48 protein-coding genes and 1 riboswitch (1 of these 49 cut by a window edge) are annotated in these 56,960 nt (G+C 59.9%); of the genes, 21 read left to right on the top strand and 27 right to left on the bottom strand.

Going from position 1 to position 56,960, the window contains the following annotated elements; genetic code table 11:
• The first annotated feature begins 145 nt into the window (after positions 1-145).
• Positions 146-931 (top strand): TatD family hydrolase, encoded by a 786-nt coding sequence (locus ACTG2W_RS12895; protein WP_071914751.1) that lies wholly within the window; start codon positions 146-148, stop codon positions 929-931.
• Positions 932-934: 3 nt separating this feature from the next.
• Entirely contained in the window at positions 935-1,951 is a 1,017-nt protein-coding gene (gene hemB, locus ACTG2W_RS12890) for a porphobilinogen synthase (RefSeq protein ID WP_106844562.1), read from the top strand.
• Positions 1,952-2,024: 73 nt separating this feature from the next.
• Here the strand turns inward: hemB and ACTG2W_RS12885 are convergent, their stop codons facing one another.
• Complete coding sequence (locus ACTG2W_RS12885; protein WP_106844561.1) at positions 2,025-5,531, bottom strand: hypothetical protein; 3,507 nt, start codon at positions 5,529-5,531, stop codon at positions 2,025-2,027.
• A gap of 168 nt (positions 5,532-5,699) precedes the next feature.
• A complete protein-coding gene (locus ACTG2W_RS12880; protein ID WP_106844560.1) occupies positions 5,700-7,892 on the bottom strand; it encodes an immunoglobulin-like domain-containing protein in 2,193 nt (730 codons plus the stop codon).
• A gap of 50 nt (positions 7,893-7,942) precedes the next feature.
• Positions 7,943-8,028, bottom strand: a riboswitch (cyclic di-GMP riboswitch).
• Between the two features lie 437 nt (positions 8,029-8,465).
• Here ACTG2W_RS12880 and prlC point away from each other — a divergent pair.
• From prlC to ACTG2W_RS12865, 3 genes are all read left to right on the top strand, one after another.
• Entirely contained in the window at positions 8,466-10,508 is a 2,043-nt protein-coding gene (gene prlC / locus ACTG2W_RS12875; protein WP_106844559.1) for an oligopeptidase A, read from the top strand.
• Positions 10,509-10,715: 207 nt separating this feature from the next.
• Complete coding sequence (locus ACTG2W_RS12870) at positions 10,716-13,265, top strand: putative bifunctional diguanylate cyclase/phosphodiesterase (RefSeq protein WP_064341313.1); 2,550 nt, start codon at positions 10,716-10,718, stop codon at positions 13,263-13,265.
• A gap of 54 nt (positions 13,266-13,319) precedes the next feature.
• Positions 13,320-14,081, top strand: coding sequence for a class I SAM-dependent methyltransferase (locus ACTG2W_RS12865; RefSeq protein WP_234922133.1), 762 nt, complete (start codon positions 13,320-13,322; stop codon positions 14,079-14,081).
• A gap of 70 nt (positions 14,082-14,151) precedes the next feature.
• Here ACTG2W_RS12865 and ACTG2W_RS12860 read toward each other — a convergent pair whose 3' ends face one another.
• The 3 genes from ACTG2W_RS12860 to rhlB are packed head-to-tail and all read right to left on the bottom strand — an operon-like array spanning position 14,152 to position 17,228.
• Positions 14,152-14,406 (bottom strand): Rho-binding antiterminator, encoded by a 255-nt coding sequence (locus ACTG2W_RS12860; RefSeq protein ID WP_042054704.1) that lies wholly within the window; start codon positions 14,404-14,406, stop codon positions 14,152-14,154.
• Between the two features lie 30 nt (positions 14,407-14,436).
• The gene (gppA, locus tag ACTG2W_RS12855) at positions 14,437-15,927 is read right to left on the bottom strand and encodes a guanosine-5'-triphosphate,3'-diphosphate diphosphatase (RefSeq protein WP_005342413.1); all 1,491 of its coding nucleotides are present in this window, start codon (positions 15,925-15,927) and stop codon (positions 14,437-14,439) included.
• Between the two features lie 11 nt (positions 15,928-15,938).
• Positions 15,939-17,228, bottom strand: a complete 1,290-nt coding sequence (gene rhlB, locus ACTG2W_RS12850; protein ID WP_005339414.1) for an ATP-dependent RNA helicase RhlB — start codon at positions 17,226-17,228, stop codon at positions 15,939-15,941.
• 113 nt (positions 17,229-17,341) lie between these two features.
• Between rhlB and trxA the strand changes: the two genes are divergently transcribed.
• The 6 genes from trxA to ACTG2W_RS12820 all read left to right on the top strand — a co-directional run bounded on the left by trxA (position 17,342) and on the right by ACTG2W_RS12820 (position 23,818).
• Complete coding sequence (trxA, locus tag ACTG2W_RS12845) at positions 17,342-17,668, top strand: thioredoxin TrxA (RefSeq protein ID WP_005339416.1); 327 nt, start codon at positions 17,342-17,344, stop codon at positions 17,666-17,668.
• A gap of 204 nt (positions 17,669-17,872) precedes the next feature.
• Positions 17,873-19,138 carry a transcription termination factor Rho gene (gene rho / locus ACTG2W_RS12840; RefSeq protein ID WP_005339417.1) on the top strand — a complete coding sequence of 422 codons (1,266 nt, stop codon included), beginning with the start codon at positions 17,873-17,875 and terminating at the stop codon, positions 19,136-19,138.
• 108 nt (positions 19,139-19,246) lie between these two features.
• Positions 19,247-20,239: a hypothetical protein gene (locus ACTG2W_RS12835; protein WP_106844558.1), complete on the top strand. Its 993-nt coding sequence runs from the start codon at positions 19,247-19,249 to the stop codon at positions 20,237-20,239.
• 33 nt (positions 20,240-20,272) lie between these two features.
• Positions 20,273-21,742: a 4-hydroxy-3-polyprenylbenzoate decarboxylase gene (ubiD, locus tag ACTG2W_RS12830; RefSeq protein WP_005339421.1), complete on the top strand. Its 1,470-nt coding sequence runs from the start codon at positions 20,273-20,275 to the stop codon at positions 21,740-21,742.
• A gap of 146 nt (positions 21,743-21,888) precedes the next feature.
• Positions 21,889-22,587 (top strand): NAD(P)H-flavin reductase, encoded by a 699-nt coding sequence (fre, locus tag ACTG2W_RS12825; protein WP_069556155.1) that lies wholly within the window; start codon positions 21,889-21,891, stop codon positions 22,585-22,587.
• A gap of 217 nt (positions 22,588-22,804) precedes the next feature.
• A complete protein-coding gene (locus tag ACTG2W_RS12820) occupies positions 22,805-23,818 on the top strand; it encodes a GGDEF domain-containing protein (protein WP_106844557.1) in 1,014 nt (337 codons plus the stop codon).
• A gap of 54 nt (positions 23,819-23,872) precedes the next feature.
• Here the strand turns inward: ACTG2W_RS12820 and ubiK are convergent, their stop codons facing one another.
• The 8 genes from ubiK to ACTG2W_RS12780 form a co-directional block, all read right to left on the bottom strand.
• Entirely contained in the window at positions 23,873-24,130 is a 258-nt protein-coding gene (gene ubiK, locus ACTG2W_RS12815; RefSeq protein ID WP_106844556.1) for a ubiquinone biosynthesis accessory factor UbiK, read from the bottom strand.
• Between the two features lie 141 nt (positions 24,131-24,271).
• Positions 24,272-25,105 (bottom strand): rhomboid family intramembrane serine protease GlpG, encoded by an 834-nt coding sequence (gene glpG / locus ACTG2W_RS12810; protein WP_106844555.1) that lies wholly within the window; start codon positions 25,103-25,105, stop codon positions 24,272-24,274.
• Positions 25,102-25,425 (bottom strand): thiosulfate sulfurtransferase GlpE, encoded by a 324-nt coding sequence (gene glpE, locus ACTG2W_RS12805; RefSeq protein ID WP_005355913.1) that lies wholly within the window; start codon positions 25,423-25,425, stop codon positions 25,102-25,104. The genes glpG and glpE overlap by 4 nt, the downstream gene beginning before the upstream one ends.
• Positions 25,426-25,547: 122 nt before the next feature.
• The gene (locus tag ACTG2W_RS12800) at positions 25,548-26,249 is read right to left on the bottom strand and encodes an ABC transporter ATP-binding protein (RefSeq protein ID WP_005339433.1); all 702 of its coding nucleotides are present in this window, start codon (positions 26,247-26,249) and stop codon (positions 25,548-25,550) included.
• Positions 26,250-26,259: 10 nt separating this feature from the next.
• Positions 26,260-27,033 carry a high-affinity branched-chain amino acid ABC transporter ATP-binding protein LivG gene (gene livG, locus ACTG2W_RS12795; protein WP_106844554.1) on the bottom strand — a complete coding sequence of 258 codons (774 nt, stop codon included), beginning with the start codon at positions 27,031-27,033 and terminating at the stop codon, positions 26,260-26,262.
• Positions 27,030-28,298, bottom strand: coding sequence for a high-affinity branched-chain amino acid ABC transporter permease LivM (locus tag ACTG2W_RS12790; RefSeq protein ID WP_181281706.1), 1,269 nt, complete (start codon positions 28,296-28,298; stop codon positions 27,030-27,032). The genes livG and ACTG2W_RS12790 overlap by 4 nt, the downstream gene beginning before the upstream one ends.
• Positions 28,298-29,224: a high-affinity branched-chain amino acid ABC transporter permease LivH gene (livH, locus tag ACTG2W_RS12785; RefSeq protein WP_005339439.1), complete on the bottom strand. Its 927-nt coding sequence runs from the start codon at positions 29,222-29,224 to the stop codon at positions 28,298-28,300. The genes ACTG2W_RS12790 and livH overlap by 1 nt, the downstream gene beginning before the upstream one ends.
• 66 nt (positions 29,225-29,290) lie before the next feature.
• Positions 29,291-30,412: a branched-chain amino acid ABC transporter substrate-binding protein gene (locus ACTG2W_RS12780; RefSeq protein ID WP_181281705.1), complete on the bottom strand. Its 1,122-nt coding sequence runs from the start codon at positions 30,410-30,412 to the stop codon at positions 29,291-29,293.
• Between the two features lie 434 nt (positions 30,413-30,846).
• Here ACTG2W_RS12780 and ACTG2W_RS12775 point away from each other — a divergent pair, with 434 nt between their 5' ends.
• Both ACTG2W_RS12775 and ACTG2W_RS12770 read left to right on the top strand, forming a co-directional pair.
• A complete protein-coding gene (locus ACTG2W_RS12775) occupies positions 30,847-31,851 on the top strand; it encodes a substrate-binding domain-containing protein (RefSeq protein WP_005355925.1) in 1,005 nt (334 codons plus the stop codon).
• 250 nt (positions 31,852-32,101) lie between these two features.
• Positions 32,102-34,366, top strand: coding sequence for a methyl-accepting chemotaxis protein (locus tag ACTG2W_RS12770; RefSeq protein ID WP_106844552.1), 2,265 nt, complete (start codon positions 32,102-32,104; stop codon positions 34,364-34,366).
• Between the two features lie 74 nt (positions 34,367-34,440).
• Here the strand turns inward: ACTG2W_RS12770 and ACTG2W_RS12765 are convergent, their stop codons facing one another.
• Both ACTG2W_RS12765 and ACTG2W_RS12760 read right to left on the bottom strand, forming a co-directional pair.
• Complete coding sequence (locus ACTG2W_RS12765) at positions 34,441-34,935, bottom strand: DM13 domain-containing protein (protein ID WP_040069868.1); 495 nt, start codon at positions 34,933-34,935, stop codon at positions 34,441-34,443.
• Between the two features lie 126 nt (positions 34,936-35,061).
• Positions 35,062-35,439 carry a CesT family type III secretion system chaperone gene (locus ACTG2W_RS12760; RefSeq protein ID WP_019446305.1) on the bottom strand — a complete coding sequence of 126 codons (378 nt, stop codon included), beginning with the start codon at positions 35,437-35,439 and terminating at the stop codon, positions 35,062-35,064.
• A 198-nt stretch (positions 35,440-35,637) separates the two neighbouring features.
• Here ACTG2W_RS12760 and ACTG2W_RS12755 point away from each other — a divergent pair, with 198 nt between their 5' ends.
• On the top strand, positions 35,638-37,173 hold the full coding sequence (locus ACTG2W_RS12755; protein ID WP_106844551.1) for an ADP-ribosyltransferase: 1,536 nt from the start codon (positions 35,638-35,640) through the stop codon (positions 37,171-37,173).
• A gap of 118 nt (positions 37,174-37,291) precedes the next feature.
• On the opposite strand, the gene ACTG2W_RS12750 is transcribed toward ACTG2W_RS12755, so the two are convergent.
• Positions 37,292-38,056, bottom strand: coding sequence for an EAL domain-containing protein (locus ACTG2W_RS12750; protein WP_106844550.1), 765 nt, complete (start codon positions 38,054-38,056; stop codon positions 37,292-37,294).
• 375 nt (positions 38,057-38,431) lie between these two features.
• Between ACTG2W_RS12750 and ACTG2W_RS12745 the strand changes: the two genes are divergently transcribed.
• Complete coding sequence (locus ACTG2W_RS12745) at positions 38,432-39,043, top strand: biosynthetic peptidoglycan transglycosylase (protein WP_106844549.1); 612 nt, start codon at positions 38,432-38,434, stop codon at positions 39,041-39,043.
• On the opposite strand, the gene ACTG2W_RS12740 is transcribed toward ACTG2W_RS12745, so the two are convergent.
• The 3 genes from ACTG2W_RS12740 to glyQ all read right to left on the bottom strand — a co-directional run bounded on the left by ACTG2W_RS12740 (position 38,987) and on the right by glyQ (position 42,783).
• Positions 38,987-39,640: a hypothetical protein gene (locus tag ACTG2W_RS12740; protein WP_146142135.1), complete on the bottom strand. Its 654-nt coding sequence runs from the start codon at positions 39,638-39,640 to the stop codon at positions 38,987-38,989. The genes ACTG2W_RS12745 and ACTG2W_RS12740 overlap by 57 nt on opposite strands.
• Before the next feature lie 128 nt (positions 39,641-39,768).
• Entirely contained in the window at positions 39,769-41,850 is a 2,082-nt protein-coding gene (gene glyS / locus ACTG2W_RS12735) for a glycine--tRNA ligase subunit beta (RefSeq protein WP_106844548.1), read from the bottom strand.
• 9 nt (positions 41,851-41,859) lie between these two features.
• Positions 41,860-42,783, bottom strand: coding sequence for a glycine--tRNA ligase subunit alpha (gene glyQ / locus ACTG2W_RS12730; protein ID WP_005339464.1), 924 nt, complete (start codon positions 42,781-42,783; stop codon positions 41,860-41,862).
• Positions 42,784-43,005: 222 nt separating this feature from the next.
• Between glyQ and ACTG2W_RS12725 the strand changes: the two genes are divergently transcribed.
• Positions 43,006-43,578: a DNA-3-methyladenine glycosylase I gene (locus ACTG2W_RS12725; protein WP_106844547.1), complete on the top strand. Its 573-nt coding sequence runs from the start codon at positions 43,006-43,008 to the stop codon at positions 43,576-43,578.
• Between the two features lie 129 nt (positions 43,579-43,707).
• On the top strand, positions 43,708-44,364 hold the full coding sequence (locus ACTG2W_RS12720) for an OmpA family lipoprotein (protein ID WP_005339468.1): 657 nt from the start codon (positions 43,708-43,710) through the stop codon (positions 44,362-44,364).
• Between the two features lie 136 nt (positions 44,365-44,500).
• Here ACTG2W_RS12720 and ACTG2W_RS12715 read toward each other — a convergent pair whose 3' ends face one another.
• A complete protein-coding gene (locus tag ACTG2W_RS12715; RefSeq protein WP_106844546.1) occupies positions 44,501-44,848 on the bottom strand; it encodes a RidA family protein in 348 nt (115 codons plus the stop codon).
• A gap of 21 nt (positions 44,849-44,869) precedes the next feature.
• Positions 44,870-45,115, bottom strand: coding sequence for a sulfurtransferase TusA (gene tusA / locus ACTG2W_RS12710; protein ID WP_005339470.1), 246 nt, complete (start codon positions 45,113-45,115; stop codon positions 44,870-44,872).
• Positions 45,116-45,284: 169 nt separating this feature from the next.
• Between tusA and ACTG2W_RS12705 the strand changes: the two genes are divergently transcribed.
• Positions 45,285-45,476, top strand: coding sequence for a hypothetical protein (locus ACTG2W_RS12705; RefSeq protein ID WP_005339471.1), 192 nt, complete (start codon positions 45,285-45,287; stop codon positions 45,474-45,476).
• Positions 45,477-45,551: 75 nt separating this feature from the next.
• Here ACTG2W_RS12705 and ACTG2W_RS12700 read toward each other — a convergent pair whose 3' ends face one another.
• The 6 genes from ACTG2W_RS12700 to ACTG2W_RS12675 form a co-directional block, all read right to left on the bottom strand.
• Entirely contained in the window at positions 45,552-46,790 is a 1,239-nt protein-coding gene (locus ACTG2W_RS12700) for an ABC transporter substrate-binding protein (RefSeq protein WP_106844545.1), read from the bottom strand.
• Between the two features lie 4 nt (positions 46,791-46,794).
• A complete protein-coding gene (locus tag ACTG2W_RS12695; protein WP_005357365.1) occupies positions 46,795-48,240 on the bottom strand; it encodes an ATP-binding protein in 1,446 nt (481 codons plus the stop codon).
• A complete protein-coding gene (locus tag ACTG2W_RS12690) occupies positions 48,237-48,959 on the bottom strand; it encodes a response regulator (protein WP_005339475.1) in 723 nt (240 codons plus the stop codon). The genes ACTG2W_RS12695 and ACTG2W_RS12690 overlap by 4 nt, the downstream gene beginning before the upstream one ends.
• A 278-nt stretch (positions 48,960-49,237) precedes the next feature.
• Positions 49,238-50,401 (bottom strand): acetyl-CoA C-acyltransferase FadA, encoded by a 1,164-nt coding sequence (gene fadA / locus ACTG2W_RS12685; protein WP_005355952.1) that lies wholly within the window; start codon positions 50,399-50,401, stop codon positions 49,238-49,240.
• 21 nt (positions 50,402-50,422) lie between these two features.
• On the bottom strand, positions 50,423-52,570 hold the full coding sequence (gene fadB, locus ACTG2W_RS12680) for a fatty acid oxidation complex subunit alpha FadB (protein ID WP_106844544.1): 2,148 nt from the start codon (positions 52,568-52,570) through the stop codon (positions 50,423-50,425).
• A gap of 204 nt (positions 52,571-52,774) precedes the next feature.
• On the bottom strand, positions 52,775-54,712 hold the full coding sequence (locus ACTG2W_RS12675; RefSeq protein ID WP_106844543.1) for an acetoacetate--CoA ligase: 1,938 nt from the start codon (positions 54,710-54,712) through the stop codon (positions 52,775-52,777).
• Between the two features lie 191 nt (positions 54,713-54,903).
• On the opposite strand from ACTG2W_RS12675, the gene pepQ reads away from it, so the two are divergent.
• The 3 genes in view from pepQ to ACTG2W_RS12660 are tightly spaced (at most 36 nt apart) and all read left to right on the top strand, a layout consistent with a single transcriptional unit that may run on beyond the window.
• Positions 54,904-56,226, top strand: a complete 1,323-nt coding sequence (gene pepQ, locus ACTG2W_RS12670) for a Xaa-Pro dipeptidase (protein WP_106844542.1) — start codon at positions 54,904-54,906, stop codon at positions 56,224-56,226.
• Positions 56,226-56,843: a YigZ family protein gene (locus ACTG2W_RS12665; protein WP_106844541.1), complete on the top strand. Its 618-nt coding sequence runs from the start codon at positions 56,226-56,228 to the stop codon at positions 56,841-56,843. The genes pepQ and ACTG2W_RS12665 overlap by 1 nt, the downstream gene beginning before the upstream one ends.
• A 36-nt stretch (positions 56,844-56,879) precedes the next feature.
• Positions 56,880-56,960, top strand: the 5' end (the start) of a protein-coding gene (locus tag ACTG2W_RS12660; RefSeq protein ID WP_005339482.1) for a TrkH family potassium uptake protein. The gene runs 1,377 nt beyond the window's last position; only the first 81 of its 1,458 coding nucleotides appear in the window; the start codon lies at positions 56,880-56,882; the stop codon falls past the right edge of the window.

Here is a 56,960-nt window from a genome sequence, read left to right as displayed (position 1 = left end):
AAGTCCGCAGGAATAGCAGAACGAGGGGAGCTTAGGCTCCCTTCCTCTTTTCATGCTCCCGTTCGAGGCGTATGGTAAGACCCCATTCGGTAGATGGTTTTCAAATACCTGATATGTATTCCTTTTGTTCGGAACGTCTCATTCCATGATCGATATCGGTTTAAACCTGACCAGCAGCCAGTTCGCCGGCGAGCAGGCTGAGCTGGTGGCCCGTGCCCGCGCCGCCGGAGTGGAAGCGCTGATCCTCACCGGTACCGATCTGGCTGGCAGCCGCGAGAGCGCCGGGTTGGCCGCCCGTTGGCCGGGCTACTGCTTCTCCACTGCCGGGGTACACCCTCACGATGCCAAGAGTGTCGATGAGGCGACCCTGCCCGCCTTGCGCGAGCTGGCAGCCTTGCCGCAGGTGGTGGCTATCGGCGAGTGCGGTCTCGACTACAACCGCGACTTCTCCCCCCGTCCGGTGCAGGATGCGGTATTCGACGCCCAGCTGGCACTGGCCGCCGAGCTTGGGATGCCGGTGTTCCTTCACTGTCGCGATGCCCACGCCCGTTTTATCGAGATCCTCCGTCCCTGGTTGCCGAAACTACCGGGAGCCGTGCTGCACTGCTTCACCGGCTCCGATGAGGAGCTGGACGAGTGTCTGGCGCTGGGGCTGCATATAGGGGTGACTGGCTGGCTCTGCGACGAACGCCGTGGTCAGCTGCTGCGCGAACAGGTAGCTCGCATTCCGGCCGGTCGGCTGATGATCGAGACCGATGCCCCCTATCTGGTGCCGCGAGATCTGAAACCGCGCCCGAAACGCAACGAACCCGCTTTTTTGCCGCACATCGCCCAAGTGGTGGCGGCCTGTCGTGGTGAAGCGCCCGAGGCCTTGCTGGCCCATACCCGGGCCACCTCCGCCGCGTTCTTCCAACTTCCTCTCCAGGAGTGATTCATGGCTACAACTCTTCCGGGCGCCTTTCCGGGTCGCCGCCTGCGCCGTCTGCGCAAACATGATTTCAGCCGTCGTCTGGTGCGCGAGAACGTACTGACCGTCAACGATCTCATCTATCCGGTGTTTGTGCTGGAGGGGGAGAATCGCCGTGAAGCCGTTCCCTCCATGCCGGGGGTGGAGCGTCTCTCCATCGATCTGTTGCTGGAGGAAGCAGCCGAGCTGGTGGAGCTGGGCGTACCAGCTATTGCCCTGTTCCCGGTGACTCCGCTGGAGAGTAAGAGCCTGATGGCGGAAGAGGCCTACAACCCGAACGGGCTGGCCCAGCGCACCGTGCGTGCCCTCAAGGCCCGCTTCCCGGAGCTCGGGGTCATCACCGACGTGGCGCTCGACCCGTTCACCACCCACGGGCAGGACGGCATCATCGATGACGAAGGCTATGTGCTGAACGACATCACCACCGAGATCCTGATCAAGCAGGCGCTCTCCCACGCCGAAGCCGGGGTCGATATAGTCGCGCCGTCCGACATGATGGATGGCCGCATCGGTGCCATCCGCGCCGCGCTGGAAGAGAACGGCTTCATCAACACCCACATCATGGCCTACTCCGCCAAGTACGCTTCCTGCTACTACGGCCCATTCCGTGATGCGGTTGGCTCTGCCGGCAACCTCGGCAAGAGCAACAAGGCCACCTATCAGATGGATCCGGCCAACAGTAACGAAGCCCTGCACGAAGTGGCGCTGGATATTCAGGAAGGGGCTGACAGCGTGATGGTCAAGCCGGGCATGCCCTATCTGGACGTGGTTCGTCAGGTGAAGGATCAGTTCGGCGTGCCGACTTTCGCCTATCAGGTCAGCGGCGAGTACGCCATGCACATGGCGGCGATCCAGAACGGCTGGCTGAAAGAGAAGGAGACCATCATGGAGTCTCTACTCTGCTTCAAGCGGGCCGGGGCTGATGGCATCCTCACCTACTTCGCCAAGCGCGTAGCGCAGTGGCTGAAGGAAGATGCCCGTTAAGCCGGGTTGAAAGAGGGGGAGCCGATGGCTCCCCCTCTGTTGTTATGGCTCTCTTTTGGTCACGAGCGGATGATTACAGCTTGGTCCAGGCATCGCTCCAGTGGCTGCCGGTACCCGGTTCATAGTGGCTTGTCGAGCCGCCACACCAGCCACTATAGGGCCAGGGTTTGCACTCGTAGTCGCCACCGGCATTGCTGACCCGTTCGCCACTCTGATAAGCGGTGCCCGCAACATAGGCCGGGTAGCTGCCGTTACCATCGTTACTGTCACCACCCGGAGCCTGTTCCACCAATGCCAGGGTGAAGCGGCGCTCGAAGCCCTGCTTGCTCCCCTCAGCCATGCCCGCCAGCAGCAGCTCGTAACTGCCGGCCGCTAGGCCCGACTGCGTCAGCTGCAGGGAACCCTGACCATCGATCAGAGCGCTGCCGGTGGCGACCGGATTGCCATCCTGCAACAGGGTCGCGGTGACGGTCACCGGGTTGGCGGTGGTCAGCGTCAGGCTGAAGTCGAGCGCGCCGTTAACGATGGAATATTCAGACGCCAGGTCGGTGACGGTGAAGTCACTGTTGCTACCGGTCGTGGGCAGGATGAAGTCCCCGCTCAGGTAGGTCAGACCGGTCCAGCCAGAGCTGGTCAGCCAGTGTTTGCCATTGGTCTGATAGACGTTGGGCAGCTGGGTGCACTGGTTGTTGTCATTGACGAAGCCGATACCGTAAAAGCCCGCCACATTCTTGTAGCAGAGCTGGCGACCATTCTGGTGCAGCACCGGCTGAGCCAGCTTGCCCTTGTGGTGGAGTGACAGCCAGTCAAACTGGTTGATGGCCGAGACCAGCGGCACAAACTGGCCATCAGGCTGACGATAACGGATCAGGGAGCCGGCATCACAGAGCAGACCCTCAGCCTGTTGTTCGACGTAGCCGTAGTACTGCTCGCCATCCTGGAAGGTGAACCGGCAGAGATTGCCTTTCTCCGACTCCTTGGGGATCCAGCCCATCAGCAGTCGCTCCTGATTGGTCAGGGCCGCCAGCTGCCCGGCACTGAAGTCGCTGCCGTTGGCTACCCAGCCTTGCGGCATGGTGGAGAATTGCATGAAGTAGTGGTCGGTATAGTACATGTGGCTGTCAGCGCGGTGCTTGCGAGCCCCCTGGCTGACCGAGTTGTAGCGATAGATGTCGTTTTCCGGCTTGTGGAAGCCGTTGAGATCATCGTCCAGATAGGGCAGGTCGCCCTTGCGGATATGGTAGTTGGCCATGCCCGTCATCAGGGGATGCCAGCCGTGGCTGCCACGGGCAAACGCGCTCTCATGGCTGTAGGACTTCCCATCGAAGCCGTGGCCAAATTCGTGGGCAATGATGCCCCAGCTGCCGTAGTAGTGACTGACAAAGTTAAAGGTATCGACCCCGGTGATGCCACCACTCCCGAGCCCGCCCCCCATGGCGGTGATCCCCAGGTTGAGGTAGGGGCGCTTCATCAGGCTGTGGTAGTAGTAGTCATAATCGGCGGCCGTAAAGATCCCGTTCGGCACATAGCTGTTGCCGCCATTGCCGAACATCTCGTAGCCGTTCACCGCCTTGAAGTTGTACCAGACGTGTTTGAACTCCTCGGTCGAGACCATGTAGGCCAGGTTGGTGGCGATGATCAGCCACTCGCGGGCGTAGAGGGCATTGATGGGGCGCCAGGAACCGCTGGTATTGGTGGCGAAACGCACGTTCCAGCTTGGCTTGAGGCGTGCCAGCTTCTGGGCAAACGGATCCGAGTTGGAGCTGAACCTGTGCTCGAACTGGGCGGGCAGATTGATGCTGTTGTCGAGCAGGTTGTTGAGATCAAACACTCCGTCGCGGCTGGCGCTGTTGAAGCGTCCCTGCTCGCCAAAGGCGCTCAATGGCAGGGTGATTTGGGCATAGGCGGGCAGGCGATCGAGCTGGCCCAGGATCAGCCACTTGTTGATACCGTTCAGGCGTGACTCGATATTGATGTCATGCAGCTCTCTGGCGGCATAGTTGGTGATGCGCACCGTGTCGTTATCAAGCAGCTCGGTCTTGACTAGCGAATTGATGTTGACCGAACGCTGGGCGCGATCGATCAGTACCTCGTAGGGTTCGTCATTGCGCAGTATGTAGCTGACTGCGGCCGGCATCAGCTGATCGAAGATCAGCGGGCGAGCCGGCAACTGCTCGTCGGCCGTGAAGCTGATCTCCTTGCTCAGCAGCTGGTTGAAACCCAGGCCGCGCTCGTTGGCGGTGACAAGCGCCGAGCCCGCCAGCTGAAGATCTTTCAGCGCCGCCACGGGCTGCTGGTTGATCTCCCGGACAGTAAAGGTCGGGTTCTTGAACTGAAAGTCGTTGGCGATCAGGGTATCGGCATCATGCCACTCGATGCGGTCCTTGAAGTTCACCACCAGCCGATCGCCATCCATGTCGATTTTTTGCAGATTGCTGTCGGCGATCACCTGCTCAGGCGCCAGCGGGATGTTGCTGGCGATGGCATCAGCCAGTTTGCGCAGGTCATAGATGTAGTAGTTTTTGCCGGCGGTGTGGGCCAGGAGATAGTCACCCACCTGATGGAGTTGCACCAGACGGTGGCTGTATTTTCCTTCAAAGGCGAGCCGACCGGCGATGGGGGTCTTGAGGCTGTTCTCCGGCGTCACATCCTGCTGGCGGTAGACCTTGATCTCGCTCAGCGCATCGGCCACCAGCACGTAATCCTGATTGGCAAAGACGGCCTGGGCGCGGTGCAGGCTGTTGCTGCCGGAATCCCGACCGGTTCCCAGGGTGGTGACATGGCGATGCTCGTCGGCCAGATCGAAGATATCGACCCGGTGCGAGTAGCGCGAGACCACGTAGAGCAGGTTGTTGCGGACAAACAGTTCGCTGACCTGATTGTAGGCCGTGGCACTGCCGGTTTCGGTGCCGCGGATCTCGCCAATCTGCTGGCGGCTCGGGATATCGATAATGGCCACATGGCCCGGATTGCCGTTCTGGCTGACATAGAGCCGATCCTGATAGCGCTCGACCGCCGTGATCAGGCTGGCGTCCAGCCCCAGCTGGTCGGCCGTCAGCTCCTCGCCTTTGTCCAGATATTGCAGCGAGGTGGCAAACGAGTTGACGCTGCAGGAGCTGGTCTCCATCACCACCCGGGTGCGTTCGCCATTCTGGATCTGGCCGTGGGGGAAGTACTCCAGCAGACAGCCGTTGCCGTAGTCATAGTTGCCAAAGCGTTTGTTGACCGCTACGACCCCACCGTCGTACCAGGTCAGCTCCCACTCCTCATCGAAGAAATCAAAGACGTTACGAATGGCTGTTTCGTCGAAAAAGTGGGGTTTGGGCAGATCGAACAGGATGTGGTTATCCGCTGTCAGCGGGTAGAGCAGGCCGTTGATGGCAAGGTGGCGCTTGCCATCCTTGATGGTCACGTTCTGCTCGTCAGCCGCACTCTGATGCAGCGCGGCGAGACGCGCCGTCATCTGCTCGTAGTGCTCCTGATAGGTTTGTTTGAAATAGGCTTGTTCGCGCTCATCGGCCACGACATGGGCCGACAGCAGCAGTCCGAGCAGGGTGGCAAGCTTGGTGGTTCTTGGCATGGTGATTTCCTTATCTTGGTTGTTGTTGGACGTTTTTGGGTGCTTGGCAAGCATGTAAAAGAGAGGGGCTAACCCGTCCGGGTCAGTGCATCCTGCCCATCGGCAGCGTGGCCGACGGGCAGGATATGGGCGGGGGCCTGTCGGCCTCCGTTAGTGGTTGGGGCAAGGTCAGAGTTTGATCCAGGCATCGCTCCAGGCGCTGCCGGTACCCGGCGCATAGTGGCTGGTCGCGCCGCCACACCAGCCACTGTAGGGCCAGGGTTTGCACTCGTAGTTACCACCGGCGTTGCTGACACGATCACCAGCCTGATAGCCGGTGTTGGGGGCATAGGCCGGGTAGTCGCCATCGCTGCCGCCGTTGTCGCTCTCTTCGGTCAGGGTGACCGGGAAGCGTTGCACCACCGGCTGCTGGCCGTCAGCCAGACCGGTGATGACCACGTCGTAGCTGCCATCGGTGACATTGCTGCCCTGCAAAACCAGCGAGCTGGTGCCGTTAACCAGACTGGTGGTGTTGCCATAGCTGCGGCCGTTCTGTTCCAGCGTGGCAGAGATCTGCACCGGGTTGGCGGTGGTCACGTTGAAACGGATGCTGACCTGACCGTTGACTATGGTGTACTCGCTCGCCATGGCGCTGACGGTGAAGTCGCTGCTGCCTTCGGCGGGTGGCGTTGTGCCGCCGCAGTCGCTGTCGCCCTGTACGCGCCAGACGCCCCAGTCACCCGTGGTGCCCGGCTCTTCGTTCTGGGTCCACCAGCCTGCCAGCCAGTTCTTGCCGTTGTGGCTGACGATGTCGCCGCCCACATAGACCTTCTTGGCATCCCAGCTGTTTTCACAGACGGCGCCCTGCTCCCTGACGGTCACGTTGCGCTGCTGGGTTACCTGCTGACCGGCGCTGTCGCTCACCTGATAGGTGAGGGTGTAGCGGCCGACCTTGCTGCTGTCGACGTTGCCGCTGACCTTGATTTGGGCGGTCAGGTCGCCATCTTCTTCATCATGGGCGCTGACGCCGGTCATCGGATCGAAAGCGGTACCCAGCTCCAGCGTGGTGTCGGTGACACCGCTGAACACCGGCTTCATGCTGTAGACCTCGATGGTACGTACCTGCTCGGTGACGTTGTTGTCGCGATCGCTCACCTTGTAGGTGAGGGGGTAGAGGCCGATGCGCTGGCTGTCTACCGAGCCTTCTACCTGGATCTGGCCAGTCAGGTCGCCATCTTCCTTGTCGTTGGCGCTGACACCGGCCAGCGGATCAAAGGCGGTACCCTGCTTGATGCGGGTATCGCTCAGGCCGCTGAACACCGGCTTGCCGTTGTCGACCGGCGGCGTGATCTCCTGATCGTGGATGAAGGGGCCGTAGCTCTTGATGAAGGATTCGTTGTAGGACTGACCGGCGGCGTTGCGGCCCATGTCCCAGTTGATGGACCAGGTCATCACGCCACGCAGCGGTTGCCCCTCGCTCTTCAGGCGGTTGAAGGCGTTGTAGAGCTTCTGCGGATCCTGCACATAGCCGGTGGCGGCGGCGTCGATGTTGGTCGGAATGCCGAACACCAGCTTGTCATGGGGGATCTTGTAGAAGCCGCGGGTTCCGTTGCTCAGCGAATCCGCCATGTAGTAGATGAACTCTTCTTTCAGGGCATCGTTGTTCTGGGCAATCCAGCCGATCCCATCGATGTAGATACCGTCACCACCCTGGTTGTAGAACTGGGGATTGATCCAGTCGTAGTAGCCTTCCAGATTGCGGATATAGGGGATGTAGGCGCCAGTCTGGGTCAGATAGGGGAACTCTGGCGCCATGGTGATGAGGAAGTTTTTCCCCTGGGCGCGGTAGTGATCCTTGACCAGACGCAGGGCCGCCGGGATCACGGTCTGGTTGTCGGCGGCGGTGATGGCGGCCTGTTCCAGATCGATATCCAGCCCGTCGAAGCCATAGGTCTCCACCAGACGGATGATCTCGTCGGCAAAGGCCTGCTCCTGACCTTTGCGCAGCTCGATGTGCGCATCGGCACCGCCCAGCGCCAGCAGCACGGCACGGCCCTGACGGTTCAGCTCGGCGATCTGCTCGATAAACTGGCTTTCGCTCATGCCGATGGCCGGGTCGAGTTTGAAGGTGGGGATGGGATCGCTGCCATACACCTTCATGAAGGAGACATCGACCACGTTGTATTGCGGGTTGACCTGATCGAGCTTGACGCAGGGGGCGATACCGCCCTTGTAGCCCGAGCCGTCACACCAGTTGTGCCAATAGCCGACCACTACGCCGGACTGGGGGTTAACCATCGCCTGACCGGCACTGGCGGCATATGCCATGGGGGCGCCCATGCCGAGCAGGCAGCCAAGCAGGGATAATTTGAGTTTGTTCATTGTCTCTCCGTACGGTGCAAATAGGGCGTCGGTTGTGACCGGACGTCCCCGGGGGCAGCCCCGCTGTCATAGGTGTTTTCCCTTAGACCGGTGGCTTTGCGTCGCGCCCTTTCGGGTCACTTTGCCTTTTTCACCCGATTTCTGTGCAGCACAGAGAATCAAGTGACCTGCATGGCAGGTTGCCTATGATAGATGCTTGAAAATAAATTAATCAATACTTGGTTTTGATTCTAATTGACTGAAAAATATTGATAATTTGTTACAGCTACCACATTTTGTCCGTTTCCATGATTGAGCATGATGGTACTTGGCTGGCAGCTGTGGCGCCGGTAAATGGCGGCTTTTTGCCCCTTGAAAGTAGCGGTAAGAGCCAAAAAAGGCCCACAGATTCATTCTGTTACTGGCTGTTGATAGCAAAACTGCAGCAACGGCAGAGATCCGGGTCGCAATGGCTGGAAAAGTACAGGGTTGCGGCGGATTCCCGCTTGATTATTGCGTGGCTTGGCCACATGTTAGAAAGCCATACAGAGCTGCTAAAGCGGTCTGTTCAAGACCAAACAAGAGGTAACCGGGATGAATAACCCTTTGCTGACAATGGATTCGCTGCCCCCTTTCAGCCAGATCAAGCCGGAGCAGGTTCAGCCTGCCGTGATTCAGGCGATTGCTGACTGCAAGCAGAAGATCAGCGATGTGCTGGCCCAGCGTGATCCCCATACCTGGGATAGCCTGATTGCCCCGCTGGAAGAGGTAAATGACCGCCTGTCACGGATCTGGTCACCGGTCAGCCACCTCAACTCCGTACTCAACAGCGAAGCGCTGCGCGAGGCCCATGATGCCTGCCTGCCGCTGCTCTCCGAATTCCAGACCTATGTCGGTCAGCATGAAGGGCTCTATCAGGCCTATCTGGCCCTCTCCCAGAGCGATGATTTCCCGCTGCTGAGTGGTGCACAGCGCAAGGAGATCCAGAATACCCTGCGTGACTTCCGCCTCTCCGGCATCGGTTTGCCTGCCGAGGCGCAGCAGCGCTACGGCGAAATTCAGGCCCGCCTCTCCGAGCTGGCCTCCCGTTTCAGCAACAACGTGCTGGACGCAACCCAGGGCTGGCAAAAGCTGGTGGCCGATGAAGCCGAGCTGGCCGGTCTACCCGACAGTGTGCGTGCCGCTGCCCGCCAGATGGCTGAACTTAAAGGCAAAGAGGGGTGGCTGTTCACTCTGGATATCCCTTCCTACCTGCCGGTGATGATGTACGCGGACAACCGCGAGCTGCGCGCTGAGATGTACGAAGCCTTCACCACCCGCGCCTCCGATCAGGGCCCCAATGCGGGCAAGTGGGACAACTCCGCTATCATGAGCGAGCTGCTCACCCTGCGCCGTGAACTGGCTCAGTTGCTGGGGTTCGGCAACTATGCCGAGCTCTCCCTGGCCACCAAGATGGCGGACAAGACCGAACAGGTGGTGAGCTTCCTCACCGATCTGGCGGCCAAATCCCTGCCACAAGGCAAGGCCGAGCTGGAGGAGATCCGCGCCTTCGCCGCCGAGCAGCATGGTCAGAGCGAGCTGGCAGCCTGGGATCTCGCCTACTACGCCGAGAAGCTCAAACAGCACAAGTTCTCCATCTCCGATGAGCAGCTGCGCCCCTACTTCCCTGCCAGCAAGGTGGTGAAGGGGTTGTTCGAAGTGGTGAAGCGGGTGTTCGGCATGAAGGTGCGCGAGCGCCTCGGCATCGACACCTGGCACCCGGACGTGCGCTTCTACGATATCTTTGATGCCGACGACGAGCTGCGCGGCAGCTTCTACCTCGACCTCTACGCCCGCGAGCACAAACAGGGCGGGGCCTGGATGGATGTCTGTCTGGGTCGTCGCTACCGTCAGGATGGCTCGCTGCAAAAGCCGGTGGCCTACCTGACCTGCAACTTTAACGGCCCGGTGGATGGCAAACCGGCGCTGTTCACCCACAACGAAGTGGTCACCCTGTTCCATGAGTTTGGCCACGGCATCCACCACATGCTGACCCGCATCGATGTGGCCGGCGTGGCCGGTATCAACGGCGTGGCCTGGGATGCGGTGGAGCTGCCGAGCCAGTTCCTGGAGAACTGGTGCTGGGAGTCCGAGGCGCTGGCCTTTATCTCCGGCCACTACGAGACCGGCGAGCCGCTGCCTGCCGATCTGCTGGAGAAGATGCTGACCGCCCGCAACTTCCAGGCCGCCATGCAGATGCTGCGCCAGCTGGAGTTCGCCCTGTTCGACTTCCGTCTCCATCAGGAGTTTGATCCGGCCAATCCGGCGCAGCTCCCGGCGCTGCTGGATGAGGTGCGTAGTCAGGTAGCAGTGATGACGCCACCGGCGTTCAATCGCTTCCAGCACAGCTTCTCCCACATCTTCGCGGGCGGCTATGCGGCGGGCTACTACAGCTACAAGTGGGCCGAGGTACTCTCTGCCGATGCCTTCTCCCGCTTCGAGGAGGAGGGGATCTTCAACCCGGCGACCGGCCAATCCTTCCTGAAGAATATTCTGGAGAAGGGAGGTTCGAAAGAGCCGATGGAGCTGTTCCGAGCCTTCCGTGGCCGTGAACCCAAGGTGGATGCACTGCTGCGACATAGCGGGATCGCCGCCTGAGATTCCTGACCCGCAGCCTGTGTGAGCTTCAAGCAGGTACACTGTTTTGCGGCATAGTGGGATCGAGTCGTGATTTCTGCGACAAAAAGGGACCTTTTGGTCCCTTTTTTCAAGGCTTTTTAATATCTTGCTGATTGCATATTTGCACTGCCCACGGCTCTTCAGTAGAGTCGTGTTCTAACCTTCAAGGAGAGAAAGCCACTTGCCATGAGGCGAGCACTCGATTCCGTCTATCAAATCATCTCCAGTCTGGCTCATTCGAGCGGCCAGGGATATTTCGATACCTTTGTGAGTGAAATCGCCGCTGCTGTGATGGCTGATGTCGTCCTGATCGCCAGCAGGGAATCAAATGCTTCCCATCTTACGGTTCAGGCTGCCCATCCCTCCTCTCTTGACCCCGATACCCTGACGCTGCCACTGACTGACTCTCCCGATGCCATTACCTGGCAGGAGGGGGAAGCCTGGTTCAGCGATCGTCTGTTGCAGCTGTTCCCCGCGATGCCGCTTGCCGATGCGTGGCAGGCCCAGGCCTACGCCGGGATCGCCCTCAAGGATGCGGATGGCGAGACCATAGGCATCTGCTGCCTGCTCTATCGTCAGCCGCAGGCCAATATGACCAAGGTGATGGGGCTGCTCCGGCTGCTGGGGCCGCTGGCCGGTCGCGAACTGGCGCTGATGCTGCAACGCCAGCTGCCACAGCTCTTGCCTGATACCCCTCATGTGCTGCAGAGCATGCTGTTTCAGGCCCCGGTGGGGATCGGCAAGCTCGATCTCGCCGGCCACATTCTCTGGGCCAATCCGGCCATCGAGAAGATGTTGGGATATCCCCTCGACGAGCTGCTTCATCGCTCCATCTCCGACATCAATCACCCGGAGGATTGGCAGCGCAGCCTTGAGTGCTACGAAGAGATCCGGCGCGGCGAGCGCAGCAGTTTCACCCAGGAGAAGCGCTACTTCTGCAAGGGGGGCGAGATCCTGTGGGGGCGGGTAACGGTCACCCTGATCCGCGATGAGCAGCAGCAGCCGGACTACCTGATGGTGCTGCTGGAGAATATCGATCCCCTCAAGCGCCATGCGGAGCAGCTCAAACTCTCTCACCGGGTCTACGACAACCTCTCCGAGGCCATTTTGGTGTGCGATGCCGACAGCCGCATCATCTCGGTCAACCCGGCCTTCGAGCAGATCACCGGCTACAGCAGCGACGAGGTGCGGGGCCAGCGTCCCAGCATGCTCAAGTCCGGGCTGCACGATCAGACCTTCTATGCCGACATGTACCACGCGCTGGAGCGGGTGGGGGTGTGGCGTGGCGAAGTGTGGAACAAGCGCAAGAATGGCAAGCTCTATCCGCAGCAGCTGATGATCAGCACCCTGCGCGAAGCCGGCAAAATCCAGCAATATATCGCCATTTTCAGCGATCTTTCCCAGACCAAAGTGGCCGAGCAGAAGATCGCGACCCAGGCCAACTACGACAACCTTACCAGCCTGCCCAACCGCTGGCTGTTTGGCCGCTGCCTCACCCGCTTCTGCGAGCGGGGCGAGCGCTTCGCGCTCATGGTGCTCGACCTCAACAACTTCAAGGCGGTCAATAACAGCATGGATCACCATGCTGGCGATGCCCTGCTGCGGGAGGTGTCGGATCGACTGGTTAGCCGGGTGCGCACCGAAGATTTGGTGGCCCGCATCGGTGGCGACGAGTTCGCGTTCCTGGTGCCCGGCATCGTCACCCGCCGTCAGGCCGAGGTGTTTGCCAAGCAGGTGATCGGCAGCTTCGCCCGCCCCTTTATGCTGGCCAACCAGCACCTCTATGTGACCGCGACCATCGGCATGACCCTCTGCCCGGTCGATGGCAGCGAGAGCGATGAGCTGCTGCGCAATGCCGAACAGGCGCTGTTTGCGGCCAAGCGGCAGGGAAGGTTGCTCGGTGCCTACTGCTCATCCATGCGGGAAGAGGTGCGCCAGCGCCACCAGATGCAGCAGGATTTGGCCGAAGCGATCAAGCTGGAGCAGCTGACCATGGCCTACCAGCCGATCTGGGACAACCGCAGCGGACGGGTCGCCAAGCTGGAGGCGCTGGTGCGCTGGTATCACCCCCACTGGGGGCAGGTATCCCCTGCCGAGTTTATTCCGCTGGCGGAAGAGGCAGGTCTGATTCAGGGGCTGGGTGCGCTGGTATTGTGGCAGTCGTGCCGGGATCTGGCGCGGTTGCAGCAGTCCGGTTTTCCGGATCTGCAGATGTCGATCAACCGCTCCACCATGGAGTTCCAGACCATCGACCCAGAGGCGAGCGAGTGGCTCAAGGTGATCCAGCACTTCGGGCTCGATCCTGCCGACATCGTCATCGAAATCACCGAATCTTTGCTGATGGAGAGCAGTGATCAGCACAGGGTGCGGATCGATGCCCTGCGCGAGGCGGGCTGCAAGCTGGCCATCGACGATTTCGGTACCGGCTACTCGGCCCTCAACTATCTGCGCACCTTCCCGGTCGATCTGGTCAAGATCGACCGCTCCTTCGTGCGCCATATCCCCTTCAACGAGCAGGATCGGATGCTGCTCGACGGCATCATCAACATAGTGCACAACCTCGGCATGCAGGTGGTGATCGAGGGGGTTGAGACCCGCGAGCAGCTCAACTTCCTCTGCCAGAAGGGGTGTGCCTTCACCCAGGGTTATCTGCTCAGCCGCCCGCTGGCCTATGACGATCTCATTGATTACCTCGCTCTCAACCGTCAGGGGATGAACCTCACTGTCGTGAGCTGATCCACCGCTTCTGTTATCATGGCCGCTTCTGTACGTGCCATGAGTCTGTCTCCTATGCCCCATATTCAGGTTTTCAGTGAAGCCCCCGCCCGTGATGGCGAGCTCGACGCCCTGCGTTTACGCCTTGCCGACGTGGAGTTTCCGGCTCCGTTTGCGCTGGTACTGACTGAAGAGAGACTGGAACTGCGCAAGCTGGATGAGCCCAAGCTGGGTGCCGTCTATGTGGACTTCGTGGAAGGGGCGGTGGCACATCGTCGCAAGTTTGGTGGTGGTCGCGGCCAGTCCATCGCCAAGGCAGTGGGGCTCAAGGCCGGCGCCACACCCACCGTGGTGGATGCCACTGCCGGTCTGGGGCGCGATGCCTTCGTGCTCGCTTCCCTCGGTTGCAAGGTGACCCTGATCGAACGCAGCCCTGTGGTGGCCGCTCTGTTGCAGGATGGGCTGGCGCGGGCGGCACAGGATCCCGAGATTGGCCCCTGGGTCAGTGAGCGGATGCACCTGCTGCAAGGCCCGGCGGTGGACAATCTGCTGGCGCTGCCGGAGCGGCCCGAGGTGATCTACCTCGACCCCATGTTCCCCCACAAGCAGAAGTCGGCGCTGGTGAAAAAAGAGATGCGGGTGTTCCAGTCGCTGGTGGGGCCGGATCTCGATGCGGATGCCTTGTTGCCTGCTGCGCTCAAGATGGCTGATAAGCGGGTGGTGGTGAAGCGGCCGGACTACGCCGGCTGGCTCAACGAGCATAAACCCAGCATGGCCATCGAAACCAAGAGCAACCGCTTTGATGTCTATGTGATGGCGGCGCTGGCAGCGGGTTAACAGCCGGTGTGAGCCGCAGATGCAAAAAGGAGGGCCAGCGTCATGTTGGCCCTCCTTTTTCGTATTGGATTCAGTTGGTTGGCGCGAAGCGGATCAGCTTTTCTTCCCCTTGCCAGTTCAGGCGCAGGGTCGCCAGTTCTGCCAGACTGAGCCGCTCGCCACTGTGCAGCAGCAGATACTCGACCCCTTCGCTGGCTTCGATAGTGCGGATCTTGTCATCCCATTGGCGATCATCGCGGCTGGTGAGGGTTACCGGCAGTTGCCAGCTGGCAGCAATTTCGAGCCAGTCGTAGAGATCGCAGCTGATGGGTTGATAATCCGGCATGTTCGGATCCAAAACAGGCAGGTTGCTGAGTCAGGCTTCCTGTACGCGGGTCGGCCAGCCCATCTTCTGCTGGCGTTCCACTTCAAAGCGCAGCTCGCTGGCGCGCAGGTAGTGTTCATCCATCCAGCCCTTGGGCAGGGTCAGGGTCAGTGACTCCTCTTCTGCCTGCAGGGTGAAGCTGGGCACTGTGCCCTGGGTACGGCGCATGCAGAGGATAAGCGCGATGCGCAGGATACGGGCCAGCCGGATCGCCTGACGACCGGTGACGGCACCCTGTTTCTCCAGTGGTTCCAGCTTGAATTCGTCCCGCTGGTTGAACAGCAGGGCCGACAACAGCTTCTTTTGCGCAGGGGTAAAGCCCGGCATGTCGATGTTGTCGATGATGTAGGCGGCGTGTTGCGGCGCCTTCTTGTATTCGATACAGAGGCCGATCTCGTGCAGCAGGGCGGCATAACGCAAGATCGGGCGACCGTAGCGTTTGGAGAGTCGCCAGGCCGGTTGCAGCTGGTTGAACGCCTCGACGGCGGTATCGCGAACCCGTTCGGCGTGCTCTTTATCCAGCTGATAGCGGCTGATCAGGCTGTCGGCGGTGCGATCCCGGGCATCACAGTCGTGATTGTTGCCCAGCAGACCGTAGATCAGTCCTTCGCGCAGGGCGCCACCCGCCAGCGTCATGCTCTCGATATCGAGGGTTTCGAAGATGGCGATCAGGATGGCGAGGCCGGAGGGGAACACGGTCAGCCGCTCGGCCGCCAGCCCTTCCAGTTGCAGCCGGTCGAGCTTGCCGCAGGCGATGGCCTGACCCATCAGCTCCTGCAGTTTCGGCAGGGTGACCCGCTCGCTCTTCCCTTGCGCCAGCATGATCTCTTGCAGCGCCTGTACCGTGCCGGAGGCGCCGACACAGGTACGCCAGCCGAGGGCGCGGTAATCGTCCGCCACCTTCTCCAGCACCGCCTTGGCGGCAGCAATCGCCTGCTCGAAACGGGCTTCGGAGAGCTCGCCATCACCAAAGTGATTGTTGAGCCAGGTGACGCAGCCCATGTGCAGGCTGTTGAGCAGTTTTGCTTCGCTGTGCTCGCCAATCACCAGTTCGGTACTGGCACCGCCGATGTCGATCACCAGCCGGTTGCCTTCCCCGGCAGAGGTCCAGGAGACCCCTTCATAGATGGTCTTGGCCTCTTCCTCGCCCGAGATGATCTCGATGCTGTGGTTGAGTACCCGTTCCGCTTCGCTGAGGAACTCATCGACGTTGGTGGCAAGTCGTAAGGTTGCGGTGCCCACCACCCGGATATTGTCGGCCGGAATGTCCTGCAATTGTTCGGAGAAGAGACGCAAACAGTCCCAGCCCCGCTCCATGGCGGCACGGCTGAGACGAAATTCCGGATCAAGCCCTGCTGCGAGGCGAACCTTGCGCTTGACCTTGGCGACGGTGCGCAGGGCACCGGCGACCTCGCGCACCACCAGCATATGAAAGCTGTTGGAGCCGAGGTCGATGGCGGCATAGAGAGGCGAGTTGTGCAACGGGCCTGTCCTTAGCTCTTGCGCGGCGGACGACGACGGTTGTTGCTGTTGCCACCGCCCTGACGATCCCGCATGTTGCGGTTCACCGGCTGACGGTTGCGGAACACCCGTTTCGGCGGGGTCACGTCATCCAGCAGCGCTTCGCGATCATATTTGCTGACCGGAATGGCGTGGTGGATGTACTCCTCGATGGCCGGCAGGTTGAAGGCATAGTCTTCACAGGCCAGGCTGATGGAGTGACCGCTCTTGCCGGCACGACCGGTACGACCGATACGGTGTACATAGTCTTCGGCGTCGTCGGGCAGGTCATAGTTGAAGACGTGGGTCACGTCAGGGATGTGCAGACCACGGGCGGCCACGTCGGTGGCGACCAGAATATCGAGCGCACCCTTGGTGAAATCCTCGAGGATCTTCATCCGCTTCTTCTGTGGCACATCACCGGTCAGCAGACCGACGCGATGGCCGTCGTTTTCCAGCCAGGCATGGACGTCTTCACAGACGTGCTTGGTGTTGGCGAAGACGATCGCTTTTTCCGGCCACTCCTCTTCCATCAGGGAGAGCAGCAGCAACATCTTGTCTTCATTGGAGGGGTAGAACAGCTCCTCCTTGATCCGCACGCCGGTCATCTGCTCCGGCTCTACCTGCACATGTTCCGGGTGGTTCATGTGTTCGTAGGCCAGCTCCTGCACACGCAGGGAGAGGGTGGCGGAGAAAAGCATGCTCAGACGCTCGGTCGCGGGCGGCATGCGGCGGAACAGGAAGCGGATGTCCTTGATGAAGCCCAGATCGAACATGCGATCAGCTTCGTCCAGTACCACGACCTGAATGTTGCTCAGATCGATCACCTTGGACTTGAAGTAGTCGATGATGCGGCCAGTGGTGCCGATCAGGATGTCGACGCCCTGCTCCAGCACGGCCAGCTGCTTGTCGTAACCTTCGCCACCGTAGGCGAGGCCGAGTTTCAGGCCGGTAGAGGCGGCGATGCTGTCGGCATCGTTATAGATCTGTACTGCCAGTTCCCGGGTGGGTGCCATGATGATGGCTCTGGGTTGGTTAACCAGACGGGGCTTGGTCAGCGGGTGAGTCAGCAAATAGTTGAATGTCGCGGCCAGGAAGGCAATGGTCTTGCCGGTTCCTGTCTGGGCCTGACCGGCGAGGTCATGACCTTCTACCAGCAGTGGCAGAGACAGTGCCTGGATGGGCGTGCAATAGTGAAATCCCTTTGATTCCAGACCAGCCAGAACTTCGGGTTCGAGGCCCATTTGGGCGAATTTGTCGGTCGTTAAGTGTGTTTTGCTCATGGCGGTAGGTTATCAGGTTAGGCTTGCAATAATAAACAGGATCATTTCAAATAGGGCAACTATTGCCTTTGTTGATATGTCAATAAAGCCTTAATTACTGACTGGAGTTGGAGATGAGTGACAAGATTGTTCAGCTGAGCGATGCCAGCTTCGAGGCAGATGTAATCAAAGCCGATGGCGCCGTTCTGGTCGACTTCTGGGCCGAGTGGTGTGGTCCGTGCAAGATGATTGCCCCGATCCTGGAAGAAGTTGCCCAAGAGTACGAAGGTCGCGTGACCGTAGCCAAACTGAACATCGACCATAACTCTGATACTCCGCCCAAGTACGGCATTCGTGGTATCCCGACCCTCTTGCTGTTCAAGAATGGCGAAGTGGCAGCGACCAAGGTCGGTGCACTGTCCAAGACTCAGCTGAAAGAGTTCCTGGACGGCAACCTGTAATAATTAAAGAGGAGCGCATTGCAATAATGCGCTCCTTGTGTTTTATCACCTAGACGCTCATCCCGATTGGTGCTAGTTTATCGCTCGTTTGCTAACCTTTTTGCCTGACTCTTTGCTAACCACAGCCTGGCAATCAAATCCGATCAGCATCAATCCAGCAGACTGTCTCCTCATTTCAATCCTTGCTTACAGACTTTCACCACTATGAATCTGACTGAATTAAAGAACACTCCTGTGTCCGAGCTGGTCAAGCTTGGCGAATCCATGGGGTTGGAAAATCTGGCTCGGGCGCACAAGAAAGATATTATTTTTGCAATCCTCAAGGCGCACGCCAAGGGTGGTGAAGATATCTTTGGCGACGGTGTGCTGGAAATCCTGACCGATGGTTTCGGCTTCCTGCGCAGTGCAGACGGCTCCTATCTGGCAGGCCCTGACGATATCTACGTCTCCCCGAGCCAGATCCGCCGCTTCAACCTGCGTACCGGCGATACCATCTCCGGCAAGATCCGGCCACCGAAAGAGGGCGAACGCTACTTCGCACTGCTCAAGGTCAATGAGGTCAACTACGACCGTCCGGAAAACTCCCGCAACAAGATCCTGTTTGAAAACCTTACCCCCCTGCATGCCAACGAACGTCTGCGAATGGAACGGGGTAATGGCTCTACCGAAGATATCACTGCCCGTGTACTGGACCTGGCTTCCCCCATCGGTAAAGGCCAGCGTGGCCTGATCGTGGCGCCGCCCAAGGCCGGTAAGACCATGCTGCTGCAGAACATCGCCCAGAGCATCGCCTACAACCACCCGGACTGTGAACTGATCGTTCTGCTGATCGACGAGCGTCCGGAAGAAGTGACCGAGATGCAGCGCATGGTGAAAGGTGAAGTGATCGCTTCCACCTTTGACGAACCTGCTTCCCGTCACGTTCAGGTTGCCGAAATGGTGATCGAGAAGGCCAAGCGTCTGGTCGAGCACAAGAAAGACGTGGTAATCCTGCTGGACTCCATCACCCGTCTTGCTCGCGCCTACAACACAGTTATCCCGTCATCCGGCAAGGTACTGACAGGTGGTGTGGACGCCAACGCCCTGCACCGTCCCAAGCGCTTCTTCGGCGCCGCGCGTAATGTTGAGGAGGGCGGCAGCCTGACCATCATCGCTACCGCGCTGATCGATACCGGTTCCAAAATGGACGAGGTTATCTACGAAGAGTTCAAGGGTACCGGCAACATGGAACTGCACCTCTCGCGCAAGATTGCCGAGAAGCGCGTCTACCCGGCCATCGACATCACCCGCTCAGGTACTCGTAAAGAAGAGCTGCTCACCTCCGGTGACGAGCTGCAGAAGATGTGGATCCTGCGCAAGATTGTCCACCCGATGGGCGAGATCGACGGTATCGAGTTCCTCATCGACAAGCTGGCGATGACCAAGACCAACGACGAGTTCTTCGACGCCATGCGGCGCCAGCAGAAGTAAGTCCGGTCAGAAAATGACGAAACCGCGGCCCTGGTCGCGGTTTTTGTTTATCTGTTTTCCGGTCGCCCTAGTAGTATGAGATCCCGATGTCACATGGATGGAGACGTCATGAAGCCTGTTTTCTGGTTATTGCTGGGGTTGCTGAGTGCAATGCCAGCCTGCGCGCAGAGTACACCGGTCGCGGTGACAGCCGAGACGTTGCAGACGCACCAACGCTATCTGGCGGGCCGTCTGAAGGAGGGGCAATTTGCAGCCATCGACTCTCTGCTGGCGACCCTGAGTCGCGAGCGGCGGGAGTTCCTGCTGTTGCAGCTGCTGCGGGATATTCCCGCGACCACCCCTGCATCCCCTGCGTTGCAACAGTGGGTCGAGGCTCAGGCCGACAAGGCACCCGAGTGGCTCATGGAGCAGCAGGTCGACGGTTTTCTGGTGCAGCAACCTGTCTATGATTTTGCCGCGCAGGCCCGTCAGTTGCTGGGGAAGTGGCAGCTGCAATCACTGATGCAGCGCTATCGGCAGCAGCTTGCCCAGGGCAGCTTCCAGCTAAAGTCTATCTACTACAGCAGTAACCCCGATCTCGCCATGCAGCAGCAAGCCCTGTTGCTGGCCCTCGATACCTTGCCGCAACCGATCTGGATGCGGGAGGCGCAAGCGCTGGCCAGCCAGAATATCTATCTGCCCGATAATCACCTGTTGTTCCATCTGTTGCAGCGCACCGGGGAACCGGCGCTCTATAGCATGCTGTGGCGGCGGCCGGCAGATCAGGATGCGCTGCGTGCACTCTCTACCATCAACCGCTTCCATCATGGCAGTGCCGCCAGCGATTTGCTGATTGCCGCCAGTGGCAATGAGGGATTGAAGGGAGCCGCTCTGCGCCAACTGAGCGCACTCTCCCCCTTGCCGCCGCAAGCCCAGAAATACCTGCTTGCGGAACTCTCCAACCGTCAATACGGGGCGCTGGTGGCCGGTCTGTTGATGGAGGTGGACGAGCCCCAATTGCTCTCTGCGCTGGCCAGACGTCTCGGCCAGCGTGACATGCCACCCATTGCACCGAGTCTGCTGCCCGATTCGGGTACACCCGATGGGCAGCCAGGGTTATAATGCGTGACCTCCTGAACCCGGTTGGGAACTTGCATGAAATACAAGGATTTGCGTGATTTCATCGCGCAGCTGGAACAAAACGGACAACTCAAGCGCATTACCCGCGAGATAGATCCCTATCTGGAGATGACCGAGATCAGCGATCGCACCCTGCGTGCAGGTGGCCCGGCTCTGCTGTTCGAAAATCCCAAAGGCTACACCATGCCGGTGCTGACCAACCTGTTTGGTACCCCTGATCGGGTTGCCATGGGCATGGGGCAGCCCGATGTGGGCGCCCTGCGTCAGGTCGGGGTCTGGCTCTCCTATCTCAAGGAGCCCGAGCCGCCCAAGGGATTCAAGGAGCTGATGGAGAAGCTGCCGATCTTCAAGCAGGTGCTCAACATGCCGACCAAGCGCCTCTCTTCCGCCCCCTGTCAGCAGGTGGTGCAGGAGGGAGATGCGGTCGATCTCGACCAGATCCCGATCCAGCACTGCTGGCCCGGCGATGTGGCGCCGCTGGTCACCTGGGGCCTCACCATCACCCGTGGCCCCTACAAGAAGCGCCAGAACCTCGGCATTTATCGCCAGCAGAAGATCGCCAAAAACAAGCTGATCATGCGCTGGCTTGATCACCGTGGCGGTGCCATCGATTTTCGCGAGTGGCAGGAGGCCCATCCCGGTGAGCGATTCCCGGTGGTGGTGGCGCTCGGTGCCGATCCCGCGACCATTCTCGGCGCGGTGACGCCAGTGCCGGATACTCTCTCCGAATATGCCTTTGCCGGTCTGCTGCGCGGCAGCCGTACCGAAGTGATCAAGGCCATCAGCTGCGATTTGGAGGTGCCCGCCAGCGCCGAGATTGTGCTGGAAGGCTATCTTGAGCCGGGCGAGATGGCGCCAGAAGGCCCTTATGGCGACCACACCGGTTACTACAACGAAGTGGACGAGTTCCCGGTCTTCACCATCACCCACATCACCAAGCGGCGCGATGCCATCTATCACAGCACCTACACCGGCCGTCCGCCCGATGAACCGGCGGTGCTGGGTCTGGCGCTGAACGAGGTGTTCGTGCCGCTGCTGCAGAAGCAGTTCCCCGAGATTGTGGACTTCTATCTGCCGCCGGAGGGGTGCTCCTACCGGATGGCGGTGGTGACCATCAAGAAGCGTTACCCGGGCCACGCCAAGCGGGTGATGCTGGGGGTCTGGTCCTTCCTGCGCCAGTTCATGTACACCAAGTTCGTGGTGGTGTGTGACGACGACGTCAACGCCCGCGACTGGAAGGATGTGATCTGGGCCATTACCACCCGGATGGACCCGGCACGGGACACCACCTTGATCGAGCACACCCCGATCGACTATCTGGACTTCGCCTCGCCGGTCTCCGGCCTCGGCTCCAAGATGGGGCTGGATGCCACCAACAAGTGGCCGGGCGAGACCAATCGGGAGTGGGGTCAGCCCATAGTTCAGGATGAGGCGGTGAAGCAGAAGGTCGATGCCATCTGGGATGAGCTCAATATCCTCGGATGAGGCAAACATGACAGCTTTGCTGCAAAAAGTGATGCGATCCGCACTGATTTGAGTATTCTCGACTGACGGGGCCAGGGCTGCTGGTCGTCACTCCATAGTGAAACAATGAGCGAAGCGGGCCGAGCGAGCCCGCCACAAGGACAAGAATGCAACGTATCAAATGCCGCGTAGAGGAACTGCGCGAATATGTCGACACCATCTGGCATGTGGCCCTGGCGCCGCAGCAAGCGATCAGCTTCAAGCCGGGCCAGTATCTGCTGGTGGTGATGAGCGATTCGGACAAGCGCCCCTTCTCCATCGCCAACTCGCCGACCCGCCCGGGCGTGCTGGAGCTGCAGATCGGAGCCACTCCCGAGAACGCCTACGCCGGTCAGGTGCTGGCCCGCATGCGTGAGCAGGGGGAGATCGAGGTCGAATTGCCGGCTGGCAAGGCGTTCCTGCGCGATGAATCCCCCCGTCCGCTGATCCTGATGGCGGGCGGCACCGGTTTCTCTTACGCCCGCTCCATTCTGGAGTACCTGATCGACACTGGCAGCAAGCGTCCGGTGTTCTTCTACTGGGGTGTGCGTCAGGCTCACTGGCTCTACGAACTGGAGCAGATGCAGCAGTGGGAGCGTGACTATGCGCCGCTCACCTTTATTCCGGTGGTGCAGGAGCCGGAGGCTGACTGGACCGGCAAGAGCGGGCTGGTACACAAGGCGATCATGGATGACTTCGTCAGCCTCCACGACTACGACATCTATGTCGCCGGCCGTTTCGAGATGGCGGGTGCCGCGCGTGAGGAGTTCAAGATCCTCGGCGCCGAGCCGGAGCGCATCTTTGGTGATGCCTACGAATTTATCTGACGGGATCCCCGTCTGGATGACGCAGCCCCCGGTTTTGCCGGGGGCTTTTTTTTGTGGCTGCCGCAGTATCGGATCGCTCTGAATGGTTGGATTATCGCGGCGTTATCCCATTATTTTTCAATATTTTGACTATGAATAGCTACTAATCAAACGTAGCTGATGGCATCTTTGTGAGGGATTGACAAGATCATCCATAGAGCAAGCACAAGGAGGCGCAGTGTTGAGTGAAGAGGGCAGGGCATCTGCGGAGGATGACAGGGGAGAGACCGGCTCTGTCGAGCGGGTCGCAACGCTGATCCCGTCCCCTCATGGCGGTGAAATGGCCCGTTTGCAGGCAGAAATCGCCGCTTTGAAGCATGAAAACGGCCTGTTGCAGGAGAAGCTCAATGCTGCCCTCGATGGCACCGGCATCTGTCTCTGGCAGGGCACCATTCCCACCGGCGAGCTGCGGGTCTTCAATCTGCAGAACTTTCAGGCCGGTGACATGGCCCCTCATTTCGATCAGTGGAGCGCCAAGCTCCATCCCGACGATCGCGCCCATGCCATGGGCAGCTACTTTGCCCACCTTGAGGGCAAAACCCCCTTCTATGAAGCCGAATACCGCACCATCAGCCCGGCCGGAGAGATCACTTGGCTGTGGGATAGGGGACGGGTCGTCGATCGGGATGGCGATGGCAAGCCGCTGCGGATCATGGGCTCCCATATCGATATCACCCAGCGCAAGGCTTATGAGCAGCGACTGGCGGAGCGCGCCAACAGCGACGCGCTGACCGGCTTGCTCAACCGGCAGGGGTTTGGCAAGGCGTTTGCCCAGCTACAGCCGCAAGGGGCGGGGGCGCTGCTCTTTATCGATCTGGATGATTTCAAGGGAATCAACGACCAGCTGGGGCACGCCTGCGGCGATCTGGTGTTGCAGCAGATGGCGGACTGGCTGCGCCTTATTATGCCTGGCTCGGCGCTATGTGGCCGTTACGGCGGCGACGAGTTTGTGGTGCATCTGCACCGGGATGTGTCGAGCCATGGCCTAGCGCAACTGGCTGACGCCCTGATCAGCCGGATGCATGGCTATGTGCCCAAACCCGGTTGCCCGCAACGGGTGGGGCTGAGTATCGGCATCGCCCTTTGGGAGGAGGAGCCATTGAGCTTCCGGCAGGCATTGGAGGTGGCCGACAGGGCCATGTATGAGGCCAAGGCACGCGGCAAGCGAGCCTGGTATCTGCTTCAGGTGTGATGGTTTTTACAGGTTCAATACAAAGCAAAAACCCCAGCCGAGCTGGGGTTTTCGTTATTCGCCTTTGGCGCCGATCTGCTGCTCGAGCTGAGCCAGCTTGCTTTCGAGGGCGGCCAGTTTTTCACGGGTACGCAGCAGCACCTTGGTCTGCACGTCGAACTCTTCGCGGCTGACCAGATCCAGCTTGCCCAGTTGGGCTTGCAGTACCTGACGCATCTTCTTCTCGGCCTCTTCACCCATGCTGCGAATGCCGGGCGGCAGGGAGTTGTGCACCTGCTTGGCGATCTCTTCCAGTTTCTTCGGGTCGATCATGATGTCCTCCTTAAGCGTTGGCGGACATTCTACCGACAATTCCCTCACTTTGCCGAGATCGCGGCGGCTTTTTACCATTTGTGCTGCCAAGCAAACGCCGCCCTTCGGGGCGGCGTTCTCGTTTCTGCAACTGCTGAAAAATCAGGTCGGTTGGTGGTTGCGATCCAGCCAGCCTTGCAGCAGGCCGACCAGCAGGCCGGTCAGGTGGGCAATATTGGCCGTGCTGGTGCCGAGCATGTCGAAGAAGCCGAGCACCATCCAGAACAGCATAAAGCCCATCAGTGCCGGTGGCAGAGTCAGGCCACAGGCCGGTTGCAGCTTGCTGCGCAGCCAGCAGTAGCCGAGCAGGGCATAGACCACGCCGGAGAGGCCGCCAAACAGCGGGCCGCTGGCAAAGAACTCGGCGATATTGGGCAGGGCGGCGCCCACCAGCAGCAGGATCAGCAGCTTGCCGCTGCCGAGGCGCTGCTCGATCTGGCCGCCGAGATACCACCACCACAGCAAGTTGAACACCAGATGGAGCACCGAGAAGTGGATCAGGGCGGGGGTGAAATAGCGCCATGCCTGCCAGTCGGTGAACTGGGCCAGCGTCGGGTGGAATGCCAGTTGATCAAAAATGGGCAGGCCGATGGCCTCGACGCCGTAGATGGCGAGACAGGCGATGATGACCACCAGCGTCAGTGGCCCCGCCTGATGGAGGAAATCGGTGATGGGGTCCGTCATCCCCTTGCTGTAGTCGATGCGGGCATCGGCGCGGCCGGATTGCCAGGAGGCCTCCATGTAGCGCGGGTGGCCCGGCTCGGCCAGAAAGCGCTTCACCTCCAGTTGGGCCTGAGCGAGGCGTTGCTCGTCCGCCAGCCAGATGGTGACCCCCAGCTCGGACTGGGTCAGCTCGCAGGAGATCCCCAGGGTAGCCAGATAGTCCACCAGCGCCTGCGCCATGCGGGCATTGTCGAGCACCAGCAGCTGGATCATGCCTCGCCTGCCTCGATGGGAAACTCGCGGCGCCACGCTTCGAAGCCGCCATCCAGACTGTAGACCTCGTCATAACCCTGTTGCAGCAGGTATTGGGCCGCCCCCTGACTGCTGTTGCCGTGATAGCACATCACGATGACCGGGGTATCGAAATCCACTTCGTTCATAAAGCGCACCAGAGTGCCGTTGGTGAGGTGGAAGGCACCGACCGCGTGGGCCGCTTCAAAGGACTGCGGGTCGCGAATATCCACCAGACGGGCTTCACCCGCGCTCAGTTTCTGGTGGGCATCATGGGCATTGATATGGGCAAACTGGTCCATCGGGATGTCCTGCGAATAGGTTGATTACGGGCCAGTGTACCGCAAGCTTGGGCGCAAACTAACCCCACAAAAGATAAGGGAGCCAGCGGCTCCCTTGTTGATATGGCATGCGGGTCAGTGGGTTAACCGCCCAGATAGGCCTGCCGCACTGCCGGGTTGGCCAGCAGGGCGGCTCCTGTGTCTTGCAGCACCACGTGGCCGTTCTCCAGCACATAACCGCGGTCGGCCAGCTTGAGCGCCTGGTTGGCGTTCTGCTCCACCAGAAAGATGGTCATCCCCTTCTGCCGCAACTGTTCGATGGTGTCGAAGATCTGCTGGATGACGATGGGGGCCAGCCCCAGCGAGGGTTCATCCAGCAGCAGCAGGCGCGGTTTGCTCATCAGGGCGCGGCCGATGGCCAGCATCTGTTGCTCGCCGCCGGACATGGTGCCTGCCCGCTGTTCCAGTCGCTCATGCAGGCGCGGGAACAGGGTGAATACCTGATCCAGCAGGCCATGCTGCTCGGCCTTGTCGACGAAGAAGGCGCCCATCAGCAGGTTCTCCTCCACTGTCAGGCGGGCGAAGATACGGCGCCCCTCCGGCACTACGGCGATATCCTTGCGCATGATGCGGGCGGTGGTGAGGGAGCTGATCTGTTCCCCCTCAAACCAGATGGAGCCGCTGCTGGGCTTGGGTTCACCGCAGAGGGTCATCAGCAGGGTGGTCTTGCCTGCGCCGTTGGCGCCGATCAGGGTGACGATTTCCCCCTCTTTCACCTCGACGCTGACATCGTGCAGTGCCTGAATTTTGCCGTAGTGGGTCGATACGTTGCGAAGTTCTAACATCTTTTTGTCCTTACGACTCGCCCAGATAGGCCTTGATCACTGCCGGATTGTTGCGGATCTCATCCGGCTTGCCGTGGGCCAGCGGGGTGCCCTGGCTGACCACGAAGATGCGGTTGGAGATACCCATCACCAGCTTCATATCGTGTTCGATCAGCAGCACCGAGACCCCGAATTCGTCCCGCAGGCTCATGATGAGCTCATCCAGCTCGTCGGTCTCCTTCGGGTTGAGGCCGGCAGCCGGTTCGTCCAGCATCAGCAGCTCGGGGCGGGTCGCCATGCAGCGGGCGATCTCGAGCCGGCGCTGCTGACCGTAGGCCAGATTACCGGCGGCGCGGTTGGCAAGATCCTTGAGGCCCACTTTATCCAGCCAGAAGGCGGCCCGCTCCAGCCCCTCCTGCTCGGCACGGCGGAAGGCCGGGGTCTTGAACAGGCCGGCGATAAAGCTGGTGTTGAGGTGCTGGTGCTGGGCAACAAGCAGGTTCTCCACCGCCGTCATCTCCTTGAACAGCCGCACGTGCTGGAAGGTACGCACAATCCCCTTGCGGGCGATGAGGTGGCCGGGCAGCCCCTGGATTTCCTCACCCTTGTAGCGGATGATGCCGCCGCTCGGGCTGTAGAAGCCGGTCAGGCAGTTGAAGATGGTGGTCTTGCCCGCGCCGTTGGGGCCGATGATGGAGATCACCTCGCCCTTGTCGATATCCAGTTTGACCCCGTTGACGGCCAGCAGGCCCCCGAAGCGCATCGACAAATCAGAGACTTCCATTAACTTCTGATGTGTACTCATTTCTTCAACTCCAGATGCGGACGGGTCATCGGCAGCAATCCCTGTGGCCGCCAGATCATCATGAACACCATCAAGAGGCCGAACATCAGCATGCGGTACTCGTTGAATTCGCGGGCCAGCTCCGGCAGTACCGTCATCACGATGGCAGCCAGCACCACCCCGATCTGCGAGCCCATGCCACCCAGCACTACGATGGCAAGCACGATGGCCGACTCGATAAAGACGAAGGATTCCGGGCTGATAAAGCCCTGCCGCGAGGCAAAGAAACTCCCCGCGAAGCCTGCGAAGGTGGCGCCTATGGTGAAGGCGGTCAGCTTGATGATGGTGGGGTTGAGCCCCAGCGATTTGCAGGCGATCTCGTCTTCCCGCAGCGCTTCCCAGGCGCGGCCCAGCGGCATGCGCAGCAGGCGGTTGATGACGAACAGGGTCACCACCACCAGCACCAGCGCCATCAGGTAGAGGAAGATCACCTTGTGGTTGGCGTTGTAGGTAATGCCGAAGAAGTTGTGGAAGGTGTCAAAGCCCCCATCCTTGACGGTGCGGTTGAGCTCCAGACCCCCCAGCGTCGGCTTGGGAATGCCGGATATGCCGTTCGGGCCGCCGGTCAGGGTGGTCATATTGTTGAGCAGGATGCGGATGATCTCGCCAAAACCCAGGGTGACGATGGCCAGATAGTCCCCCCGCAGCCGCAGCACCGGGAAACCGAGCAGGAAGCCGAAAGTAGCGGCCATCAGCCCGGCGATGGGCAGGCACTCCCAGAAGCTCAGCCCGAAGTAGGTGTTGAGCAGGGCATAGCTGTAGGCGCCGACCGCGTAGAAGCCGACATAGCCGAGATCGAGCAGACCGGCGAGGCCGACCACCACGTTCAGCCCCAGCCCCAGCATGATGTAAATCAGGGTGAGGGTGGCGAGATCGATGGCACCGCGAGAAGCCATAAAGGGCCAGCTCACCGCAAACAGCAGCACCAGCACGGCGGTGAGGTTATAGAGCTTGGGTGCCTCTTCCGGGCTCGGCAGCACCAGCTTGGTGAAGCCGACCGAGAAGCCGCTGATGGAGGCCTGAAACAGCTTGGCAATCTGGCCGCGCAGCATCTGGAACCAGAAGACAATGGTGGCTCCCCCCAGCAGCCAGGCCAGCGATACATCGAGGCGGCTTACTACCTGCAGGCTGGAACCATCGGTCTCCAGCTTGAAGCCGAGCAGCCAGAAGGAGAGCACCAGCAACACCAGGCTGGCGATACAGGCGTGGATAAATTGATGTTTCATCACACTTTCTCCACTTCCGGACGACCCAGAATGCCAGTGGGCATAAAGAGCAGCACAAAAATGAGCAGGGCAAACGCCATCACATCCTTGTACTCGGTGCTGAGATAACCGGCGGTGAGCGCTTCAACCACGCCGAGCAGCAGGCCGCCCAGTACGGCGCCCGGAATGCTGCCTATACCGCCCAGCACTGCGGCAGTGAAGGCCTTCAGACCGGCCATAAAGCCGAGGTAGGGGTTGATGACGCCGTAATACATGCCGAGCAGCACCCCGGCGACGGCGGCCAGCGCGGCCCCCAGCACGAAGGTGATGGAGATGACCACGTGGGTGTCGATGCCCAGCAGGTTGGCCATCTTGATATCTTCCGAACAGGCGCGGCAGGCGCGGCCCATGCGGGAGCGGCCGATGAACTGGGTCAGCGCCAGCATGGTGATGAAGGTCACCACGAAGATGATCAGCTGCATATAGGAGAGGCTGGCCTGAAAACCATCCTCACCCCCCAGGGTCCAGCCACCTGAGATCAGGCTGGGCATGGCGATATCCCGCGAGCCCTGCGCCATCCGCATCATGTTCTGCAAGAAGATCGACATGCCGATGGCGGAGATGAGAGGGATCAGCCGGTTGCCACCGCGCAGTGGCCGGTAGGCGACCCGCTCGATGCTCCAGCCATAGGTGCCGGTGATGATGATACTGACCAGGAAGGCGCCGCCCAGCAGCAAAAAGGTGCTGTCGATGCCCATCATCATGAGCCCCGCCATCACCATAAAAGCGACATAGGAGCCGATCATGTAAACCTCGCCGTGGGCGAAGTTGATCATGCCGATGATGCCATAGACCATGGTGTAGCCAATGGCGATCAACGCATAGGTGCTGCCTATGGTTAATCCGTTCAGCAGTTGCTGAACCAGATAGAGGAGGTGTTCGGACATACTGCGTTCCCTGTACTTGCCCGCAAAGAGAGGAGGGGGTGAGCGTACTCACCCCCGATCGGCAGATTATTTGACTTGGCTGGAAGTACCGTCAGCGTGCCACTGGAACACACCGAATTCGAAGCCTTTCAGGTCACCGTTCGGTGCCCAGGTCAGGGGGCCCATCACGGTATCGATCGGCGCACCCTTGATGGCGGCGGCAACGGCGGCCGGGTCATCTTCACCCGCCTTGGCGATACCGGCTGCCAGGGTTTGCACCGCAGCATAGGTAGTCCAGACGAACGGGCCGGAGGAGTCCTGACCCTTGGCCTTGAACGCAGCGACCAGCGGGGCGTTGGCAGGTACCAGATCGTATTTGTTCGGCAGGGTCACCAGCAGGCCTTCGGAAGCCGGGCCACCGATGGCGGAGATATCCTTGTTACCCACCCCTTCCGGGCCCATGAACTTGGCTTTCAGCCCCTTCTCACCAGCCTGACGCAGGATCAGGCCCAGCTCAGGGTGATAGCCGCCGTAGTAGACGAAATCGACGTTCTCTTTCTGCAGCTTGGCGATCAGGGCGGAGAAGTCCTTGTCACCGGCGGTGATCCCTTCAAAGGCCACCACTTTCACGCCAGCCTTGTCGAGCGCCGCTTTGACGCTGGAAGCGATCCCTTCGCCATACTGCTTCTTGTCGTGGATAACGGCCACGCGCTGGGGTTTGACCTGCTCGATGATGTACTTGGCGGCAGTCGGGCCCTGATCGCTATCCAGGCCGATGGTGCGCAAGGTCAGCTGGTAACCGCGCTCGGTGATCTTGGGGTTGGTGGAGGCGGGGGTGACCATCAGGATCCCCTCGTCTTCATAGATGTCGGAGGCGGGCAGGGTGTTGTCGGAGCAGAGGTGACCGACCACGAACTTGACGCCGTCGTTCACCACCTTGTTGGCAACGGCCACCGCCTGTTTGGGATCGCAGGCATCGTCATAGACGACCGCTTCGATCTGCTTGCCATTGATGCCGCCAGCCTTGTTGATCTGCTCGACCGCCATCTTGCCGCCGGTGAACTGCATGTCCCCGTACTGGGCGACCGGGCCGGTGACCGGGCCTGCGATACCGATCTTGATGGTGTCTGCCGCGTGGGCGATGGAGATCGATCCAAACAGAGCCAAAGAAACCGCTGCGCCAACTGTGATTTTGCTCAACTTATGCATTGATTCGTCCCTTAATCAGTGGATTGTTTCATTTCCGTGTGCCATTCCGGATCGACATCCCGTGCATCCGGCTATAGGTATGGTTCTATCATTCCTCACGGGGCAATAACAAGCTGTTAAAGATACTAACCAGAGGGGGTTGGATGGGCGGATTTTGAAATAAATGACCTGTTATCTTCGGCCAATTAGAGTTTAATTTTGATTTGTTGACTTAACATCTTGGTAACGAGAGGCGATTCTGACAAACGCCAGAGGATTAATCTGGCGATATTTTACTCTGACAGCGCTCCCATTTTGACCACAATCCATTTGCGCAAACAGAAATGAGCGCCTAAATTAGCCGGCATTGACAATTCCATGGCAGAGCTCGTTAAAACCAAGCCTTTATTCGGGAAATCTGCTAATGTTCCGCCTTTGACAGTCAGGAGACAGAGATGGCCACTATCAAGGATGTCGCCTCGCGCGCAGGCGTATCCATCTCCACCGTCTCACATGTGCTCAACCACACTCGGCGGGTCAGCGAAGACGCGACCCAGAAAGTGATTGAGGCGGTGGCAGAACTCAACTACGCGCCCAACTCGGTAGCGCGCAGTCTTAAAATAAATTCAACCAAGACCATTGGTATGCTGGTCACCACCAGCGTAAACCCCTTCTTCGCAGAAGTGGTGCAAGGGGTTGAAGCGTACTGCTTCGAACAGGGCTACAGCCTGATCCTCTGCAACACCGAAAACCAGCCGCCTCGCCAACAGCATTACCTGAGAATGCTGATGGAAAAACGGGTGGATGGCCTGCTGGTATTGGGTACCGATATCGACACCCCGTTGCGCGACATGCTGCGCATCCACAAGAACGTGCCGCAGGTGGTACTGGATTGGGGCACGGAGTGCGATTTCGCCAACGTCATCAACGACAACGCCCGCATCGGCGCCCGCATGGCCGTACGCCATCTGCTGGAGCTGGGGCACCGCGACATCGTCTGCATCACTGGCCAGCTCTCCAAGCCGACCACCCAGCAGCGACTGGACGGGGTGCGTGATGCGCTGGGCGAGCACGGTCTGACCCTTAAAGATGAACAGGTCTTTGAAGGGGACTACGAGAGCCAGAGCGGCTTCGATGCCATGCAGCGCATCCTGGCCCTGCAGCCTCGTCCGACCGCGGTCTTTGCCTTCGACGACCCCATGGCGATCGGCGCGATTTGCGCTGCCTGGGAAGCCGGAGTCAAGGTGCCGGACGATATCTCCATCATCGGCTACGACGATGTGGAGATGGCGCGCTTCTCCAGCCCGCCGCTGACCACCATCCGTCACCCTAAGGCCGAACTGGGCCAGCTGGCGGTGAAGCATCTGGTCAGCCGGATCCGCAACAAGGAGCTGGAAGTGGAATCGATGACGGTACAGCCCGAGCTGATTGTCCGTCGCTCGGTCAAACCGCTGCGTTAATCCGCACCCGTTGCCAAAACGAAAAACCCCCTCTGTCACGAGGGGGTTTTTGTTTATGGGCGGGTTACTTTCAACCAGTGGCTCGCAGCGCCGATCTCGGCTTTGCTGGTGAATATCCCCCTGTTTGACCCACCTCGCATTTTGCCTGTTAATCGTTTGATCAATATCAACAAAGGGTTAAGTTCTGATGGACTCCCGACTTAACCGTTCCATCCTGTAGGTTGGGTATGACTGTCAAGGATGGTGTCTTATGTTCCCCCCTCGCAAGCTGGGTCACCAGATCACGCTGCTGGCAATCGGCGGCATCGTATTGCTCGCCGTGGTGCTGCTTACCTTTAATCTGTTTGAAAATCGCCAGCGGGCGCTCGCGGCCGAGCAGGCTGCACTGCGGAGCCAGCTCCAGAATGTGGAAGCGGTGATCAAAAACACCAGCCATGAAACCGTGCTGGCAGCAACCCTGATCGCCCAGCGGCCGGATGCAGCCAGGGCTGTGGCCGACAAGGATTGGCAGACCCTCGCCAATCTGTTTGATCCGCTCTGGCCCGCCCTCAAGGCGCAGGGGATCCAGCAGTTTCACTTTCACATTCCCCCGGCTATTTCCCTTTATCGGGTACACAAGCCCGCAAATCATGGCGACGACCTCTCTACTACACGGTTGGCTGTGGTCGAGGTGAACCGCAATCATCAACCGGTCGGCGGGTTGGAGACCGGTCAGGGTGGCACCGGGATCCGCGGCGTAGTGCCGGTCACTTTCAATGGCCAGTCGGTCGGCTCGGTGGAGTTTGGCCGCGCCCTCGACACCTCACTGTTTGCCGATCTGCTGGGCAAGGACAGTCGCTTTGCCATCTATCTGTTTGAGCAGGGTAAACCCGTTATGCTGACTGGTACCTCCATGCTTGGTGAGTCGGTGGACTGGTATCAGGAGGTATTGGCGGGAGAGAGCCGCTTCACCACCATCAAGCAGCAGGGGAGCGATTTTCTGGTGATGGCGGCACCGTTGCGCGACTTCTCCGGCAAGGCGGTCGGGGTGATCGAGTTGGCGCGTGATCACAGTGAGGTTGCAGCCGCGCTGGTACGCCAGAGCTGGCAGATGGTAATGATCGCGCTACTTGGCACCGCTCTGATTGCGGTGGCGCTGGTGCTGCTGCTGGCGCGTCTTAGCCGTCCGCTGCTCGACAGCGTCAAGGCGCTGGAGGCGCTGGCCAATGGCTCCGGCGATCTCGGCAGCAAGCTGCCGGTGGCAGGGCCGGAGGAGATCCGCCGCCTCGGGTCGGCGTTCAATGGCTTTGTTGCCAAGATCCGCGACACCATCAGCCAGCTCACCGCCACTCTGGGCGAGCTGGCTGGCGAGAGCGAGCGGCTGTCGCGCAGTGCGGCAGGCAACCTTGGCAGCATGACGCGCCAGCAGGAGCAGACCACCCAGCTCGCCACCGCCATGACCGAGATGACCAGCACGGTACACGAGGTGGCCAACAACACGGCACAGGCGGCCGAAGCGGCCAACGAAGCTGACAATCAGGCGGTTACCGGTGATGAGGTGGTGCAGCAGAGCGTCAACATGATCGAACAGCTGGCGGAGGAGATCGCCAGCGCGGGCAACACGGTGAAAGAGGTCGCCAAGGCCAGCGAGCAGATAGGCTCTGTGCTGGCGGTGATCCAGTCCATCGCCGAGCAGACCAACCTGCTGGCCCTCAACGCCGCCATCGAGGCGGCCCGGGCCGGTGAACAGGGGCGCGGTTTTGCGGTGGTGGCCGACGAGGTGCGCTCGCTGGCAGGCCGCACCCAGCACTCCACCGCCGAGATCCGCGGCACCATAGAGCAGTTGCAACGGGCGGTGGGCACCACGGTGACCATGATCGAGCACAGTGTCTCGCGAGCGGGGGAGTCGGTGGAGCGGGCCAATCAGGCGGGGGAAGCCCTCGGCCGGATCAAGGGGGCGGTCAACAGCATTCGCGACATGAATACCCAGATCGCCGCCGCTTCGGAAGAGCAATCCTCGGTGAGCGACGAGATCACCCGCAATATCGTCAGCGTCCACGAGATTTCCCAGGCCACCACGCTGGTGGCGCGGGATACCGCCCATATCGCCAGCCATGTGGCGACCCTGGTGGACAAGCTGGGGGATCTGGCCGGGCAGTTCCAGGATGGTTCCAACGTGCGGATGGTGCTGAGTCGCGCCCGCGCCGCTCATATGGGCTGGAAGACCCGGGTGCGGGCCTATCTGGATGGGCAGGAGGGGCTGTCGCGCAGCGAGGCGGTCAGTGACAAGGAGTGCCGCCTTGGTCACTGGTACTTCAGTGAAGGGCAGGCATGCTGCGGCGATCAACCGGCCTTCAGGGCGATCGCCGCCCCCCACGCCAGACTGCATCAGGTGATCCAGCAGGTTATCGAGCTGAAAAATCAGCACAAGCATGAAGAGGCGGAGGCGCTCTACCGCGAGATCGAGCAGAACTCAGAGCAGGTAGTGGGCTGCATCGATCAGCTGCTGCGGGAGATGACCACGCCGGAGCGTTAATGACGAGCGGGCCGGATAGCCAAAGGGCTGACAGCGATGTCAGCCCTTTTTCATGGTGCGGGTCTGGGGCGAGGTTACTGCTCCGGACGCAGATCCTGATAACGGGCGGCGGTGATGAACTGGCCGAAGGTTTCACACCAGACGATCACGCTGCTGTAGCGGGCCGGATCGATCGTGGCGGGCAGCGGCACGATAAAGTTGTCGAAGGTCTTCACCGGCCCGACTCGCACCATCTGATCCTTGAGGCGGGCAAAATCGGCTTCGGTCTCGACAAACTCGGGGGAGAGGTAGAGCTGGTAGTCCGGCCCGGGGGCCAGCTTGCCCATCAGGCTGACGGCATCCGGCCCTATGCTCACCTTGCCCTCCCCCCAGTGCAGCCGATCGCTGTCTTTCAGATCCCGGCGAAAGGTGCCGTGGAATCTCGCCTGCTGCTGGCTGGCCGCGACCTGCTCGGTATCAGGGGCGGGTGGCGCGATCAGGATCGGCAGGGTGTAGACACCAGCGGCAAAGCCTGCCGCCGCGACCAGCAGATGGGTGCCCAGCAGCAGGGCCATGGTTTTGCGTTTCATGATATCTCGGTCGTTGATGAATTGATGGCAAAACCATACCAGTCCGGGGACCCGCTGCCCAGTTTGCTCAGGCCAGAGGTGTAGTTATCCATCTATGGTGACGTGGGGTGTGGTCACGCTAATGGCTCAAGGCCGGATAGTGCCGTCCTGGCCTTTGTTGATCTCGCTGGCGGCGTGTACCAGCTGTTCCAGCTGGTGGTGGATCTGGGTGCGATCCAGTTGCTGCAAGGGCTGGCGACTCCACAGTACCGGTGTCAGGCTCTCGGTATCGAAACCCAGTACCGGTTTGCACGGGTCCTGACTGAAGAGGTTCTGGGCGGCCGCCTGAGCGCTGGTGGCCGCGTCGAGGCGGGTAAACATCAGCAGATAGTCGGCCGGGTGTTCGGTCAAGTGACAGGTCAGTTCGCCGATCTGCAGGCTGGTGACGCTCTCCTCCTGTTGCGGCGCAGGCAGGGAGAGGGAGAGAAACAGCTGGTGGATGGCGGCGTGATAAAGAGAGTTCATTGATGGCTCCAGATTGATGATGGCGCCATTAGAGCAGGTCACCGCCAACGGCACTGTTAATGGTGGCTCTCTTTTTTTAGCTTTTCGGTCAGCGAGATAGTACGCCGCGCTCAGTACAAAAATCGCGACCAATCCCGATAGTCCCTGTTGATGGCCTCTCCTAGACTGGCGGCGAAACATCACAAGAAGACAATCATCATGCAGATTCAAGCAAACACCGTCGGCACACAGGCCGTCGCTCACCACAGTGATGCAACCACAGGGGTTGGCCGGATGGGCCAGCTGGAGGCGCGTCAGGTCGCTACCGGACAAGATGCGATCTTGCTGGGCAACCGCAGCGAACCGCAGAAAGGGCAGGGGCTGCTCTCGCGATTGGGGGCCCAACTGGCCCGTCCGTTCGTGGCCATCAAAGAGTGGATTGGCAACCTGCTGGGGAGTGGCAAGAGTACCGCTGCGCCGAAGGCGCAAACCGCCACGTCTCCCGAGGATCTTCAGCGTCTGATGAAGCAGGCTGCATTTGGTAGCTCGCTGGGTGGCTTTGCCAAGGCGGACGTGTTGAACAACATCGCCGCCGAACAACTGGGCAAGGAGCACGCCACTCTGGCGACCGGCAACGGCCCACTGCGCTCGCTCTGCACCGCGTTGCAGGCCGTTGTCATCGGCTCCGAGCAGCCGCAACTTCGTGAATTGGCTGCCGGGCTGCTGGCTCGCCCCATCGCCGGTATCCCGCTCCAGCAGTGGGGCACTGTGGGAGGCAAGGTGACCGAGCTGCTCGCCAGCGCCACCCCCGAACTGCTGCAGGAGGCGATGAGCCAGCTGCACACCGCGATGGGTGAAGTGACCGACCTGCAGCGGGCCGTCAAGGCTGAAATCGCTGGTGAACCGGCGCAAAGCGCGGCCACAACAGCGGATGCGGCACCCGTCCAAAGCGGTGAGAGCAAAGGGGCTGCTCGCGAACAGGTCGCCATGGCGCGGCAGACCCCGGCCACCGGCTACAAGCTGGCGCTGGATCTTATCAGCTATCAGGCCAGTTACCTGCTGCGGGATCAAACCTCGACCGAGGTGACCCTGAGCAGCAGCGATCTCAATGCCCTGCATCAACACATTGCCGATGGCTCCATCAACAGTTCCCACATGGCCAAGTTGCAGACCCGCGGCGATCTGCAAACCCTGCGTACTCTGGCGCTCTCGCTGGCCAGCGGCAGCGATGCCAAGGGCTCTTCCCTTGGTCATGCCCTCGACAGTCTCGCCTCGGCGCGCCCCAACCAGCGGTTGGTGCTGGGCGGCCTGATGCAGTTTGCCGGTCAGACCGATCAGGCGTGGGTGAACCATACAGCTGGCAAGCCGGAGGAACGGCTCGATGCCGGGGCGCGACTGCGCTTTGACACCGGCCATATGCAGGCGGAGCTGGGGCGTCTCGGCGACAGCGAGGCACGGCAGGTACTGCAACAGCTGGAAGGGGCTTTTGGTGATCGGGCCAGGGCTATCTGCGACTTCGCGGTGGCTCAGGTCTCCGGCTTTGCCGATAGCGAAAGCAGCCCTGAGGCCGTGCTGGTCTCCCGCCTGACCCGCATGGGCAATCTGGTGGGCAGCCTGACCGATGCGCTCAAGGAGCGGCTGCAACTGCCCGGGTCCGCCCGTGGCGAGCCGACCATGATCGACTCCGCCAGCCAGCTGACGCCGCTCGAACTGGCTGCGCTGGCTCATATCGGCGTCGATGAGAGCTATCTGTAAACCGTCAGCACACAGCCCCTCGGGGCAAGGTGATATGACATAAAAACGGACACCCTCGGGTGTCCGTTTTCTTTATTCGGGCGGGAGTGGGCTGAGGGGTCAGTGCAGACCGATTTGCTTACAAGCTGGCGAAATCCACCTCGGGCAGGGTTTCGAAGCCGGGGTGGGCAAACAGATAGCCCTGCATCAGGCTGATGCCCATCTCCTGCAGGCAGACCATCTCTTCGCGGGTCTCGATCCCCTCCGCCAGCGGGGTGATCTGCAACTCGGCAAGCAGGGCCAGAGAGTGGCGCACTATGGCTTGCCGGGTCGGGTCATGGTCGATGCCGCGCAGCAGGTGCATATCGAGCTTGACGATATTGGGGTGAAAATCGGCCAGCAGGTTGAGGCCCGAGTAACCGGCGCCAAAGTCATCGATCGCCGTTTTGAAGCCGAGCGCCTGATAGTGATCGACGATGCCGCGAAGATGCTGGCTATCCTGCACCTGCTCCACCTCGGTCAGCTCGAACATGATCTGCTCGATGGGGAAGTGGTGCTCGCGGGCCGCCTGCAGGGTGGTGCGGATGCAGCGCTCCGGGCGGTAGACCGCATTGGGCAGAAAGTTGATGCTCAGCATTCCCCGCATCTCGAGCCGGGCGGCCAGCGCGATGGCCTTGATCCGGCACAGCTGGTCGAAGCGGTAGCGATTGCCATCGTTGACCCTGGCAATCACGCTCTGCGCCGGCTCGTTGTTGAGCCCCCGCACCAGCGCCTCGTAGCCGAAGATGGTGCGCTTGCTGCAATCGACGATGGGCTGAAAGGCCATGGTGAAGTCGAAGTCGAGATCGGCTTTCTCCTGACACAACTGGCAGATGGCGGGGGACGGGGCGGCAGGTATATCCATGACTTTCCTCTTGGGCGTGGCGGCGCTGGGCACTGTCTCAAATGATAACAGCTCATTACTCCTCTGTAGGTTCGATTAGCGCAGCGTAATCGGACGAACGAGAGGCTTTGATTACGGTTGTTGCCGTGAAACAGGATCGGCCAGCTGGAGGGGAAAATTCGGCTTGCGGTTATGGCGGGAGAGTTTATTTACGCGAACGTCCGATTACGCCTGACGGCTAATCGAACCTACAGGTTTCGTGATTCTATGAGTTATACAAGCTAGTTTATGTGATGGTTAACTCTATCTCTATGAGGTGTAACTGATTGTTTTTAATAAATCTGTGAAGTAATATAAGACTCATTTATATCATGCGTGTGATAACAGGTTATAAATATGACTGCCCAACCATTTAATACTCGACATTATAGAAAATTCAGAAATCTATTAATTGATTTAAACAGAGACCTGTTATCTATTTCACATAAAATGTGCGAGTCAGATAAGTATGGGGAGTTTACCGAACTAGAGCATTATGTGATGGCCTTGGAAGACCGTCGATTTGTGAATCATTGTGGTTTTGATATCAAGGCATCGGCAAGAGAGCTGATCAAGAAAATACGAAGAAAAAAGCATGGAGGTGCTAGTGCTATAGATATGCAAATGGTTAGAACCATTACCGAATTTAAAGATATGACAATATATAGAAAGTTATATGAAACGCTACTGTCTTGGCTGGTAAATTTTCATTTCACAAAAAAACAAATAATACGCTGCTACTTAAAAAATGCTTTTTTTGGCTCTCGTCTCATAGGTGCAGAAAAAGCAGCAAATGTACTATTTAATAAAGAACTGTCTATGCTAGAAAAGGATGAAAGTGCATTTATTGCAGCTATGTTATTGAGACCAAAGCCTTTAAATCCAAAAAATGAATGGTTTGAAATTGTTAAATCAAGAGCGTCTTATGCGCAGAGCGTGCGGGTTCTTGTTGAAGAGGGCTCGAAATAGAGTCCAAGTTGAAGCTTTTGTTAGATTATGCTCGGCCAAAGCTTCAGTATCGCCATCCATAATCTGTTTCCAACGACTATTGGAGTGTTTAATGATTTCTGAAGATATTCTTCTGGTTTCTGTAAAAGCAGAATCAAGATGTCTTTTACCCGAAAATATAGAGTCTATAGAGTGACCGTATTTTATTAATTTGTAAATCGAATTGTGAGCATATCTAAAGTTATCATGAATATTTCTTTCAATATCTCTAGCGTAGTCATACATATCAATGCTGTAAAGCTCTATGAATAAAGGGTTTAAGTTTTCATTCCAATTGTCTTTAGCCTTTTTATATTCCTCCCTAGCTTGTTGTAATGTATCACTATCTTTTTTAAATTCTTTATCAGCCAGAGAGTCGAGAAGCAGGCGGCTATAATAAATGCGCTCGCCAGACATTTTTTCTAATGACTTAGCTATTTCACGCAGCTTATCAATTTCTCGCTCTGAACGATTAGTCTTTATTTGATGTAGAAAGTTCTTCTCTTGGAAGCGACTTGATACATATAGACCAACTACACCGGTTAGAAAAAAACTCACGATTATATTTGCTAGTTCCATCTTTACGGCTCATCCTAATTATATTATGAACACTATATCTTTAGTTAAACGTATATTCAATATCATAAAGTGTTCAAAAAAACGGCGCCTTTACGGCGCCATTTTAATATCAATCAACCCAACCAATATCACTGCAGCAGGGAGATATCCGCGACTTGCAGGAACAGGTTGCGCAGGTTGTTCAGCAGTGCCAGACGGTTGGCCTTGAGGGCTTCGTCGTCGGCCATCACCATGACTTCGTTGAAGAAGGTATCGACCGGCTCGCGCAGGGCGGCCAGACGGGTGAGGGCAGCCTGATAGTCACCGGCGGCGAACAGCGGGGCCAGTTCGGCTTGCAGTTCGGCAACTTGGGTGGCCAGCGCCTTCTCGGCGGCATCGACCAGCAGTTCCGGTTTGACGGCAGTCGGCAACTCGCCTTCGACCTTGGCCAGAATGTTGCTCACGCGCTTGTTGGCGGCAGCCAGTGCCAGTGCGGCATCCAGGGTGCGGAAGTGGCTGACGGCCTTGACCCGACGATCGAAGTCGAGCGGACGGGTCGGGCGGCGGGCCAGTACGGCCAGCACCACGTCGGCACCGATGCCTTCGTCCTGATAGGCGGCGCGGAAGCGGCCCAGCATAAAGTCGACCACGTCGGTAACGACGGTTTTGTTGGTCAGCTTGTCGCCGTAGACGCGTACCGCTTCTTCAACCAGTTCAACCAGATCCAGATCCAGCTGCTTCTCGGTCATGATGCGCAGGGCACCGATGGCGGCGCGACGCAGGGCGAACGGGTCCTTGTCACCCTTCGGCAGCATGCCGATGCCGAAGATACCGGCCAGGGTGTCGAACTTGTCGGCTAGCGCGACGGCGCAGGCAACCAGACCGGACGGCAGGGCATCACCGGCAAAGCGCGGCATGTACTGCTCGTTGAGGGCCACGGCCACCGCTTCGTCTTCGCCATCGTGACGGGCGTAGTGCATCCCCATGACACCCTGGGTGTCGGTGAACTCGCCGACCATGTTGGTCATCAGGTCACACTTGGAGAGCAGACCGGCACGGCGGGCCTGAGTCACGACGGCACTATCGCCACCACTGATGCGCTCGGCGATAAAGCCGGCGACGGTCTCGATGCGCTCGACCTTGGCCTTGACGGTGCCCAGCTGCTGCTGGAACAGCACGGTTTCAAGGCGCGGCAGGCGGGAGGCCAGGGTCTGCTTGAGGTCGGTCTTGAAGAAGAACTCGGCGTCTGAGAGACGGGGGCGAACCACCTTCTCGTTGCCGCTGATGATCTGGCTCGGGTCTTTGGACTCGATGTTGGTGACGAAGATGAACTTCGGCAGCAGCTTGCCGTTCTTGTCGTAGACCGGGAAGTACTTCTGGTCACCCTTCATGGTGTGAACCAGTGCCTCGGCCGGAACGGCCAGGAACTTCTCTTCGAAGTTGGCGGTCAGCACCACCGGCCATTCGACCAGTGCGGTCACTTCTTCCAGCAGGGCGTCGTCCAGATCGGCCACGCCACCGAAGGCGGCAGCGGCCGCTTCGACGTCAGCCTTGATCTTGGCCTTGCGCGCCATAAAGTCGGCAATCACCATGCCGCGCTCCTGCAGGATCTGCGGGTACTGGCTGGCGTTGTCGATGGTGAATTCGCTCTCGCCCATAAAGCGGTGACCGCGTATGGTGCGGGCAGAGTCGATACCCAGAATGTGGGCGGGCACCAGCTCGCCATCCAGCAGCAGGGTCACGGTGAAGACCGGACGCACGAACTGGATGGTCTTGTCGCCCCAGCGCATCATCTTCGGGATCGGCAGCTTGGCCAGTGCGGAGGCAACCAGCTCACCCAGCAGATCTTTGGCCGGACGGCCTTCGACCTTGGCGGTGTGAACCAGCCACTCGCCCTTGTCGGTGACCAGACGCTCGGCCTGCTCAACGGTGATGCCGTTGCCACGGGCCCAGCCTTCGGCAGCCTTGGTCGGCTTGCCTTCGGCATCGAACGCCTGCGCTACGGCCGGGCCGCGTTTCTCGATGCTCTTGCTCGGCTGTTCGCCGGCTAGCTCGCTAACCTTCAGCGCCAGACGGCGCGGTGAGGCAAACCACTCGACGTCGCCGAAGGCCAGATCGGCCTTGGTCAGTTCGGCTTTGAAGTTGTCGGCAAAGGCTTCGGCCAGGGAGCGCAGGGCTTTGGGCGGCAGCTCAGCAGTACCGATCTCTACCAGAAATGTATGTTGTGCCATGTCCGTTCCTTAACCTTGCTTGTTCTCACTGCGCTGACACATCGGGAAGCCCAGCGCTTCGCGGGAGGCGTAGTATGCCTCTGCCACGGCCTTGGTCAGGGTGCGAATGCGCAGGATGTAGCGCTGACGCTCGGTGACCGAGATGGCCTTGCGGGCATCCAGCAGGTTGAAGGAGTGAGCGGCTTTGAGGATGCGCTCGTAGGCAGGCAGCGGCAGCGGTTTTTCCAGTGCCAGCAGATTCTGGGCTTCCTTCTCGTACTGCTCGAAGCAGTGGAACAGGAACTCCACATCGGCGTGCTCGAAGTTGTAGGTGGATTGCTCCACTTCGTTCTGGTGGAAGACGTCGCCGTAGGTGGTCTTGCCCAGCGGGCCGTCAGACCAGACCAGATCGTAGACGCTGTCCACGCCCTGGATGTACATGGCCAGACGCTCGAGACCGTAGGTGATCTCGCCGGTGACCGGCTTGCACTCGAGGCCGCCAACCTGCTGGAAGTAGGTGAACTGGGTCACTTCCATGCCGTTCAGCCACACTTCCCAACCCAGACCCCAGGCACCCAGAGTCGGGTTTTCCCAGTTGTCTTCCACGAAGCGGATATCGTGGATTTCAGGATCCATGCCCAGCTCTTTCAGGGAGCCCAGATAGAGTTCCTGAATGTTGTCGGGGGAAGGCTTGATGATCACCTGGAACTGGTAGTAGTGCTGCAGGCGGTTCGGGTTTTCACCGTAGCGGCCGTCAGTCGGACGGCGGGACGGTTGCACGTAAGCGCAGGCGATGGGCTCCGGGCCCAGGGCACGCAGACAGGTCATGGGGTGGGAAGTACCGGCACCCACTTCCATATCCAGCGGCTGAATGATGGTACAGCCCTGGCGGGACCAATAGTCCTGCAGCTGCAGGATCAGGCCCTGAAAGGTTTTGACATCGAATTTTTGCATAATTTTTTTCGCGCGAAGTGAAAATCAGAGCAAGATTTGCTGAATGTGAACCGAGGGAGTATACCGTCTGGCATGGTCGGATAATAGGCGAAATTGCAGCGGATTCGCGGGATGGTGCTGCGCCCTGGCTGGTCGGGCGGGATGTCCGGTATATGATGTGAGCAGTGCCGCCTGCAGAGTGGGCAGGGTCGGGCAAACCGCTGAAATAACGAGGGAGAGGAAATGGAACTGCGCTGCGCCTGGGTGACCAAAGACCCGGAATACATTGAATACCATGACAAACAGTGGGGCAGGCCGGTCTATGACGCCCGCGAGCTGTTTGCCAAGCTCTGCCTCGACGGCCAGCAGGCGGGGCTGTCGTGGATCACCATCCTCAAGCGCACCGAGAGCTATTACCGCGCCTATGCGGACTTTGATCCGGTGCAGATTGCCCGCTTCGACGAGCAGGATGTGGAGCGGCTGATGCAGGACACCGGCATTATCCGCAACCGGCTCAAGGTGCAGTCGATCATCAGAAATGCCCGCGCTTATCTGGCGTTGCAGGAGCAGGGGATCGACTTCGCCGACTACCTGTGGGGCTTTGTTGGCGGTGCCCCCATCGTCAACCAGCGGCAGGGCAACGGCGATATTCCGGCGACCTCGCCGGAGTCGGATGCCATGTCGAAAGCGCTCAAGAAACGCGGCTTTACCTTCGTCGGCAGCACCATCTGCTACGCCTTTATGCAGGCGGTGGGAATGGTGAACGATCATCTGGTCAGCTGTCCTTGCCATGCCGAGTGTCAGTTACCGCGCTGACAGCCCGCCGATTGGCCAAAAAAACACCACTCTCGCCATCTGTTCAGGCTTGCGTCAGACAATGGCGTGCCAGCGCGTTACAATCCGGCCCCCGGCATGGTGCCGGATTGTTTTCACAGAGGTTTTTTCATGCGAGCCAAGATCCTGGTGCCTGCTCTGGCACTGACCGTTGCCCTGAGCGGCTGTACCACCAACCCCTACACAGGTGAATCCCAGACCTCCAAAGGTGCCTGGGGCGCGCTGGCTGGCGCCGCTGCCGGTGCGGCCGTAGGTGCGCTCTCCTCCAGCAAGGGTGACCGCAAGAAGGGCATCCTGACCGGCGTTGCTGCCGGCGCGGCGCTGGGCGGCGGTATCGGCTACTACATGGACGTGCAGGAAGCCAAGCTGCGCGAGAAGCTGCAAGGCACTGGCGTCAGCGTGACCCGCAATGGCAATGAGCTGATCCTCAACATGCCGAACAACGTCACCTTCGACAGCTCCAGCTCCCAGCTGAAAGCGGCCGGTGCCAACACCCTCTCCGGCGTGGCCATGGTCGTTGCCGAGTTCGACAAGACCCGCCTGAACGTGGTCGGTCACACCGACAGCACCGGTTCCCGCGATCTGAACATGAAGCTCTCCCGCGATCGTGCCGATGCCGTTGCCGCCCAGCTGATTGGTCAGGGCGTAGCAGGTAGCCGCATCTCCACCACTGGCGTGGGCCCGGATCAGCCGGTTGCTACCAACAGCACCGCCGCTGGCAAAGCCCAGAACCGCCGCGTGACCATTACCCTGACCCCGACCGCCTAAGTCGTTCAGGTTTCGGTAACGAAAAGGCCCCGCCAGTGATGGCGGGGCCTTTCTATTGGCGCCGTGGCGAGCAATGGCGCCTTGTTGTTTGCTCCCTTCTCCCCTCGTGGGAGAGGGGGGCGGGGATAAGCGCCTCTTAGACAGCTGCAGTCAGCTGCACTTCCACCTTGTAGCCTTCGTGGGCGAGGCGGGCTTGTACGCAGGCGCGCACGGGTGCGGTGCCAGCCGGGATCCAGGCATCCCACTGCTCGTTGAAGGCAGCGATGTCACCAATGTCTTTGAGATAGATGTTGGCCATCAGGATCTTGTCTACGCCGGAGCCGTTGGCTTCCAGCAGGCGTTGCAGGCTCTCAAGCACTTCGCGGGTCTGCTGGTGGATGTCGGCCTCTTCGCTGACGGGCACTTCCACCACGTAGAGGGTGCCATTGTGGATGACCACGTCTGACCAACGCTGGGTGGTGCCGATTCGGGTAATGGTTGTCATGGAGTGCTCCGGTACGGGGGCTTATTGACCCTTGCGGATCAGATAGCGGTAGGGGGCCTGCTCTGTCTCGCTGGCGACCAGGGTGTGATCCATAAAGCGGCAGAAACTGGGGATGTCGCGGGTGGTTGAAGGATCGTCGGCGCTGACCAGCAGGGTCTCGCCATCCGCCATCAGCCGCACTTTCTTGCGAACCATCATAACGGGTTCCGGGCAACGAAGCCCGATTGCGTCCAACTCGTGAGTTGCGCCGCAGAATAAATCACTCATCTATTATCAACCTTCAACCTATTCGGCTGCCAATGATACTCAGGGCTAAAAAATAATCAAACAAACGACCCATTCACCAGCATATGTAACCGAAATGTTATTCGACCCTATCCAGCTTGCGCCGGACGAGTAATATAAAAATTGAACCATATTCAACAAGGAGGTGAATATGCAGGTCTCCTACGGCAGATTACAAGCCTATGCAGGCATGGGGTTCTTGTCCTTCGCCATGATAGTGATGGGCAGCCCGATCGGGAATACCGGTACCTGGTTCGGCTCCATGGTGATGGTCGGGTTGGGGCTCTGGATCGAGCTCAGCGATTACTATGACGAGGATGAGGACGAGAACGATCAATCCTGAATCGGATGACGATTCAACAACAAAGGCGGAGCAATTCCGCCTTTGTCATTTCTGTCGTTTGGCAATGTACCCGGATCAGCGGGTCGAGCGCATCGCCCGCTCCAGATGCAGCGCCGTCTGCTCCGGGTTGGCCTTGGGGTCGTTGAAGAAGTTGCTCAGCACATCGAGGATCGCCTGCCGCATATTGGTCGGCGTCGCCATCCCTTCCGCCATGCTGGGCAGCAGGTTGTCCTGCTTTTCCGCCAGCAGGAAATCCTGATAGGAGCGGACGGCGCAGCGGTCGAACTTGCTCATGTCGGGATTGGTCAGCGCCGGGATCGACCCCTTCACCCGATTGAACTCCTCCTGGAATTGCGGCGTCATCAGCAGTTGGGCCAGATCCCCCTGCGCCTGCAGCTGGGCCGGATCCCGCTGTTTGAACATGGCGATGGAGTCTAGGTTGTAGCTGAACAGTCCGGCGCTGCCCGGGCTCGGCAGGCAGGCGATATCCTCACCCGGCCGGTAGTTGCCCGCGCTCAGCTCCCCTTTCACCCAGTCGCCCATCAGCTGCATGGCGGCGCCACCGCTCTCCAGCAGGTTGGTGGCCTGATGCCACTTCAGACCGGCGTATTTTTGCGGAACGTAGGCACGCAGCTGCTGGAAGCGGGTCAGCACTCGTACCATGTCGGGGCCGGTCAGGGTGGCGCTGTCCTGCTCGAGGAACGCCTTGCGATAGAATTCTTTTCCGCCCTCACCGAGGGCCACCGTTTCAAACAGTACCGCCAGCTGCCAAGGCTCATTGCCGATGGCGAGCGGGGTGATGCCCCGTTTTTTAAGCTGGTCGGCGACGGTGACAAACTGGGCCCAGCTGGTGGGCGGAGTCAGCTTGTTGCGCTCGAACACCTTGCGGTTGAGCCACAGCCAGTTGACCCGGTGGATGCCGGTGGGCACCGCCATCAGGGCGCCATTCTGGCTGAGGGTAGCACGCACCATGGGCGGCATCTGACTGTACCAGCCGAGGTGTTCGGCCATCGGGCTGAGATCGCGCAAAAAGCCGAGTCCGGCCCACTCCTTGAGCTCGTAACCCTTGAGGTGTGCCGCTTCGGGCGGGTTGGCGGCCAGTGCCCGGCTCTTCAATACCGTCATGGCGCTCTTGCCGCCTCCGCCCTGCACTGCAAAGTCGTTCCACTGGTTGCCCTGTTTGGTCCACTCGGATTTGAGCACTTCGACCGCTTTCGCTTCGCCGCCGGAGGTCCACCAGTGCAGCACTTCCACCTGGGAGGCGGCAACGGGAGCAGAGAGCAGGGCGATGACAGAAAAAGACAACCACTTCATAAGGTTACTGCCTTGGTAGGGAGAGCGTGGCCTGCAGGCCACCTTGCGGACGATTTTCCAGCACCAGATCGCCACCGTGGGCGTGGGCAATGTTGCGGGCGATGCCAAGGCCGAGGCCGGTGCCGGCCTGATCGGTGCTGAGCCGGTAATAGGGTTCGAAAATGCGCTCGAACTGATCGTCCGGCAGGCCGGGGCCCTCATCCATGATGAAGAGGATCAGCATCTCCTCGTCATCCATGATGATGATGCGCACCTTCTGGCCGTACTTGATGCCGTTGTCCACCAGATTGCCGATGCAGCGCTTGAGCGCCAGCAGCTTGCCGCGATAGGGCCACTTGCAATGGCCTTCGATGGTCAGCCGCTCGTCGTGCAGGTTCATCGACTCCGCCATCTGCTCAAGCAGGGCGTTGATGTCGATCTCCTCGATATTCTCGTGAATGTCGGTCTCTTTGACCGTCTGCAGCGCTCCTTTCACCATCAGCTCCAGCTCGTCGAGATCCTTGTTGAACTTGGCGATCTGTACCTCGTCATCGAGCAGTTCGACCCGCAGCCGCAGCCGGGTGATGGGTGTCTTGAGGTCGTGGGAAATCGAGCTGAACAGCCGCTCTCTATCGTCGATATAGCGACGAATGCGGTGTTGCATGATGTTGAAGGCGCGGGTCGCCGCGACGATCTCGGAGGCTCCCTCCTCCTTGAGCGAGGGTTGGTCGATATCCTTGCCCAGATTCACCGCCGCCTTGGCGAGACGGCGCAGCGGGCGGGTCTGCCAGCGCACCAGCATAAAGGTGAAGAAGCAGAGGAACACCGTCATCAGGGCGATGAAACGCACCTGGTTGCTCGGCATCACGGTATCGTCGAGGGTCATGTAGGGGGCGGGCAGCAGGGCCGCCAGATAGAGCCACTCCCCTTTTTCAATCTCGATCTGGGTCACCAGTACCGGTGGATTGAGCGGCTCCAGCGACAGGGTGTAGCGGGCCCAGGAGGAGGGGAGATCCGCCAGCAAGGTGTCGTTGTTGAAGACGTGGAGGTCATCGGGTCGGGAGAAATCCACCTTGATCGCCATGGCGTCGGAGAGCTTGCGGGTCAGCACTCCCTGAACCTCCTCCAGCACCTGCGTCTTGCGTTCGCTGTCGGGGATGGCGTTGATGTGGATCTCTTCCTCGTTGAGCGAGACGAAGAAGCGGCTGCCCCCCATGTTGCGCAGCTGGTCCAGCGCGATATGGCGATACTGCAGCGGCAGGGATTTGAAGAAGTTGACGGTGGAAGCGGCAGACATGGCGAGGTTGCGGGTGGTGCTGAGCATCCCCTCCAGTTCCCGCTTCTGGATCTGCTGCATCCAGATGCCGGTCAGAATGGTCTGGGAGAGCAGGATGGCCAGCAACAACAGCAGGATCATCCGTGACAACAGGGAGCGGGGCACCAGCGCCCCCCAGGACCACTTGTTGCTCATGGCAGCTCGTGCACCTCGGCAATCAGCATGTAGCCGCTACCGCGGATGGTCTTGATGATGCGCGGGCTCTTGCCGTTGTCGCCCAGCTTCTGGCGCAGACGGCTGATCTGCACGTCGATACCGCGCTCCATCGGCAGGCTTTCGCGGCCGCGGGTGGCATCCGAGATGGTGTCGCGATCCAGCACCACGCCGGGCTGTTGCAGGAACATGCCGAGCAGCATGGCATCGCTGCCGGAGAGATCCAGCAGGCTGCCATCGTCATGGGTCAGCTGGTGGCTCAGAGTGTCGAGGGTCCACTCGGCAAAACGCAGGCGGCGGCTCGGTTCTTTCTCTTTTTCCGGCTGGCGGAATTCGGCGCGGCGCAGCAGCGCCTTGATGCGGGCCTGCAGTTCACGGGGGCTGAACGGCTTGGCGATATAGTCGTCGGCACCGAGTTCGAGGCCGATCACCCGATCCGCTTCGTCGGAGGCGGCGGTCAGCATGATGATGGGCACCTGGGAGTCACGACGGATCTGCTGGCAGAGGGTAAAACCGTCCTCGCCGGGCATCATGATGTCCAGAATAATCAGGTCCGGGCTGTGCTGGGCGAGTTGCTGACGCATCTCGTTGCCCTCCGCCGCCGTCAATACCTGAAAGCCCGCCCGGGTCAGGTACTCATTGAGCAGCTCGCGGATCTCTTGGTCGTCATCGACGATCAGCAGTTGTTTGCTCATTGACATATGTATGTGCATCCACCCATTTTTTTGTGCAGATTGAACCTGTCGGGGGAGTAAAAAGCAAGCAAGCCCCCTATCTAATGTGAGGTTTAAGGCAATAACAGCCTATTGATAAGATTAAAACGAAAAAAGGCCGACCCAAACGGGACGGCCAACAGACAGCTTCTGACCACTGACGAGCACCCCGTGTGGCGATCGTCACAGACTTGAAAAGGGGCCAGTCAGACTGGCCCCGAAAAGGGACAACTCTCAGTAGTGCATCCCGTCGATCCGGCTGGTTATCACACCCGTTCAAACACGGTGGCGATGCCCTGACCCAGACCGATACACATGGTGGCAACCCCCAGGGTGGCATCCTTCTCCTCCATCAGATTGATGAGGGTGGTGGAGATGCGCGCACCGGAGCAGCCGAGCGGGTGACCCAGCGCAATGGCGCCGCCGTTCAGGTTCACCTTCTCGTCTACCTGATCCTGCAGACCCAAATCTTTCACGCAGGGCAGGGACTGGGCGGCAAACGCCTCGTTCAGCTCGAACAGGTCGATATCACCGACAGTCAGGCCGGCACGCTTGAGCGCCTTCTGGGTGGCCGGTACCGGGCCGTAACCCATGATGGCGGCGTCACAGCCGGCGATAGCCATGGCACGTACCTTGGCGCGCGGCGTGAGGCCGAGGGCCTTGGCGCGATCCGCGCTCATCACCAGCATGGCGGCGGCGCCATCGGACAGGGCCGAGGAGCTGCCAGCGGTGACGGTGCCGTTGACCGGGTCAAACACTGGGCGCAGTTGGCTCAGGGTTTCGACCGTGGTCTCCGGGCGGATCACCTCGTCATAGTCGTAGAAGAAGCGGGCGCCGCTGGCGTCGTGGCCTTCCAGCCCGACGATCTCCTTGGCAAAACGCCCTTCCACGGTTGCCGCGTGGGCGCGGCGGTGGGAGCGGGCGGCAAACTCGTCCTGCTGCTGACGGCTGATGCCGTGCAGCTTGCCGAGCATCTCGGCGGTCAGCCCCATCATGCCGGAGGCCTTGGCCACCGACTTGGCCATGCCCGGGTGGAAGTCGACGCCGTGGCTCATCGGCACGTGACCCATGTGCTCAACGCCGCCGATGATGAAGATATCCCCATCACCTACCTGAATGGCGCGGGAGGCGTCGTGCAGCGCCTGCATACTGGAGCCGCACAGACGGTTGACGGTGACCGCCCCCACCTGCTTCGGAATGCCGGCCAGCAAGGCGGCGTTGCGGGCGATGTTGAAGCCCTGCTCCAGGGTCTGCTGCACGCAGCCCCAGTAGATATCCTCGATCTCGTTCGGGTCGAGGTTGGGGTTGCGCAACAGGATGGATTTCATCAGGTGCGCGGACAGGTCTTCTGCACGCACGTTGCGGAAGGCGCCGCCCTTGGACCGGCCCATCGGGGTCCGGATACAGTCGACAATGACTACGTCTTTCATGAATGGATCTCCTTTCCGCAATCAGTAGAAGGTTTTGCCCTGGGCGGCCATCTCGCGTAAGCGGTCGCTGACGCGGTAGAGCGGGCCCAAGTCGGCATACTGGTCGGCCATGGCCACGTAGCGATCCAGACCAATGGTGTCCAGATAGCGGAACACGCCGCCGCGGAAGGGAGGGAAGCCCAGACCGTAGACCAGCGCGATGTCGGCTTCGGCGGGCGTGGCGACTATGCCCTCTTCCAGACAGAGCACCACCTCGTTGATCATCGGGATCATCATGCGAGCGATGATGGCTTCCTTGTCGAAATCCTGCTTCGGCTTGGCGATGGGGGCCAGCAGCTCGTAAGCAGCGGCATCGGCCACCTTCTTCGGCTTGCCCTTCTTGTCCGGCTCGTAGGCGTAGAAGCCCTTGCCGTTCTTTTGACCGAAGCGGTTCACTTCGTACATCACGTCGATGGCGGTGCGGCCTTCCTTGCTCATGCGTGCCGGGAAGCCCTGCGCCATCACGTCACCGGCATGGTGACCGGTGTCGATGCCGACCACGTCCAGCAGGTAGGCGGGGCCCATGGGCCAGCCGAACTCCTTCTCCATTACCTTGTCGACGGCGGCGAAGTCGGCGCCATCGGCGACCAGCTTGTTGAAGCCGAAGAAGTAGGGGAACAGCACGCGGTTGACGAAGAAGCCGGGGCAGTCGTTGACCACCACCGGGGACTTGCCCATGGCGGCGGCATAGGCCACCACGCGGTTGATGGTTTCATCGGAGGTCTGCTCGCCGCGGATGATCTCCACCAGTGGCATGCGGTGCACCGGGTTGAAGAAGTGCATACCGCAGAAGTTCTGCGGGCGCTTAAGCCCCTTGGCCAGCAGGGAGATTGGGATGGTGGAAGTGTTGCTGGCAAGCACGGCGTCTTCGCCAATGATTCCTTCCACTTCGCCCAGTACGGCGGCTTTCACCTTGGGATTCTCGACCACGGCTTCGACGACGACGTCCACGCCTTTGACGTTGTCATAGCTGAGGGTCGGGGTAATGGCGGAGAGCACCTGGCCCATCTTGATGCCGTCGATGCGGCCCTTCTCGAGCTGACCGTTGAGCAGCTTGGTGGCTTCGCCCATACCAAGTGCCAGCGCCTTCTCGTTGATGTCCTTCATCACCGCCGGAATGCCCTTGCTGGCAGACTGGTAGGCGATACCGCCGCCCATGATGCCGGCACCCAATACGGCGGCGTGGCCAGTGGCCTTGCTCGCCTGTTTGGCAGCCTTCTTGGCCAGCGCCTTGATGTGTTGATCGTTGAGGAAGATGCCGACCAGCGCCTTGGCGACATCGGTCTTGGCCAGCTTGATAAAGCCCTGTGCTTCAACGACTAGCGCTTCGTCACGGCCCATGCCAGCAGCGGCCTCGACGGTTTTCACCGCGGTCATCGGCGCCGGATAGTGTTTGCCCGCCACGGCGGCAACCATGCCGGCGGCGGTGGTGAAGCTCATCATGGCTTCCAGTTTGGAGAGGCGCAGCGGCGCTTTCTTGGCGGCGCGACGGCTCTGCCAGTCCAGTTTGCCCGCGATGGCGTCCTTGATCATCTGCAGCGCAGCGCTCTGCAGCGCGTCGGGGGCGACCACGGCATCGATGGCACCCACCTTGAGGGCGTCATCGGCACGGTAATCCTTGCCGGTGGTGATCCACTCGAGCGCGTTGTCGGCGCCGATCACCCGCGGCAGACGGACTGTGCCGCCAAAGCCCGGCATGATGCCGAGTTTGGTCTCGGGCAGGCCGATTTTGGCGGTGGTGTCGGCCAGACGGAAGTCGGTGGAGAGAATGGTCTCGCAGCCGCCGCCCAGAGCGTGGCCCTTGATGGCAGAGAGGGTGGGCACCGGCAGATCTTCGATGGCGTTGAAGATGTCGTTGGCCTTTTTCAGCCAGCCGAGCAGATCTTCTTGCGGCAGATCGAACAGTTCCAGGAATTCGGTAATGTCGGCACCGACGATAAAGGCGTCTTTGCCGGAGGTGAGGATCAGACCTTTTAGTTCACGTTCTTGTTGTAATGCGGCGATCGCTTCGCTCAGGGAGAGCAGGGTAGCGCGATCCAGCTTGTTGACTGAACCCGGGGCATCAAACCTCAGCTCGGCAATGCCGTTTTCGAGGTAGCTGACCGACAGGGTTTCGCCTTGGTAGATCATGAGAGTGTCTCCTTGTTCCCACTCAGTGGGGAGTGGTGCTCCTTTATCCCCAGCAGGGGGCGAGGCTCACTATTGATCCAAAAGGAGACATTTTCAACACCTATTTAAAACATTTGTTTAACAGTTATCGAGTAAAAGCTCCTCATCACAAAACGGGCAAAAGAGAGGCGCCTTGCGGCGCCTCGGATGGCTGTGAGTTTGTTATCAACTGGCCAGTTCCGGCCGGTTGCGATACTGGTTCAGCACCTCGGGATCGGCGAGGGCGTGGGTATTGTTGACCGGTCTGTTGTGCACCACTTCGCGCACCGCCAGTTCGACGATCTTGCCGGACTTGGTGCGTGGGATGGCATCCACCTGCAGGATGCGGGCCGGTACATGGCGGGCGGTGCAGTGCTGCTTTATTTGCTGGCGGATGCGCTCGCGCAGCGGTTCATCCAGCTTGCAACCCGCCTTGAGCTTGACGAACAGTACCACCCGCTCGTCCTGCTGCCACTGCTGGCCGATGACGATGCTCTCTTCCACTTCGTCGAGCTGTTCGACGTAGCGATAGATCTCGCTGGTGCCGATGCGCACGCCGCCCGGGTTGAGGGTGGCGTCGGAGCGGCCGTAGAACAGAATGCCGCCGGTCGGGGTCAGCTCGATCCAGTCGCCGTGACACCAGATGTTGTCGAACCGCTCGAAGTAGGCGGCGTGGTACTTGTCGCCATTTTCGTCACCCCAGAAGTAGATGGGCTGGGCCGGGAACGGCTTGGTACAGACCAGCTCGCCCTTCTCCCCCTGCACCGGCTGGCCCGCCTCGTTGAATACCTGCACCGCGAGACCGAGGCCGCGCCCCTGGCTCTCACCGCGATAGACCGGGCTGAGCGGGTTGCCGATGACGAAGCAGGAGCAGATGTCGGTGCCGCCTGAGATGGAGCTCAGTTGTACATCTGTTTTGATCTGTTGATAGACGTAGTCAAACCCCTCCGGCGACAGCACAGAGCCGGTGCTGCAGATCAGCCGCAAGTGCGGCAAGTCGTGGCTCTTGATGGGGGCATAACCCTGCTTGTGCAGTGCGTCGAGATACTTGGCCGAGGTACCGAACAAGCTGACCTGCTCGTCACGGGCGAGATCCCACAGCACGTTGCCGTCCGGATAAAACGGCGAGCCGTCATAGAGCACCAGGGTGGCACCGGAGGCGAGGGCGCTCACCAGCCAGTTCCACATCATCCAGCCGCAGGTGGTGAAGTAGAAGATCCGCTCCCCCGGCTTGATGTCGCAGTGCAGCTGGTGCTCTTTCAGGTGTTGCAGCAGGGTGCCGCCGATGCCGTGCACGATACACTTGGGTTTGCCGGTGGTGCCGGAGGAGTAGAGGATATAGAGCGGGTCGTTGAAAGCCATCGGCTCGAAGGTGAGCTGGGCATCGTGCTGGCTCGCCAGCACTTGCTGCCAGTTGTGGCCAAGTTGCAGCGGGTTGCCGAGCAGGGGGATCATCACCGTCTGCTCTATGCTGCCGATCTGGCTGACGACCCCTACTACTTTGTCCTGAATATCGATAGCTTTGCCGCTGTAGCGATAGCCATCCACCGCAAACAGCACCCGCGGCCGGGTCTGGCCGAAGCGCTCTACCACGCTAGCCTCGCCAAAGTCGGGGCTGGTGGAGGTCCAGATCGCCCCGAGGCTGGTGGTTGCCAGTATGGCAACCACGGTTTCCGGAATATTGGGCAGGTAGGCGGCGACCACATCGCCACGACCAATCCCCTGATGACGCAGCCACTGAGCCAGCCGGGCAACCTGATCCCCCAGTTCACCCCAGCTAAGAGTACGGCTTGGGCTCCCTTCGATGCGGGAGATGATGGCCGGGCTCTCGTCCTGACGGCGCAGCAGGTTTTCGGCGAAGTTGAGGCGGCTGTCGGGGAACCAGCGGGTGCGCTGCATATCCTGACGGTTCTCCGCCACTATGTTGCCGAGCTCGCCCTTGACGCCGCAGTGCTGCCATACCAGCGGCCAGAAACGGGTGGTCTTCTCCACCGACCATTGATAAAGCTGCGGGTAGTTCTGCAACTGCAAGCCGTGGAAACGGTTCACCTCCGCCATAAAACGGTAGAGGTTGGATTGCTGCATCCCGAGCGGATCCGGTTGCCACAGGCAGAGGTTGTCCATGAGTAATCCCTGACTTCATGTATCTACCGGCAGTGTATTGAATTGTTTTTGATTTGTTAATGATTGGTTTTGTGTTGATAACAAACACGTTTGTAACGTATGCGTTACCTCACGAAGCGGCAGCTTGACGGGTCGAGCCGCCAAGCGCTTGATGTTATGCTGCAATCACATTCACCTCGGAGCAGGACGCCATGAGCAGCTACAGCCAACTTTTTGCCCAGCACCTCGATACCTTGCAGCAGCGCACCCGCGACATTCTGCAACAACAGGGGCTCAGCGGACTGGCCATCCACTCCGGCCAGACTCACCGCATCTTCCTCGATGATCAGGATTACCCGTTCAAGGTAAACCCCCACTTCAAGGCCTGGTTGCCGGTGCTGGACAATCCCCACTGCTGGCTGCTGGTGGACGGGGTGAACAAACCAATCCTGCTGTTCTACCGCCCGGTGGATTTCTGGCACAAAGTAGCGGATCTGCCCAATGCCTTCTGGGTCGAGTTCTTCGATATCCGTTTCCTGACCCGACCGGAACAGGTGGCCGACCATCTACCTGCCAACAAGCAGGAGTGGGCCTATCTGGGTGGCCATCTGGAAGTGGCTGAACTGCTGGGGATGACCCAGCCCAATCCGGAGGCGGTGCTCAACTACCTGCACTATCACCGCGCCTACAAGACACCCTACGAGCTGGAGTGTCTGCGCGAGGCGAACCGGATTGGGGTGCGCGGCCATATCGCCGCCAAGGACTCCTTTATGGCGGGGGCGAGCGAGTTCGAGATCAATCTGGCCTATATGAAAGCGGTCGGGCAGGGGGCCAATGAGGCGCCCTACGGCAATATCGTCGCTATCAACCGCAATGCGGCCATCCTTCACTACACCCATTTGTCCGCCTTGCGGGTGCCCGATGCGGAACGTCACTCCTTCCTGATCGATGCCGGCGTCGATTTTCACGGCTATGCCTCCGACATCACCCGCACCTGGGCGTGGCGGCGTGGCGAGTTCGCCGATCTGATTGCGGCCCTCGACGAGCAGCAGCAGGAGATCATCAAGGAGATCAAACCGGGTCGCCGCTACAGCGAGCTGCATCTGCAGATGCACCACAAGCTGGCGCGCCTGCTGCAAGCGACCGAGCTGGTGGATATGTCGGTAGACGAGATGATCAACACCGGGGTGACCAACGTCTTCTTCCCTCACGGCCTCGGCCACTTCCTCGGTTTGCAGGTACACGATGCGGGCGGTTTCATGCAGGATGAGCGCGGCACCCATCTGGCGGCGCCCGAGCTGTTCCCCTATCTGCGCTGCACCCGGGTGATGGAGGTGGATCAGGTGTTCACCATTGAGCCGGGGCTCTACTTCATCGACAGTTTGCTGGAGCCGCTGCGTCAGGGCGAACAGGGCAAGCGGGTCAACTGGAACAAGGTGGAGGCGCTGCGTCCGTTCGGCGGCATCCGCATCGAAGACAACGTGGTGCTGCACGCCAACGGGGTGGAGAACATGACCAGACAAGCAGGACTCTGATGGCGGCAGCGTACTCCATTCCGGCTGCCCCGCTGGAGTTGACCGAAGAGATAAAGAAGAGCCGCTTCATTACCCTGATCGCCCACACCCCGACCGTCGAGGCGGCCAAGGGGTGGGTCAACGAGATCAAACGCCAACATCCGGCCGCGCGCCATCACTGCTGGGCGTTTGTGGCGGGCGCGCCGCAAGATAGCCAGGTTTACGGCTTCAGCGATGATGGCGAACCGTCCGGTACCGCGGGCAAGCCGATTCTGGCCCAGTTGATGGGCTCGGGGCTCGGTGAAATCTGCGCCGTGGTAGTGCGTTACTACGGCGGCATCCAGCTTGGCACCGGTGGACTGGTCAAAGCCTATGGGGGCGGCGTCGGTGCCGCCCTCAAGCAACTGCCCACCCTGCTCAAGGTGCCACTCACTCCCTCTCTCATTCACTGCGATTACGGTGACATGGGGACGGTCGAGTCGCTGATCAGCAGCCATAATGGCGAATTGCTGGCGGCCGATTACGGTCAGCAGGTCACCTTACAGGTGGCGTGGGAGTCCTCGGTTTGGGCTCAGGTGGACCGTGAATTGACCGACCGGACTCATGGGCGGGTATCCCTCAGTCCCTTAGATGGCTAGAATCCATCGCTCTTTAATTGGGGAAAGGGAGCTGTAATGCACATTCTGAGCATTATTCGCATTGTTGGCCTGCTGGTTGCGCTGTTCAGCTCGACCATGCTGTTGCCTGCACTGGTG

The organism is Aeromonas sp. 96A, assembly GCF_051919165.1.
GTDB classification, from domain to species: Bacteria; Pseudomonadota; Gammaproteobacteria; order Enterobacterales; family Aeromonadaceae; genus Aeromonas; species Aeromonas veronii.
Note: the sequence above shows the minus strand (reverse complement) of the source record. Positions and strands in the feature narration are given on the sequence as shown.

Coding starts and splice junctions, on each gene's coding strand:
- glpE (WP_005355913.1), bottom strand. CDS start 25,425: ATGGACCAGTTTGCCCATATCAATGCCCATGATGCCCACCAGAAACTG.
- ACTG2W_RS12705 (WP_005339471.1), top strand. CDS start 45,285: ATGCAGGTCTCCTACGGCAGATTACAAGCCTATGCAGGCATGGGGTTC.
- ACTG2W_RS12740 (WP_146142135.1), bottom strand. CDS start 39,640: ATGGAACTAGCAAATATAATCGTGAGTTTTTTTCTAACCGGTGTAGTT.
- ubiD (WP_005339421.1), top strand. CDS start 20,273: ATGAAATACAAGGATTTGCGTGATTTCATCGCGCAGCTGGAACAAAAC.
- ACTG2W_RS12675 (WP_106844543.1), bottom strand. CDS start 54,712: ATGGACAACCTCTGCCTGTGGCAACCGGATCCGCTCGGGATGCAGCAA.
- glyQ (WP_005339464.1), bottom strand. CDS start 42,783: ATGCAAAAATTCGATGTCAAAACCTTTCAGGGCCTGATCCTGCAGCTG.
- livH (WP_005339439.1), bottom strand. CDS start 29,224: ATGTCCGAACACCTCCTCTATCTGGTTCAGCAACTGCTGAACGGATTA.
- ACTG2W_RS12790 (WP_181281706.1), bottom strand. CDS start 28,298: ATGAAACATCAATTTATCCACGCCTGTATCGCCAGCCTGGTGTTGCTG.
- ACTG2W_RS12725 (WP_106844547.1), top strand. CDS start 43,006: ATGGAACTGCGCTGCGCCTGGGTGACCAAAGACCCGGAATACATTGAA.
- rho (WP_005339417.1), top strand. CDS start 17,873: ATGAATCTGACTGAATTAAAGAACACTCCTGTGTCCGAGCTGGTCAAG.
- ACTG2W_RS12775 (WP_005355925.1), top strand. CDS start 30,847: ATGGCCACTATCAAGGATGTCGCCTCGCGCGCAGGCGTATCCATCTCC.
- ACTG2W_RS12880 (WP_106844560.1), bottom strand. CDS start 7,892: ATGAACAAACTCAAATTATCCCTGCTTGGCTGCCTGCTCGGCATGGGC.
- ACTG2W_RS12745 (WP_106844549.1), top strand. CDS start 38,432: ATGACTGCCCAACCATTTAATACTCGACATTATAGAAAATTCAGAAAT.
- pepQ (WP_106844542.1), top strand. CDS start 54,904: ATGAGCAGCTACAGCCAACTTTTTGCCCAGCACCTCGATACCTTGCAG.
- glpG (WP_106844555.1), bottom strand. CDS start 25,105: ATGATCCAGCTGCTGGTGCTCGACAATGCCCGCATGGCGCAGGCGCTG.
- fadB (WP_106844544.1), bottom strand. CDS start 52,570: ATGATCTACCAAGGCGAAACCCTGTCGGTCAGCTACCTCGAAAACGGC.
- ACTG2W_RS12765 (WP_040069868.1), bottom strand. CDS start 34,935: ATGAAACGCAAAACCATGGCCCTGCTGCTGGGCACCCATCTGCTGGTC.
- ACTG2W_RS12760 (WP_019446305.1), bottom strand. CDS start 35,439: ATGAACTCTCTTTATCACGCCGCCATCCACCAGCTGTTTCTCTCCCTC.
- trxA (WP_005339416.1), top strand. CDS start 17,342: ATGAGTGACAAGATTGTTCAGCTGAGCGATGCCAGCTTCGAGGCAGAT.
- fadA (WP_005355952.1), bottom strand. CDS start 50,401: ATGAAAGACGTAGTCATTGTCGACTGTATCCGGACCCCGATGGGCCGG.
- ACTG2W_RS12770 (WP_106844552.1), top strand. CDS start 32,102: ATGTTCCCCCCTCGCAAGCTGGGTCACCAGATCACGCTGCTGGCAATC.
- ACTG2W_RS12835 (WP_106844558.1), top strand. CDS start 19,247: ATGAAGCCTGTTTTCTGGTTATTGCTGGGGTTGCTGAGTGCAATGCCA.
- ACTG2W_RS12750 (WP_106844550.1), bottom strand. CDS start 38,056: ATGGATATACCTGCCGCCCCGTCCCCCGCCATCTGCCAGTTGTGTCAG.
- tusA (WP_005339470.1), bottom strand. CDS start 45,115: ATGAGTGATTTATTCTGCGGCGCAACTCACGAGTTGGACGCAATCGGG.
- ACTG2W_RS12860 (WP_042054704.1), bottom strand. CDS start 14,406: ATGCCGGATTATCAACCCATCAGCTGCGATCTCTACGACTGGCTCGAA.
- ACTG2W_RS12895 (WP_071914751.1), top strand. CDS start 146: ATGATCGATATCGGTTTAAACCTGACCAGCAGCCAGTTCGCCGGCGAG.
- ACTG2W_RS12755 (WP_106844551.1), top strand. CDS start 35,638: ATGCAGATTCAAGCAAACACCGTCGGCACACAGGCCGTCGCTCACCAC.
- hemB (WP_106844562.1), top strand. CDS start 935: ATGGCTACAACTCTTCCGGGCGCCTTTCCGGGTCGCCGCCTGCGCCGT.
- ACTG2W_RS12695 (WP_005357365.1), bottom strand. CDS start 48,240: ATGAGCAACAAGTGGTCCTGGGGGGCGCTGGTGCCCCGCTCCCTGTTG.
- ACTG2W_RS12700 (WP_106844545.1), bottom strand. CDS start 46,790: ATGAAGTGGTTGTCTTTTTCTGTCATCGCCCTGCTCTCTGCTCCCGTT.
- rhlB (WP_005339414.1), bottom strand. CDS start 17,228: ATGAGCAAAACACACTTAACGACCGACAAATTCGCCCAAATGGGCCTC.
- ACTG2W_RS12800 (WP_005339433.1), bottom strand. CDS start 26,249: ATGTTAGAACTTCGCAACGTATCGACCCACTACGGCAAAATTCAGGCA.
- ACTG2W_RS12665 (WP_106844541.1), top strand. CDS start 56,226: ATGGCGGCAGCGTACTCCATTCCGGCTGCCCCGCTGGAGTTGACCGAA.
- ACTG2W_RS12720 (WP_005339468.1), top strand. CDS start 43,708: ATGCGAGCCAAGATCCTGGTGCCTGCTCTGGCACTGACCGTTGCCCTG.
- glyS (WP_106844548.1), bottom strand. CDS start 41,850: ATGGCACAACATACATTTCTGGTAGAGATCGGTACTGCTGAGCTGCCG.
- livG (WP_106844554.1), bottom strand. CDS start 27,033: ATGAGTACACATCAGAAGTTAATGGAAGTCTCTGATTTGTCGATGCGC.
- ACTG2W_RS12870 (WP_064341313.1), top strand. CDS start 10,716: ATGAGGCGAGCACTCGATTCCGTCTATCAAATCATCTCCAGTCTGGCT.
- fre (WP_069556155.1), top strand. CDS start 21,889: ATGCAACGTATCAAATGCCGCGTAGAGGAACTGCGCGAATATGTCGAC.
- prlC (WP_106844559.1), top strand. CDS start 8,466: ATGAATAACCCTTTGCTGACAATGGATTCGCTGCCCCCTTTCAGCCAG.
- ACTG2W_RS12865 (WP_234922133.1), top strand. CDS start 13,320: ATGCCCCATATTCAGGTTTTCAGTGAAGCCCCCGCCCGTGATGGCGAG.
- ACTG2W_RS12780 (WP_181281705.1), bottom strand. CDS start 30,412: ATGCATAAGTTGAGCAAAATCACAGTTGGCGCAGCGGTTTCTTTGGCT.
- ubiK (WP_106844556.1), bottom strand. CDS start 24,130: ATGATCGACCCGAAGAAACTGGAAGAGATCGCCAAGCAGGTGCACAAC.
- ACTG2W_RS12885 (WP_106844561.1), bottom strand. CDS start 5,531: ATGCCAAGAACCACCAAGCTTGCCACCCTGCTCGGACTGCTGCTGTCG.
- ACTG2W_RS12690 (WP_005339475.1), bottom strand. CDS start 48,959: ATGTCAATGAGCAAACAACTGCTGATCGTCGATGACGACCAAGAGATC.
- ACTG2W_RS12715 (WP_106844546.1), bottom strand. CDS start 44,848: ATGACAACCATTACCCGAATCGGCACCACCCAGCGTTGGTCAGACGTG.